Genomic DNA, 56,090 nt, shown 5'->3' with positions numbered 1-56,090 from the left:
ACCGCGCTCCTCCGAGCCCCACCTGCTGGCGCTCGGCGCCACCGGGCACGGCACCTCCACGCTGATCCGCTCGATCGCGCTCCAGGCACTGCCGTTCGCCGACCTGGTGGTGATCGACGGGGCCGGCACCGGCGAGCACGCCTGCCTGGTGAACCGGCCGGGTGTGCACACCGTCGAGACCAGCCTGCACGGCACCCTCGCCGCCCTGGAGTGGGCCGCCCAGGAGACCGCCCGCCGGCTGACCGCCCTGAACGCGGCCCGGCACGCCGGCGCCACCCCGCCGGAGGACGTCACCCGCCCGTTGTGGCTGCTGCTCGACCACCCGACCGAGCTGAGCGAGCTGGCCCACGCGGAGGGCCGTCCGGACCCGCAGGACCTGCTGGAGACGCCGCTGCGGCACGGGCGGGCCGCCCGGGTCACCGTGGTGATCGCCGACGACATCGAGGCCCGCGACCGGATCACCCCGACCCTCCGCGCCACCACCCGGGCGCGGGTGGTGCTCGGCCCGACCACTCCCGAGGAGGGGCACGCCGCCCTCGGCGCACCGCTGGACATCGTGCCCGCGGCCCACGCCCCGGCCGGGCGCGGCTACGCGCGGATCGGCACCGCGGCCCCCGTCCGGCTCCAGGTGCCGGCCACCGTCGACCCGCTGGACGACGAGGCCCCCGCCCAGCTGCGGGACGCCGTGATCGCGCTGCTCCCGCACCGGGACACCCGGACGGAGGCGGCCGCGCCCTCGCTGGCACCGGCGGGCCCGGCCGGCGCGGCGGCCACGGCGCAGGACCGGAGGCCGGAGGCCGCGGCCGCTCCGGCGACGGGTCCGGCGGCCGATCCGGCCACCGGACCGAAGGGCGGGGCGGGCGTCGAAACCGGCGTGGAGCTCGGCGTCGAACTCGGCGTCGACCTGGGCAAGGAGCACTCCCCCGTCGGCCCCCGCCCGGTGTGGTGAACGCCCTCCGGACCGCCCGGTGGGCGGGTCGGGCGGGCGAGGCAGGTCACGCACCGGTACGCTCATCGTTGAAAGTCGAATCGGTCACCAGATGTGAAATTAGTGACACCCAGGGTGATATCACCGGCCAGATGTGACAAATCGGGCGCTGATGGGTACAAACAGGGGCGGCACGCCGAACGACGCATGTCCCCGGACGGGAATCTTCGTCGACTGCCGGGCGTTGACCGAACTGACGAAGAACAGCGACCAACTAGTCCTGTGGGCCATAAGCCCGGGAGGCACGATTCATGAGCGAGCGAGCTCTTCGCGGCACGCGACTCGGGGCCACTAGCTACGAGACCGACCGCGGTATCGATCTGGCTCCCCGCCAGACCGTCGAGTATGCATGTCAGAACGGACACCGATTCGAGGTTCCCTTCTCCGTCGAAGCGGAGATCCCCTCGGCCTGGGAATGCCGGTTCTGCGGCCAGGAAGCAGTACTTCTCGACGGCGAGGAGCCGGAGGAGAAGAAGACCAAGCCCACGCGTACCCATTGGGACATGCTGATGGAGCGCCGGACGCGCGAAGAGCTGGAAGAGGTGCTGGCCGAGCGGCTGGCCGTGCTCCGCTCGGGCGGGATGAATCTCGCGGTGCACCCGCGCGACACCCGTAAGAGCGCCTGATCTCGCTCCCGCCGCCAGGCGGGAGCCAGCCGAAAAGGGACCCCGAGAATTCGGGGTCCCTTTCGCGTTGCCTGTTCCTCGGTTGCCTGTTCCTCGGTTGCGAGCCGCGGGCGGTGACCGCTCAGCCCATGACGGCTCGGCCCATGACCGCTCAGCGGCCGCTCAGCCGGTGACCGCTCAGCCGGCGATCGGCGGGCGGTAGCCGGTGTCCGGGCCCTGCGGCCCGCGCGGGTCCGCCACCGGGTCGACGACCTCGCCCTGGACGACCTTGCCGTCGGGCCGGTGGATCCGCAGCTGCTCCTGGAGCCGGACGGCGTCCGCGAACGGATCCGTCCCGACAACCGGGGAGCGCCGTAGCGCGGCGCCCGCGAGCCTGCGCCCGGCGGCCCGCCAGAGCGCCCGGGTGGGCGGCAGCAGCAGGGTCAGCGCCACCACGTCCGACAGGAAGCCGGGGACGATCAGCAGCAGCCCCGCGAGCACCGTCAGGCTGGTGCCGGTCTGCGCCTGCTGGGGCTTGGGGTCGCGGCTCTGGTCGACGGCCGCCGAGATGGCCTTCAGACCGGCCCGCTTGACCAGCCAGCCGCCGATCACCACGCCGGCCAGCAGCAGCATGGCCACCGCGAAACCGCCGATCGCGGAGCCGACCTGGATCAGCAGCCAGATCTCCAGCACCAGCCAGACGGCGATCAACAGCGGGAGCACCCGCCGGAGCTTGCCCCGGGGAGCCGGGCGGGCAGGGGTCGCTTGCTGGGTCACAGTACTGATCCACTCCATCGCGGTGCGCTGCGCACCGCCCGGCGGACTCCGGAGCGACTACGGCACCACCGGGTTCAACGCCTCGCCCTTGCCGGGTGTTCCGGGGCGGCGCCGGAGCCTGCCCGCGAACACGGCCGCGGCGCAGGCCAGCAGGCCCGCCACCGCGAGCGTCCACTCGGGGGCGGCGCCGACCCGGTCGGCGACCGTGGTGCCGTCGCGCAGCGGCACCGTCGCGGTGAGCTCGGCGGCGGTCAGCTCCTTCGTCCGGGAGACGATCGAGCCGTCCGGGGCGATCACGCCGCTGATGCCGCTGGTGGCCGCGATCAGCACCGCGCGGCCGTGCTCGACGGCGCGCAGCCTGGACATCGCGAGCTGCTGGTCCGGCTGGCCGCTGAGGGCGTAGGTGGCGTTGTTGGTCTGCACGACCAGCACCCGGGCGCCCTGGTTGACGGTGTCGCGGACGATCTCGTCGTACGCGACCTCGAAGCAGATCACGTCGCCGATCTTCGCCGGGCCGAGCTGCATCACGCCGGTCGAGGTGCCCGGGTAGAAGTCGCGGGCCACCCGCTGGAGGCGGGTGATGACCTTGGACAGTTCGGCGCGGAACGGCACGTACTCACCGAAGGGCACGGGGTGCTGCTTGGTGTACGAGGCGCCGGGGCCGGTCCTCGGGTCCCAGACGATGCCCTCGTTCTGGACGTGCTGCGCGTCCGGGCCGTCCACCAGGGTGCCGACCAGGGTCGGTACGCCGACGGCCTTCACGGCTTCGTCGATCCGGCGGTAGGCGGCCGGGTCCGTGAACGGGTCGAGGTCGGAGGAGTTCTCCGGCCAGATCACCACGTCGGGGCGCTCGGTCCGGCCGGCCGCGATGTCGGCGGCCAGCCTCTCGGTCGCCTCGGCGTGGTTGTTGAGGACCTGCATCGGGCGGCCCAGGAAGTCCATCCCGGGGTTGGGCACGTTGCCCTGGATGACCGCGACCTTGACGCTGTCGTCGCCCTTCGTCGGCACCGGCACGGCGTACCCGGCCAGCATCGCGGCGATCGCGCCGAGGGCGGCCAGCGCGGCCGCGCGCGGCGCCCGGCCGGGGCCGCGCACCCGAAGCGCCGCCCAGGCGAGCAGGGCGCCGCAGAGCGCGACGGCGAAGGTCACCAGCGGTGCGCCGCCGAGGGCGGCGAGCGGTGTGAAGGGGGTGGCGGTGTTGGCGAAGGCCAGCCGGCCCCAGGGGAAACCGCCGAGCGGCAGGCGGTCGCGGGCCCACTCCTGGGTCACCCAGAGGCAGGCCGCCCAGAGCGGCCAGCCGGGCAGCCGGGAGGTGACGGCGAGGCCGGCGCCGAGCGCGGCGACGAACAGCGCCTCGACCACCGAGAGGCCGATCATCGCGTCGGTGCCGATGACCGTCAGCCACTTGAGCAGCAGCAGGAAGAACGGCAGGCCGAAGGCGAAGCCCGTCCAGGCGCCCTGGCGGGCGGTGCGGCCACGGGTGAGCAGGGACAGGCCCGCCACCCCGACGACGGACAGCGGCCACAGGTCGTACGGCGGGAAGGCCGCGCCGAGCAGCAGGCCGGCCAGGACGGCGAGCCCGGTGCGGGGCAGCCCGGCCCGGATCCTGGTGAGCGCGCGGGCGCCCCGGCCGGGTGCGGGTGCCTCGGGCGCGGGCCCCGGCGTCGACCGCTCCTGTGTGACGGGCAGTGCCACCTGCGCACCATCTCTCTGGCTCGTACTGTTCGCACGTTCGTCGGCCGCCCGTGATCCGAACGCCGTGCGAAGACGGTACCCCGGATCGGGGAGTGTCCGGACAACGGGCAGGCCACGCTCCCGCCCGGCTGCGGGGCGGGAGCGGCCAGGTCAGACCTGGTAGGCGGTCCGGCCGCGGACCACGGTGCGCAGGCAGACCGGCAGCGGGCGCCCGGGGGTCAGGTCGGGCAGGCCCGGGGTGCCGGAGCGGGGGTCGGTGGACCAGTCGGCGACCCGGGAGTCGGGGGCCTGGACGACCAGGTCACCGCCCGCCCAGACCGCGTAGCTGGCGACCGCTCCGGGCACCAGCACGCCGTCCTGGTCGCGGCCCAGGGCGCGCCAGCCGCCCCGGGTGTGCGCGGTGAACGCGGCCCGCGCGGAGATCCGGTGCGCGGGGGTGCGGTGGAAGGCCGCCGCCCGGACGGTGCCCCAGGGGTCGAGGGCCGTCACGGGGGCGTCCGAGCCGAAGGCCAGCGGGACACCGGCGCGCAGCAGCGCCGCGAACGGGTTCAGCGCGGCGGCCCGCTCGGCGCCCAGGCGCTGGACGTACATGCCGTCCGGGCCGCCCCAGGTCGCGTCGAAGGCCGGCTGCACGGAGGCGACCAGGCCGAGCTCGACGAAGGCGGCGACGGCCTTGTCGTCCAGCGCCTCGGCGTGCTCGACGCGGTGCCGCAGCGCCTTCACCCGGGCCGGGCCGAGCCGGTCGGCGGCGGTGCGGACGCCCTCGACGACGGCGGTCAGGGCGGCGTCGCCGATCGCGTGGAAGCCCGCCTGGAGGCCGGCCTCGGTGCAGGCGGTGACGTGGTCGGCGATCTGGTCGGCGCTCAGGTAGGCGGTGCCGGTGTGCGGGGCGTCCTCGTAGCGGGTGTGCAGGCAGGCGGTGTGCGAGCCGAGGGCGCCGTCCACGAACAGGTCGCCGCCGGCGCCGACCGCGCCCAGCCGGCGGGCGGTCTCGACGCCGCCGAGCTCACCCCAGTAGCCGAACACCTCGGGGCCGTCCTGTCCGGCCGCGAGGGCCAGCAGGGCGGCGAGGTCCTGCTCGGAGGAGATGTCGGGGCCGCCGCACTCGTGCAGGGAGCCGATCCCGAGGGAGGCGGCGCGGGCCAGGGTGGCCTGCTGGGCGGCACGGCGCTGGGCGTCCGTGAGGTGGGCGAGGGCGGCGCGGCGCACCGCGTGGTGCGCGTCGCGGGTGAGCGCGCCGTCGGCGCTGTGGCCGGGCAGGGTGTCCAGGCCGGGGGTGAGTGCGCGCAGCGCGGTGGAGGCGACGGCCGAGTGCACGTCGGTGCGGGAGAGGTAGAGCGCGGCGCCGCCGGCCGCCGCGTCGAGCTCGGCGAGCGTCGGCGGGCGGCCCTCGGGCCAGCCGCTCTCGTCCCAGCCGTGGCCGATCAGCACGCCGCCGGCGGCGCCTGGCGCCGCGAAGGCCGCGATCCGGCGGAGCGCCTCGGGCAGCGAGGGGCAGCCGGTGAGGTCCAGGCCGGTCAGGGCGAGGCCGGTGGAGGTCGCGTGCACGTGGGCGTCCACGAACGCGGGGGTGACCAGCGCGCCGTCCAGCTCGACGATCTCGTCCGCGATGTCGGCGTAGGCCTCGGCGGCGCCGTCGCTGCCGACCCAGGCGACGTGCTCGCCCTCGACGAGCATGGCGGAGGCGAAGGGGTCGGCGGGGCTGTAGACGGAGCCGCCGCGCAGCAGCACGGTCCGGAGGGTGCGTTCGGTCATGCGCCTAAGTCTGCACCCGCACGAAGCTGGTCAGAGCTTCGGGGGGCGTGCCTCGTAGGGGGTGGAGAGGACGACGGTGGTGCGGGTCGAGACGCCCGCGGCGGTGCGGATGCGGGCGAGCAGGTCCTCCAGGTCGCCGGGGGCGCCGACGCGGACCTTGAGGATGTAGTTCTCGTCGCCGGCCACGCTGTGGCAGGCCTCGATCTCGGGGAGCCCGGCGAGCCGCTCCGGGGTGTCGTCGGGGGAGCTCGGGTCGAACGGCTTGACCGAGATGAACGCGGTCAGTGCCAGGTCGACGGCGTCGGGGTCGATGATCGCCGTGTAGCCGCGGATCACCCCACGCTGTTCGAGGCGGCGCACGCGCTGGTGCACCGCCGAGGTGGACAGGCCGGTGGCCTTGCCCAGGTCCGTGTAGCTCATCCGGCCGTCCTCAAGGAGCAGCTGAACGATGCGCTGGTCGAGATCCTCCACAAGGCGCAAACCTACTGCCCCGGGAGGCGTGCTGCCGACACCCCCGGCAAACGGGGCCCGCACGGGGCGCGTACCGGCGGTTGCGGGAGCGGCTGCACACCCTGGCGCATTTCCGGGGCACATGCCCGGCGAATGTGGCGAACGACACACCTGCTGCATCACTGTGCCACCGGGCGCAGGATTATGAGCCCCCGTCACCGGGAAGTGCTGGTTGTGGCCCTGGCTGTCCGGCCGGCCCGATCCGAGGGGGATCACCATGCCCGCAGTTGACCAGCGCTCGCTGAGCGCGGACGACACCCACGATACGAGCGACCGCGACACCTTCGCGGTCTCGTACGGCCCGACCCCGGGGACCGACCCGGGCGAGGCCGACACCTGGGAGATCATTCGGGTGCACTGCCCCGAGTGCGACCGCCCGATCGCCCTGCTGGGCGACGAGGAGCGGCTCCCGCAGCACGCCGTCCTGCCGACGGCCTGGAACCCCTTCTCCCCCGCGCTCTGCCCCGGTTCGGGCAGCTCCGCAGACGACCTGGCCGAGGTCGACCTCCCGGCCGACACCGTCGCGCCCGGCCTGGAGGGCCTGCTGGCCCTGCCGGCCGCGCTGGACTGGCGCACCCAGCCGTTCTCGCACGCGATCCCGCACAGCCCGGTGAAGGCCGCCGTCCCGGCGGGCCTGGTGCCGGCGCAGCGTTCGGCGGCCCCGCAGGCCGCTCCGCAGGCCGCCCGGCGGTCCGTCGCCCGCCCGGCCCGCCGCTGACCCGGCCCGCCGGCTCCGCAGGGGGGACGGTCCGGCGCCACCGCTGAGGCGGCCCGGACCGTACCGGACGTCAGCTGCCGGTGAGGTGGCGTCCGATCACCAGGCGCTGGATCTGGTTGGTGCCCTCGACGATCTGCAGCACCTTGGCCTCGCGCATGTAGCGCTCGGCCGGGAAGTCCTGGGTGTAGCCGTAGCCGCCGAGCACCTGGACGGCGTCGGTGGTGGCCTTCATCGCGGCGTCGGTGCAGAACAGCTTGGCCATCGCCGCCTCCTTGGAGAAGGCGAGCCCGGCGTCGCGGCGGCGGGCGGCGGCCAGGTAGAGCGAGCGCCCGGCCTCGATCTGGGTGGCCATGTCCGCGAGCATGAACGACAGGCCCTGGAAGTCGGCGATCCGCCGGCCGAACTGGCGCCGGCTCCCGGCGTAGTCGACGGCGAGGTCCAGGGCGGCCTGGGCCACGCCTATCGCACAGGCCGCGATTCCGAGCCGCCCGGAGTCGAGCGCGGAGAGCGCGATCTGGAATCCCTGGCCCTCGGTGCCGACCAGGCGTTCACGGGCCACCCGCACGCCGTCGAAGTGCATCTGCGCGGTGGGCGAGGAGCGCATGCCCATCTTGTGCTCGGGGGGCGCGGCGGACAGGCCGGCCGCGCCTCCCGGCACCAGCAGGCAGCTGATCCCGCGCGGGCCGTCCTCGCCGGTGCGGACCATGGCGCTGTAGAAGTCGGCGTGGCCGCCGTGGGTGATCCACGCCTTGGTGCCGTTGACGACGTACTCCTCGCCCTCCAGGGCGGCGCGGGTGCGCAGCGCGGCGGCGTCGGAGCCGGACTGCGGCTCGGAGAGGCAGTACGCGCCCAGCTGGTCGCCGGCGAGCATGCCGGGCAGCCAGGCGGCCCGCTGCTCGTCGCTGCCGAAGGTGGCGAGGGCGTGGCAGGACAGCGTGTGGACGCTGACGCCGAGGCCGACGGCCAGCCAGCCGGCCGCGAGCTCCTCCAGGACCTGCAGGTACACCTCGTAGGGCTGCCCGCCGCCGCCGTGCTCCTCGCCGTACGGGAGGGAGAGCAGGCCCGTCTCGCCGAGGGTGCGGAAGACGTCGCGGGGGAACCGGTCGGCGGCCTCGTCCCCGGCGGCCCGGGGGGCTACCTCGCGCTGGACCAGGTCACGGGTGAGGCTCAGGAGTTCCCGGGCCTCCTCGGTGGGGAGCGTGCGGTCCACGGGCTTGGCGGGTGCGGGGCTCATGGCGGTTGGTCGCCTCCTCGATCGGGCACCGGGCCCAGTGGTGGCGGGCGCGGCACGGGTGTGGCAGGTCGGCCCGACCGGCACCGGGTTGCGGTGAACGGTCGTTCACATGTCTGGCGATGTGAGTATGCCCGATCCGGGCCCGGCCGTCACGACCAGCGCCCGGCGCCCCTCCGGGGCCGGTCACCGGCGCCCGTAGAGTGGCCGCCATGGGTGATCCGCAGGATGCTGAGGCGCCGGCCGCGCTCGCGGCGGGGATCCGGGCCGCGGCGCCCTCCTGCGGGCCGGTGCGGCTGGTCGCGGTGGACGGGCACGCGGGCTCCGGCAAGACCACCTTCGCGGCCCGGCTGGCCGCCGCGCTCGGCGGGGCGCCGGTCGTCCATCTGGACGACCTGGCCACCCACGAGGAGCCGTTCGGGTGGACGGACCGGCTGCGCGGCCAGGTCCTGGAGCCGCTGGCCGCGGGCCGGAGCGCCGAGTACGAGGTCTACGACTGGACGCTGCGCAGGTTCGGCGGCCGCCGGCGGGTGCCGGCGGCGCCCGTGGTGCTGCTCGAAGGCGTCGGCTCCGGACGGCGCGACGTCCGGCCGTGGCTGGCGCGGCTGCTCTGGATGGAACTGGACGCGCCGGCCGCGCGGCACCGCGGCGAGCTGCGGGACGGCCCGGGGCTCGCCGAGTTCTGGGCCGGCTGGGCCCTTGCCGAGCAGGCGCACTTCGCCGGCGATCCGAGCCGTCCGTACGCCGACGTTCTGGTCGACGGAGTAACCGGACGGATCGCCCCCGGCACCCTCGGTGAACTCCGAAACGGCCCTTGACCTGGGGCGTCATCGGGAACTAGGTTTCGACTCGTTGCAAGATAGTTGATCGTGCAACCACAGACACGGCGCCTCCGGCTTGTTCCCCCGTGAGCCGGAGGCGCCGTTCTCCTCACCCGTACGCCAACGGACCGGGCCCCGCCCGGATTTGAACCTGGCGCGGCACCCTTCCGGATCAGCTCCGCGCCGGTACGATTCCGTTAGGCGCATATGCGCCCCGGGGGCCCTCACCGCTGGCGAGCCATCAGCCGGCCGAGCCCCGAGGCACACCGCGGGGGGCGTGAGTGACGGTGGAGAGTCCGGACAGCAGCAACAACGGCGGCGGGGGCCCCGGCAGACTGGCCGACCGGGCCTGGCTACGGGCCATGGACGCCTACACGGCGGGCGCCTACGCCCGCGCGGAGGAGGAGTTCCGCGCGGCGGTGCAGCTCGACCCGGGGATGGCCGACGCCTGGCTCGGCCTGCACGCCCTGCGCTGCGACACCTCCGGCGCACTGCTCGCCATGCACCGCCACCAGAATCGATTCGGCGAGCAGCGGGCCCTGCACCGACGCCCGCTCAGCTCCTGGTACTGGCTGGGCTGGTGGGTCCAGCCGGTGCTGGAGAACGCCCGCGACCTCGCACTCGCACACGCCTCTCACTGGCTGGACGGGCGCCACCTCACCGAACTCGACACCGCGCTCGCCCAGTGCCCGCCGGCCCGCGAGGACCCGTCCGTGCGGTTCCTGCACGCCTGCCGCTCCTACCTGCTGAAGGACTGGGAGCAGCTCATCCGGGACACCGACCGGCTGCTGGACGACCCGCTGCTCGGCATCGAGGCCGGCCTGTTCGGCGGCATGGCCCGGGTCCGGCTCGACATGTGCGCGCAGGCGCAGACCCCGCTGGCGGCCTCGCTGGCCCGCTGCCGCTCCGAGCAGCCGCAGCGCAAGGAGCTGCGCTACTGGCTGGCCCGCGCGTACGAGGGCGCCGGGCGCAGCGCCGCCGCCATGCCGCTCTACCGCGCGGTGCACCGCGCCGACCCGGCGTTCATGGACACCGCGGCCCGGCTCGCGGCGATCTCCGCCGAGGACGGGCCGGCCGACGCGCTGCTGGAGAGCGCGGCGGGGGCCGGTGCGGGGAGCGCCGCCGGCACAGCCGGCACCCGGGACCAGGACGCGGGCCAGCCGTACGACCTGGCCGACGATCTCGGCGCCGAACTGGGCTTCGCGGCGGAGGACTTCGTGACAGAGGACTTCGCAGCAGAGGACGTCGGGAGCGACGGGGACGACGGCGGCGACGTGTTCGCCGAGCCCGGCCGGGCGGGCGAGGAGGAGGGCGCCGCCGACCCGGGCGGCGCGTCGGCGGCCCTGGCGGAGCCGGCGCCGTTCGAGGAGTCCTCGGCCGTCGAGGGGTCCGCGCCGCAGGGCGCCGGGGCCCGCTCCGGCTCACCCGGCGAGACGGGCCCGGTGCCCACCCTGTTCCTGCCGGGCCGCGCCCCCGGGACGCAGGCCGCGGCCGCCCACCGCCTCTCCCCCGGCCGCCCCGGCAACCGGCAGGAGCTGGACGCCGCCCTGGACGCGCTGGAGCGGATGGTCGGGCTGGACCCGGTGAAGCGCCAGGTCCGCGCGCTCTCCGCGCAGCTGCGGATGTCCCGGCTGCGGGTCGGCGAAGGCCTGCCGGTGCAGCCGCCGAAGCGGCACTTCGTCTTCTCCGGCCCGTCCGGCACCGGCAAGACCACCGTCGCCCGGATCCTCGGCCGGGTCTTCCACTCCCTGGGGCTGCTCTCCGGCGACCACCTGGTGGAGGCCCAGCGGGCGGACCTGGTCGGCGAGTTCCTCGGCCAGACCGCCGTCAAGGCCAACGAGCTGATCGACTCCGCACTCGACGGCGTGCTCTTCATCGACGAGGCGTACAGCCTCTCCAACTCCGGTTACAGCAAGGGCGACGCGTACGGGGACGAGGCCCTCCAGGTGCTGCTGAAGCGGGCCGAGGACAACCGGGACCGGCTGGTGGTGATCCTGGCCGGATACCCGGAGGGGATGAACCGGCTGCTGGCCACCAACCCCGGCCTCAACTCCCGCTTCACCACCAGGGTGGACTTCCCCAGCTACCGGCCCGCCGAGCTGACCTCGATCGGCGCGGCCCTGGCCGGGCGGGACGGCGACGGCTGGGACGAGGACGCGACCGAGGAGCTGGCCAGCATCTGCGCCCACGTGGTCCGCGAGGGCTGGATCGACGACCTCGGCAACGGCCGCTTCATCCGCACCCTGTACGAGAAGTCCTGCGCCTACCGCGACCTGCGGCTCTCCCAGCTGCCCGGGCTGCCCTGCCGCGAGGACCTGGCCACCCTGCGGCTGCCCGATCTCGTCCAGGCGTACGGCGAGCTGATCGACGGCCGGGGCCGCCCCGGCCAGGCCTGAGCCCGGCCGGGGTGGCGCCAGGGCGCTTCCTAGGCCGCCGCCGGGCGGTGGTCCGGGTCGTGGACCTCGCCGACCAGCTCCTCCACCACGTCCTCCAGGGCGATCAGGCCCAGGGTGCGGCCGTCGGTGTCGACCACGGCCGCCAGGTGCGAGGCGGCCCTGCGCATCGCGCCGAGGGCGTCGTCCAGCGGGAGGCCGCCGCGGACGACGGTGATCGGGCGCCACAGGCGGGCCGGGAGCGGCGCCGTCGGGTCCTCCACGTCCAGGATGTCCTTGAGGTGGAGGTACCCGAGGAAGCCGACGGCGGCCACGTCGCCCTCGACCACCGGGAAGCGCGAGAAGCCGGTGCGGACGGCGAGCGCCTCGATCTCGGCGGCCGTCACCCGCGGGCCGACGGTGATCAGCTGCTCGGGCGGGAGCACCACGTCGGTGACCGGGCGGTGGCCCAGTTCCAGGGCGTCCTCCAGGCGCTCCTGGCGGTCCTCGTCGAGGAGGCCGGCGTCACGCGAGTCGAGCAGCAGGTACATCAGCTGCTCGGTGGTGAAGACCGACTCCACCTCGTCCTTGGCCTCCACCTTGAACAACCGCAGGATGCCGTTGGCGAAGGCGTTCAGGAAGCTGATCACCGGCGCGAGCACCCGGGCCAGGCGGTCCAGCGGCGGGCCGAGCAGCAGCGCGGCCTTCTCCGGGCCGGCCAGCGCCAGGTTCTTCGGCACCATCTCGCCCATCACCATGTGCAGGAACACCACCACGCCGAGCGCCAGCCCGTACGAGAGCGGGTGCATGAGGCTCTCGGGGACGCCCAGCGCGTGGAACGGACCCTCGACCAGGTGCGCGATGGTCGGCTCGGCGAGCGCTCCGAGGCCGAGCGAGCAGACGGTGATGCCGAGCTGGGCCGCGGCCAGCATCGCGGAGACGTTGGACAGGGCGTGCAGCACGGTGCGGGCCCGCTTGTTGCCGGCCTCGGCCAGCGGCTCGATCTGGCTGCGGCGGACGGAGATGACGGCGAACTCGGCGCCGACGAAGAAGGCGTTGCCCAGCAGCAGCAGGAGTGCGGCGGCCAGTTGGAGCGCGGTCATCGGGTCTCGTCCTCGTCCTGGTGGTGCTCGCTGATGCGCTCGATCCGGACCTTGGTGGTGCGGTGGCGGTCCACGGCCTCCACGGTGAACCGCCAGCCGGGTACGCATGCCTGCTCGCCCGGCGTGGGGAGCTTGCCGAGCAGGTCGGTGACCAGGCCCGCCAGCGTCTCGTACGGGCCCTCGGGGGCGTGCAGGCCGATGGACTCCAGCTGGTCGGTCCGGGCGCGCCCGTCGGCGGCCCAGACGGGCAGCCCGTCGACGGGCGGCAGCGGCACGAGTTCGGGGGTGTCCTCGGGATCGTGCTCGTCCTGGACCTCGCCGACGATCTCCTCGACGATGTCCTCGATGGTGACGACGCCGGCGGTGCCGCCGTACTCGTCGACCACGATGGCCATCGGCTGCTGGCGGCGCAGCTGGTCGAGCAGCCGCTCGGCGGGCAGGCTCTCGGGCACCAGCAGCGGCGGGACGCTGAGGTCGGCGACCCGGACGCTGCCGCGGCGCTCCGGCGGCACGGCCAGCGCGTCCTTGAGGGTGACGGTGCCGGTGACCTCGTCCAGGCTGTCCACGTAGACCGGGAAGCGGGACAGGCCGGTGGCCCGGGTGAGGTTGACCACGTCGGCGGCGCTGGCGTCCCGCTGGAGGGCGGAGACGTCTATCCGCGGGGTCATCACGCTCTGCGCGGTGAGATCGCCGAGGCCGAGGGTCCGCACGAACAGTGTCGCCGACTCCTCGTCCATCACGCCGGCCCTGGCCGAGTGCCGGGCGAGCGAGACGAGTTCGGCGGGGGTGCGGGCGTGGCCCAGCTCCTCCTGCGGCTCGACACCGAGGGCCCGGACCGTCCGGTCGGCGGCGCCGTTCAGCAGGCTGATCAGCGGCCGGCAGGCGATCGAGAAGGCCATGTGCGGGGCGGCCACCGCGCGGGCGACCTGGAGCGGCCGGGAGATCGCCCAGTTCTTCGGCACCAGCTCGCCGATCACCATCTGGATGACGGTGGCGAGCAGCATGCCGACGATCACGGCGACCCCGCGGGCCGCCGCCGCGGACAGGCCCATGCCGGTCAGCACCGGGCTGAGCAGGGTGGACAGGGCGGGCGCGGCGAGCATGCCGACCACCAGTGAGGTGATGGTGATGCCGAGCTGGGCGCCGGAGAGTTCGAAGGAGAGCCTGCGCAGCGCGCGGGCGACCCGGCGGGCCTTGGCGTCGCCGGCTTCGGCGGCGCGTTCGACCACGCCGCGCTCCACGGTGACGAAGGCGAATTCGGCGGCCACGAAAAGGCCGTTGGCGAGGATGAGCAGCACGGCCGCGAGCAACAGCAGCCAGGCGGTGATCACGGTGCCGCCTGCCTTCCGGGAGCCGGAAGTGGGGCGGCGTAGGTACTACCGGACGGATCGTCCATCGAGGGGAGGTGTCACTCCTCTGGTCGCGGGTCGACAGGAGCAGGGCTTTGCCCTGCTTTTACCAGCCTAGACGATACCCGTACGAGTGTAAGGATCTTGTTCGACCCGGCGGCGTGCCTCCCGCGGTACCCACGGACGGGCTCAACCACGGGCGTCCGCCCGGCCGTGCTCCTCGACGAGGTCGCGCAGCGCCCGGGCAGCGCGGACGGCCTGCTCGTGGCCGACGCCCGCCTGGATGCCGACCGCCGCCAGCGAGGTGCCGTCGGCGAGGTCGAGGCTGGCCCACGGGTCGCCCTGGCGGAAGTTCACCCGGACGATCTCGGGCCAGGCCAGCCGGCGGCTGCGCAGGAAGTTGACGACCGTGACGCCCTCGGCGTCGGCCCGCACCTCGGGCCGGGCCAGCAGCAGGCCGGCCCCGGCGAAGACCAGGCCGCTGACGACCATCGCGATCCGGTCGTTGAGCTGCCAGTTGGCCGGCAGTGCGAACGCGATCACCCCGAACAGGACCACCAGCAGGGCGCTGACCGGCAGCAGCACGGCGCGGGTGCGGCGCGGGAACCAGGTCACGGGGAGGGTGGTGGCGGCGGTCGCTGGCGTGGTCACTCGGGTCTCCGGAAGAGAACGGGGCGAGGGCGCTGGCGCCCCCGCCCACGTGCGGTTGTTCGCGGCTTGCGGGTCGGTTCAGAGCCGGCAGGCGTGGATGTTGGTGACCAGGATGGCGCGGGCGCCGATGCTCCAGAGGTCGTCCATGATCCGCTGCGCCTCCTTGCGGAGCACCATCGAACGGACCGCGACCCACCCCTCGGTGTGCAGCGGGGAGACGGTCGGCGACTCCAGGCCCGGGGTGAGCGCGACGGCGGCGCCGACGTTCTCGGCGCGGATGTCGTAGTCCATCAGCACGTAGCGGCGGGCCACCAGGACGCCCTGGAGGCGGCGCAGGAACTGCTCGACCCCCGCGTCCTCACCGGCGCCCTTGGGGCGGATCACCACGGCGTCCGAGACCAGGATCGGGTCGCCGAAGACCTCCAGGCCGGCGTTGCGCAGGCTGGTGCCGGTCTCCACGACGTCCGCGATGACGTCCGCGACGCCGAGCTGGACGGCGGTCTCCACCGCACCGTCGAGCTTGGTGACGGTCGCCTTCACCCCGTGCTCGGCGAGGTGCTGCTGCACCAGGCCGGTGTAGGAGGTGGCGATCCGCAGGCCCTCCAGGCCGCTCACGTCCTTGACGTCCACGCCCACGGGGCGGGCGAACCGGAAGGTCGAGCCGCCGAAGCCGAGCGCGAGCACCTCCTCGGCGTTGGAGGCGGAGTCCAGGAGCAGGTCACGGCCGGTGATGCCGACGTCCAGGCGGCCGGAGCCGACGTAGACGGCGATGTCGCGCGGGCGCAGGAAGAAGAACTCGACCTGGTTGTCCGGGTCGACGAGGACGAGTTCCTTCGGGTCCTTGCGCTGGCGGTAGCCGGCCTCATGGAGCATCTCCGCCGCGGGACCCGAGAGCGAACCCTTGTTGGGGACGGCGATGCGCAGCATGAGTGGTGAATCCTTCGCTGAGGTAGCGGGTGGGGGTGAAGCGGTGGTGCGGCAGTGCTCCACAGCGGTACGGGCCGCACGGCGGCGGCCCGTACCCGTGGTCGGAACTCTTCAGAGATGGGCGTACACGTCGTCGAGCGTCAGGCCCTTGGCGACCATCATCACCTGAAGGTGGTAGAGGAGCTGCGAGATCTCCTCCGCGGTCTCCTCGTCGGACTGGTACTCGGCGGCCATCCAGACCTCTGCGGCCTCCTCGACGACCTTCTTGCCGATCGCATGGACGCCCTGCTGGACGAGCTGCGCGGTACGGGAGGACGAGGGGTCGCCGGTGGCGGCCTTCTGCTGGAGCTCGGTGAACAGCTCCTCGAATGTCTTCGAAGCCATGATGGACTCACCTTAAGGCTTGCGGGCATACGGACGGTAAACGGTCCCGGACCGTGGACACCGCCTTGGACGTCGGCTTCGCCGCGCGGCTCCCCGGGCCGTCCGGCCCGGGGGCTGCGCCTACCGCCAGGGCTCGGAGACCGAGCGCAGCACGGCGGCGGTGGCCACGGCGGCGGTGACGGCCTCGTGGCCCTTGTCCTCGGCGGAGCCGGGCAGGCCCGCGCGGTCCAGAGCCTGCTCCTCGTTGTCGCAGGTCAGGACGCCGAAGCCGACCGGTACGCCGGTGTCGACGCTCACCTGGGTGAGGCCGAGGGTGGCCGCCTCGCAGACGTACTCGAAGTGCGGGGTGCCGCCGCGGATGACCACGCCGAGGGCGACCACGGCGTCGTAGCCGCGGCCGGCCAGCTGCTTCGCGGCGACCGGCAGCTCGAAGGTGCCGGGGACGCGCACCACGGTGGGCTCCTCGATGCCGAGCTCCTTGAGCGCGCGGTGGGCGCCGTCCAGCAGCCCGTTCATCACCTGCTCGTGCCACTGGGCGGCGATCACGGCGACCCGCAGGTCGGCGCAGTTCTTGATGGTCAGCTCGGGGGCTCCGTGGCCGCTCACGTGCGTACTTCCTATCGGTGCTGAGGTGCGGGTGGTGGGGTGGTGGTGACGGAAGGGGGGCGGGACCGGCGGGGCTCAGGAGTCCTGGCCGAGCCAGGGCAGTTCGTGGCCCATCCGGTCGCGCTTGGTCCGCAGGTAGCGCAGGTTGTGCTCGCCGGTAGCGGTCTGCACCGGCTCGCGGCCGTTGACCTTGAGGCCGTGCTCGGTCAACGCGGCGATCTTGTCCGGGTTGTTGGTGAGCAGCGTCAGTGAACGCACGCCGAGGTCGGTGAGCATCTGGGCGCCGATGCTGTAGTCCCGGGCGTCGGCGGGCAGGCCGAGGTCGAGGTTGGCCTCGACGGTGTCGCGGCCCTGCTCCTGGAGTTCGTAGGCGCGCAGCTTGTGGGCCAGGCCGATGCCCCGGCCCTCGTGGCCGCGCAGGTAGAGCACGACGCCGCGGCCGGCGGCGGCGACCTTCTCCAGCGAGGCCTCCAGCTGGGGGCCGCAGTCGCAGCGCAGCGAGCCGAACACGTCGCCGGTCAGGCACTCGGAGTGGACCCGGACCAGCAGGTCCTCGCCGTCCAGCACCTTGCCGTCGGCGCCGAGGCCGCCCGCGATCAGCGCGATGTGCTCGGTGCCGTCCAGGGTGCCGCGGTAGCCGACGGCGGTGAAGTCGCCGTACGAGGTGGGCAGCGAGGTGACGGCGGCGCGGTCCACGTGCAGCTCGGTGCGGCGGCGGTAGGCGATCAGGTCCTCGATCGAGATGATCGCCAGGCCGTGCTCGCGGGCGAAGGCCACCAGCTCGGGCAGCCGCGACATGCTGCCGTCGTCGTTGACGACCTCGGCGATGCCGCCGGCCGGCGCCAGGCCGGCGAGCCGGGCGAGGTCGACGGCGGCCTCGGTGTGCCCGGGGCGGACCAGTACTCCGCCCTCGACGGCCCGCAGCGGGAAGACGTGCCCGGGGCGGGTAAGGTCGCCCGGCTCGGTGCCCGCCGAGGCGAGCAGCTTGACGGTCCGGGCCCGGTCGGCGGCGGAGATGCCGGTGGAGACGCCGTCGCGGGCGTCCACCGACACGGCGTAGGCGGTGCCCTTGCGGTCCTCGTTGACCTGGGTCATCGGGGGCAGCTTGAGGCGGTCCAGCTCGTCGCCGGTCATCGGGACGCAGATCACGCCGGAGCTGTAGCGGATGGTGAAGGCCAGCAGCTCGGGGGTGGCGGCCGAGGCGGCGAAGACGATGTCGCCCTCGTTCTCGCGGTCCTCGTCGTCCACCACGATCACGGCGCGGCCGAGGGCGATGTCGGCGATGGCGCGCTCGACCGGGTCGAGGACGAGGTCGTCGAGCTCTGATTCGTGGGCGGGCTGCGTGCTCATGCGGAGGCTCCCAGCGGGACGTTGGCGGTCGCGGGACGGGTCTCGCGGGTGCGCAGCCACCAGGCGCGCAGGCCGAGCAGGACCAGGACGAAGTAGATGCTGTAGGTCAGGCCGGAGAAGGCGTAGCCGCTGTTGAAGGCGAGCGGGACGCCCACGATGTCGACGGCGATCCAGGCGAACCAGAACTCCAGCCAGCCCCTGGCCTGCGCGTACATCGCGGCCAGCGTGCCGACGAAGATGTAGGCGTCGGCCCACGGGCTCCAGGAGAGGCTGGGGTTGGCGAGGAAGAGCCAGGCCAGGGCGACGGTGCCGAGCGCGGTCGCGCCGACGAGCACCGCGCGCTCCGTCCAGTTGGCGAAGCGGACCTCGATCCCGCCGCTCTCCTGCCGGCCGCGGCGCCACTGGGTCCAGCCCCAGCCGGCCGCGACGATGACGATGAGCTGCTTGCCGATCAGGCCGGGTACGTGGCCGGAGAAGTAGGCCGCGATCAGTACCGCGCCGGAGAGGAGCTGGACGGGCCAGCTCCACACCGAGCGGCGCCAGCCGAGGGCCAGGGCGCTCAGTCCGAGCAGGTTGCCGAACATGTCGGCCCACTTCACCGGTTCGCCGAAGGCGGTGAAGGCCACACCGCTGAGCCAGTTCACGAGACGTCCTCTGCGATCGCGGTGGGCGGGGTCAAGGAGCCGCCCGGGGTGAGGTGGCCGGGCAGGGTGCGGGACTCCAGCAGGCGCTCGACGTACTTCGCGAGGACGTCGACCTCCAGGTTCACCGGGTCGCCGACCGCCTTGGTACCGAGCGTGGTGAGCGCGAGGGTGGCCGGGATCAGGCTGACGGTGAAGCTGTCGCGGGCCGCCTCGACCACGGTGAGGCTGACGCCGTCCACCGTGATGGAGCCCTTCTCGACCAGGTACCGGGTGATGCTCTGCGGCAGCGAGAAGCGCAGGACCTCCCAGCGCGGCAGGCCCGCGGCGTCGAGGTCGCCGGGCTCGCGGCCCAACAGGGCGCCGGTGGCGTCCACGTGGCCCTGGACGAGGTGGCCGCCGAGCCGGGCGCCGAGCGCCATCGCGCGCTCCAGGTTGACCCGGGAGCCGGCCCCCAGTGCGCCGAGGCTGGAGCGGTGCAGCGTCTCGGCCATCACGTCGGCACTGAACTCGCCGCTTTCGGCCGCGAGTTCCTCGGGGGTGTCGACAACGGTCAGGCACACGCCGTTGACCGCGATGGAGTCGCCGTGGCGGGCACCCTGACAGACCACCGGGCCACGCAGGCGGATCCGCGACGAGTCGCCGATCTCCTCGATGGAGACGACCTCGCCGAGCTCTTCGATGATGCCGGTGAACACCCGGGTTCTCCTCGCGCTTGGGGCGCGGACTCCGGGGCGGCATGGGGAGATGACACGGACAGTGGCAGGCACGGGCGCACTCCTGGAGGAGCTGCTCCGGCGGCGTCGTCGCCGAGGAGAGCTCTCCTGTGCACACCTCACGTGGCCCACGGGGAACCACGGCACTGCTCGATCCGTCGCGCACGCCTCCCATCCGGACTTTAACCGTCGGTCCAGGAATCTCACCTGGTCAACCGCCCGCTGGCTGCGGACGGGTCGCGGACTGTAACCGCCGGTTCGGATTTTCACCGACCCCGGAGTGCGCTGAACGTCACTACTACTGTCGTCATTGTGCCATGATCCGCCCCGGGTCAGGGAGGGGGATTTCCTGTGGCCTGTTTCACTCGGCGGCCGGGAATGCACCGACGGGCAGCACGGCCGGGGTGGGCGGCGGCCCCGGCACGGGCACCCGGACGGCGTGCAGGCGGCCCGCGTCCGGGGCGAACCGGCCGTGCTCGTCGGGGTGGTGCGCGGTGGTGATGTAGAGGGTGCGCAGGTCGTCGCCGCCGAAGGCGCAGCTGGTCGGGCTCGCGACCGCGATCGGCAGCACGGTGTCGAGGCGCCCGTCGGGGGTGTAGCGGTGCAGGGCCCCGCCGCCCCACAGGGCGACCCAGAGGGCGCCCTCGTCGTCGACGGCGAGGCCGTCCGGCCACCCGCCGCTCACGCTCGCGAACGGGCGCCGGCCCCGGACGCTGCCGTCGGCGAGGTCGTAGTCGAGGACGTCGATCCGCCCGGTCGGGGTGTCGATCCAGTACATCAGGCGCGCGTCCGGGCTCCAGCCCAGGCCGTTGGCGATGCCCGCACCGGCGATCACCTCGGTGGCGGGGTCGCCGTCCAGCCGCAGCAGGGCGCCCCGGCCCGGGGTCTCGTCGCCGGCCATGGTGCCGATCCAGACCCGGCCGGCCGGGTCGGCCTTGGCGTCGTTGCAGCGCTCGGCCCGGCCGAGCGGCACCGCGGCCTCGCCGGGCCCGTCGAGGCGCACCACGCGGTCGCGCAGCACGGCGGCCCAGCCGTCGGTGGTGGGCAGGATCGCCGAGGCGGGCGGCGGCAGTTGGCGCGAGCTGCCGTCGGAGTGGTGCACCAGGCCGGACCGGATGTCCACCCAGCGCAGGGAGTTGGTGCGGACGTCCCAGACCGGGCCCTCGCCGAGGCCGCTGACGCGGTCGTCGACGGGGGCGGGCGTGGCGGTGGGGCTGTTCATCGGGTGCTGACCTCCGGGAGTACGGCGGGCGGGCCGCCGTGACGGGCAGGCGGGTGCCGGGCCGCTCGGCGTCATCCTGCCAGCGACCGGCGGTCGCGGTCGACGGGCAGGTGGACGGGCAAGTCGGCGGACCTGTCTGCGGGCAGGCGGGCGGGCACGGGCCCGGCCCGCCCGCTGGCGCGGCGCCGCCGGGCGGGCGCACCCTGGAAGCAAGGCCGGTCCGGACGCGCCGGACCGCCGCGCTCCAGGAGGTGTGAGCGCCATGGCCAAGTTCATGGACGTCCATCACGGCATGTCGGGGATCACCGGCGACGAGCTGCGCGCCGCGCACCGGGCCGACCTCGCCGTCGAGGCGAACGAGGGTGTGCACTTCGAACAGGCCTGGGCCGACCCGGAGTCGGGCACGGTCTACTGCCTCTCGGAGGCACCCTCCAAGGAGGCCGTCCAGCGCGTGCACGAGCGGACGGGCCACCCCGCCGACGAGATCCACCCGGTGCCGCTGATCGTCTGACGGCCGCCCGGCGAGCGGCCGGTCGGGTGCCGGCGCCGGGACGGGCGTTCGGTAGGTTGCGGGCATGACCACTGCACCGGAGTCCGTCCCCGCCGCCGAGACCCCGCCGGGCGGCGGCAGCCTCTTCGAGTCGATCCGCGCCACCGCGTTGCGTGAGCCCGCCGATCTCCGGGCGGTCTACGAGCAGCCCGGCGAGCACGCCCTGCGCAAGCAGGTCGACCGGATCCACGACGTCGCCCGCCGGCTGATCGCCTGCTCCTCACTCGTGCTGATCGCCAGCGCCGACGCCGAGGGCCACTGCGACGTGTCGCCCCGGGGCGGACCGCCCGGGCTGGTCTCCGTGCTCGACGAGCACACCCTGGCGATTCCGGACGCGACGGGCAACAAGCGGCTCGACACCCTGCACAACATCGTCTCGACCGGCCGGGTCGGGCTGATCTTCATCGTCCCCGGCCGCGACACCACGCTGCGGATCAACGGCCGCGCCTGCGTCTCGACCGACCCGCGACTGCTGGAGCAGCTGACCGCCGTCGGCAAGCCGCCGCGCAGCGCGATCGTCGTGCGGGCCGAGGAGGTCTACGCGCACTGCCCGAAGGCCTTCCTGCGCAGCTCCGCCTGGAAGCCCGGCAACTGGCTCGCCGCCGACGCCGCCCCCAGCTCCGCCGAGGTCACCCTCGCCCACCTGCGCGACCCGTCGCTGACGGTCGAGATGATCGAGCAGGTCGAGCGCGAGTCGCTGCTCCACCGCTACGAGTAGCGGGCGCGGGCAGGCGGCCGCGAGTGGCGGGCTGCCGGGCGCCGGGTTTCACTGGGCCGGTGGACTGCGTCTTCTGCGCGATCGTGACCGGTGCGGCGCCCGCACACCGGGTGCTGGACGACGAGGTGGCGGTGGCGTTCCTGGACCGCCGCCCGCTGTTCCCCGGCCACGTCCTCGTCGTCCCCCGCCGCCATCTGGAGACCGTCACCGACCTGCCGGCGGCCGACGTCGGGCCGTTCTTCGCCCGCGTGCAGCGCGTCACCGCGGCCGTCGAGAACGGGATGGCCGCGGCGGGCAGCTTCGTCGCGGCCAACAACCGGATCAGCCAGTCCGTACCGCACCTGCACGTCCACGTGGTGCCCCGGAACCCGAAGGACGGGCTGCGCGGGTTCTTCTGGCCGCGTTCGCACTACCCGGACGAGGCCGCGGCCGCCGAGGCCGCGGGCCGCATCCGGGCCGGACTGGCCTGACCCGGACTGGCCTGACCCGGGCCGGCCTCGCCCGGGCGGGCCGGCCCGGGCGAGGTCACGCCGCCGTCGTCACGCGGACGTTGTCGACGACCCAGTACCAGTTGTTGCTGCCGGTGTAGCGGAACCGCACGCGGAGGTCGGCGGCGCCCGCCGGCACGGTCAGGGCGATCGTCTGCGGGCCGTTCACCAGGGCGCTGTAGCTCTGCACGACCGTGGCGGCGCCGCCGTCCCAGGAGACGAGCACCTGGGCGGTCTGGCTGCCCTCCTGCTGGTAGTAGGTGGTGAAGGCGAGGGTGGCCCGGCTCCGGCCGGCCACCGGGTAGGCGGGGCTGACCAGGGTGGTGTCGTAGTTGCCCTTGAAGGTCTTGTCGGCCCACTCGTCCGAGTCGGCGACGGCGAAGACGTTGCGGGCGCGGACGTTGAGCTCGCGGCCCTGGTCGCGCTGCGCCTTCGTCCAGAACTCGTCGGTGGTGAACGACCAGCCGCGCCACTCGGTGACGCCGCCGGTGCCCATCGCCGAGTTGTCCACCGACCAGCCGGCCGGCGGGGTGTGGGTGAAGCCGATGGTGCCGGCCGCGATGCCGCTCTCGTCCACCGGGCCGGTGAGCTGCGGGCGCAGGGCGTCGAAGGCGTCCGGGACGAGGGCGCCGATCGGGGTGCCGTCGAGGCCCCAGGCGGGGTCGAGGGTGATGCCGAGGTGGGCCAGCGCGGTCGGTGCGATGTCGGTCATCCGGACGTCGTAGCGGACCGAACCGGCGGCGAGGCCACCGCCGTTGGCGATCACGAAGGTCTGCCGCTCGCTCCAGGTGGAGCCGCCGTGGCCGCCCGCGTCGGTGTGGCCGTGGTCGGCGGTGACCATGATCAGCCAGTCCTCCAGGGCGTAGCCCGCCCGGCCCCGGACGGCCGCGACGATCTGGCCGACCTGGCCGTCCACGCCCTTGATGGCGTCCAGGTAGGCCTGGCTGGCGGCGCCGCTGGAGTGGCCGGCGTGGTCGACGTTGTCCAACTGGACGAAGACCGCGTCCGGGTCGGTGTCGCGCAGCCGGGCGACGGCGCGCGAGGTGGTGCCGGCGTCGTACTCGGCGCCGGGGGTGGCGACCCGGGTGTCGACCCGGGACGAGTAGATGGTGTCGGCGATCGGCGCCCAGGAGGAGACGACGTAGGTCGAGAGCCCCGGCCGGGCGGTCTCGGCGCGGGTCAGGAAGTCGGGGTAGGCGGCGAAGGCGGGCGCGGTGAAGTTGTTGTCCGTCACCTTGTGCTTGTCGGGCCAGACGCCGGTGGCGATGGTGGACCAGCCGGGGCCGGAGGCGGTCTGCGCCATCGGGTTGGCGTAGAGGCTGCTCGCGGCGGTGAGGCCGCCCGCCATCAGGGCGTCCAGGTTGGGCGCGTCGGCGTCCTTGATGCGGTTCAGCATGGCGCCGTCCAGGCCGATGACCAGGACCTTGGGGGTGCGGGCGGCGGTGGCGGCGACGGCCGCGCGGGCCAGCGGGCCGGTGGTGACGGCGGCCGCGGCGACGGCGGCCGCGCCGAGGAACAGCGAGCGGCGGGGGATACCGGTGGTCATGCCTGTCTCCTGATGATGCGTCAATCATGCGGCGAGGACCCGGAGGGGGACGGGACAAGAGTCGGAGCGCGCGGTGGCCGGAGCGGGCCGAGGCGGGGGCCGAAGCGTGAACAGCGCCCGAATTTGGGTCCAGACCCGTTATCTTTCCGTGACCACAATGGCCCGCTCCGGAGGGAGAGGGCCGGTCAGGCCGGCGCGTCCAGCCGGGTCGTGAAGCTGAAGCGGTCGCCCCGGTACAGCGAGCGCACCCGCTCCACCGGCAGGCCCTCGCCGTCGCGGGTCAGCCGGTGGAGGAGCAGCATCGGCAGCGCCGGCGGGGTACCGATCAGCAGGGCCTCGCGCGGAGTCGCCAGCACCGTCTCGATCCGTTCGTCCGCCGCGCCGAAGCCGATCCCGAGCTGCTCCCGGAGGTAGGCGTAGAGCGAGCCGGCCGGTTCGAAGTCCCGGTCCAGCGCGGGCACCCGGGCCACCGAGAGGTAGGTGCTCTCCAGGCCGACCCGCTCACCGTCGGCGAGCAGGACCCGCTCCAGGTGCCAGACCGGATCGCCCACCGCGACCCCCAGCTGGCCGGCCAGCACGGCCTCCGCCGGGAACCGCTCCAGGCCGATCAGGTGCCGACCCGGCACCCGGCCCTGGCGCCGGACACCCTCGGTGTAGCTGGCCAGCGACAGCGGTTGCTCCAGCTTCGGGCCGGCGACGACCGTCGTCCTCCCCCGCCGGCGCACCCGGCCCTGGATCAGCAGCTCGCGCAGGGCCTGGCGCAGGGTGTCCCGGGAGACCTCGAACCGGGCCGCCAGGTCCCGCTCGGTCGGCAGCACCCCGCCCTCGCCCAGTTCGTCCAGCAGGCCGTCCAACTCGCCCTTGACGGTGTAGTACTTGGGCACCCGGCCGTGCTCCGGGATGCCCGACCTGATCGGCGCACCGGGGCCGGGGGTGTCGTTCACCCGGACATCCTCGCAGATCCGGGGCGCGGCGCCCGGGCCCGGCCGCCGAGGCAGCGGGCCCGTCCGGCTCCTGAGTGACCCTCACGGGCGGTACCGTCGGCCCAGACACGGCGCGCGGACGGGACCGCGCACCGGCCGCACGGGTGGGGGCACACGGAGCATGGACGAACTCTGGCCGGACGACCCACGGCAGATCGGCCGGTACCGGCTGCTGCGCCGCCTCGGCGCGGGCGGCATGGGCGAGGTCTTCCTCGGCCGCACCGCCGGCGGGCGGACGGTGGCGGTCAAGCTCGTGCGCGGCGAGTACGCCGGGGACGAGGAGTTCCGGGCCCGGTTCCGGCAGGAGGTGACCGCCGCGCGCCGGGTCGGCGGCAGCTGGACGGCGCCGGTGCTGGACGCCGACACCGAGGGCCCGCAGCCGTGGGTCGCCACCGGGTACGTCGCCGGGCCGGCGCTCGGCACCGCCGTCCGGCAGTTCGGGCCGCTGCCGGCGGCGGCGGTGCGCACGCTCGGCGCCGGGCTGGCCCAAGCCCTGGAGGCCGTCCACGGGCTCGGGCTGGTGCACCGGGACGTCAAGCCGTCCAACGTGCTGCTGGCGTTGGACGGGCCGCGCCTGATCGACTTCGGCATCACCCGGGCACTGGACGCGTCGACCGCCCTGACCCGGTCCGGCTTCGTGGTCGGCTCCCCCGGCTACCTCTCCCCCGAGCAGGCGCAGGGCCTCCCGGCGGGGCCGCCGAGCGACGTGTTCTCGCTCGGCGCCGTCCTCGCGTTCGCGGCCACCGGCGTGCCGCCGTTCGGCGACGGCGTCAGCGCCGCCGTCCTGCTCTACCGCGTCCTGTACGAGGCGCCCGGACTGAACGGCACCGACGACGGCCTGCACGCGCTGCTGCTCGCCTGCCTGGCCAAGGATCCGGCGCAGCGCCCCACTCCCGCCGCCCTGCGGGACGGCCTGCTGGCGGGCGGGCCCGCCGTGCCACCGGGCCACGAGGGCTGGCTGCCCCCGGCGGTGGCGGGGTCGCTGGCCCGACTCGCGGTGGAACTGCTGGACCTGGACTCCCAGGCGGAGGAGGCGACACCCGCGCCGGCGCCGGCCGCACCGGCGCGGCGGCGGCGCGGCCCGCTGGCGGCTGCCGCGGGCGGCGTGCTGGCCGCGGCCGCGGTCACCGCGGGTCTGTGGATCGCCGACTCCGCCCAGGGCGACCGCACGGCCGGGACGGGCACCCCGACGCCGACGGCGGCCGCACCGAGCACGCCGGAGGGCGCCGTCCCCGCGGCCTTCCTCGGGACCTGGCGGGGCGAGATGGCCTCCGCCCTGTCCAGTCTCAAGGTCGACTTCCGGATCACCGTGGCGCAGGGGAGAGCGGGCGAACCCGTCGCCGACATCCACAACAACAGCGGTGCGGGGACGTCCTACTGCGATGCCAGTGCCCTGCTGGTCTCGTCCGCACCGGGCCGTCTGGTGCTGCGCACGGCCCCGCTGAGCGGCCTGAGCGGCTGCACGGCCGTCACCGCGCAGCAGGTCTACACCGTCAACGGCGACGGCTCCCTGCACCTGCAGGTGGACGGGTTCTCGGGGGAACTCGACCGGCAGCCGTAGCGCGGCACGGCCGTCGGCCGGAACTCCCCAAGCGTGGAGGTTTCCTGGAGATTTGGTCCATACCATTGACAGGTATAGACCATTCCGGTTGAGTGCCCCTCAGTCCCGCCCCGGCCCGCACCCCGGTCGGGGCACGGCCACCTCCACGGCCGGCCCCCGCGGGACCGTCCTGTTCCCGAGCTCGTGCGGCCCCCACCGCACCGAGGGGTGAAGAGCATGTCCATCAAACGCGTGTCGATCCACCGGATCCTGGCGGCCCTGGCCGCCTTCGCGACGGCGATAGCCCTGGCCGTCCTGCTGCCCGCCTCGGCATCCGCCGCAGGCTGCGCGGCCGCCTGGAACTCCGCCACCGTGTACACGGCCGCCAGCGGCCAGGTCTCGTACAACTCCCACAACTGGTCCGCGAAGTGGTGGACCCAGAACGAGACCCCGGGCGGCTCCTCCGGCGTCTGGGCCGACCAGGGCGCCTGTGGCGGCACCACCAACCCGTCGCCCACCGCCACCTCCGGCACCGGCTGCACCTACCCGGCCTGGGTCGCCGGGCAGACGTACGTGACCGGCGCCATCGTCAAGTACACCAACGGCGGCCTCTACCAGGCCACCCACGACAACCCGGGCTACGACCCGGTGATCAGCACCTGGTACTGGTCGCCGTACACCTGCACCGGGGGCGGCGGCAGCTCGCCGAGCCCGTCGCAGACCGCCAACCCCGGCGGATTCCCGGTCAGCGAGGCCCAGTTCAACCAGATGTTCCCGAGCCGCAACTCCTTCTACTCGTACAGCGGCCTGACCGCCGCCCTGAGCGCCTACCCGGCGTTCGCGGCGACCGGCACCGACACCGTGCGCAAGCAGGAGGCCGCGGCCTTCCTGGCCAACGTCAGCCACGAGACCGGCGGCCTGGTCTACGTGGTCGAGCAGAACACCGCGAACTACCCGCACTACTGCGACACTTCGCAGTCGTACGGCTGCCCGGCCGGTCAGGCCGCGTACTACGGGCGCGGTCCGATCCAGCTGAGCTGGAACTTCAACTACAAGGCGGCGGGCGACGCGCTCGGCATCGACCTGCTGCACAACCCGAACCTCGTCCAGACCGACTCCGCCGTCGCCTGGAAGACCGCTCTCTGGTACTGGAACACCCAGAGCGGCCCCGGCACCATGACGCCGCACAACGCCATCGTGAACGGCTACGGCTTCGGTGAGACGATCCGCAGCATCAACGGCAGCCTGGAGTGCAACGGCGGCAACCCCGCCCAGGTCCAGAGCCGGATCAACTCGTACCAGAGCTTCGTCTCGATCCTCGGCACCACCGCCGGCAGCAACCTGAGCTGCTGATCCCGGGCGGGTGAATCGGAGGGTGCGGCCGGATCGGCCGCACCCTCTCGCCGTTCCCGGCCCGCACGTGGTTCCGGTGCCCGGCCCTGGGTGCGGGCGGGGCGGTGGCGACCGCGGCCGGACGCACCGGAAACCGGGCACCGCCGGGGTCTGGACATCCGACCACCGGACGTGTTGGCTGGCCGCCAGAGGTTACCCACTGGTAGGGAGGAGTGCTTGTGCGAGCGATCCGGATCACCGAGTTCGGCGGCCCCGAGGTGCTGCGCGTGGTGGACGCGCCGGAGCCCGTGGCGCAGCCCGGACAGCTTCTGCTGGACGTCTCGGCGGCCGGGGTGAACTACGCCGACACCCACGCCGTCGAGGACTCCTACCTCTCCCGGACGGAACTGCCGCTGGTGCCCGGCGGCGAGGTGGTCGGGCGCACGGCCGACGGCCGCCGGGTGGTCGCGCTCACCGACAACGGCGGGTACGCCGAGCGGGCCGCGGTGTGGGAGGCGATGGCCCACGACGTACCGGACGAGGTGAGCGACGGCCAGGCGCTCGCGCTGATCGTCCAGGGCCTCACCGCCTGGCACCTGCTGCGCACCTCGGCCCGGCTCGCCGAGGGCGAGTCGGTCGTGGTGCACGCGGCGGCCGGCGGCACCGGTTCGCTGGCCGTGCAGCTGGCGAAGCTGTTCGGCGCCGGCCGGGTGATCGCGACCGCCTCGACCGAGGAGAAGCGGGAGCTCGCCCTGAAGCTCGGCGCGGACGTCGCGGTGGAGGCCGACGCCGAGGGCCTCAAGGAGCGGCTGATCGAGGCGAACGGCGGCCGCAAGGTCGACATCGTGCTGGAGATGACCGGCGGGCCGGTGTTCGACGCCTCGCTCGCGGCGCTCGCGCCCTTCGGCCGCCTGGTCACGTACGGGATGGCCTCCCGCGAGGCACCGGCCCCGGTGACGGCCGCACAGCTGATGGGGCGCTCGCGGGCGGTGGTCGGCTTCTGGCTGATGCACTGCGTCGGGCGGCCCGGCATGTACCGCGAGCCGATGGCGGAACTGCTCGCGATGACGGTCGACGGCCGTCTGCGGCCCCACGTGGGCGGCGTGTACCCGCTCTCGGAGGCCGCCCGCGCGCACACCGACCTGCGGGCCCGCCGCACCTCGGGCAAGCTCCTGCTGGACCCGAAGCTCTGACCGGCGGCGGGCGGGGTGCTCCGGGCGGGTGACACCCGGAGCACCTCCGGAGAGCGTCGCGGCCCGGCGGCCCGGCGGGTGCGAAAGACTCCGCAGGCACCCCCGGCGGGCCCCGAGCCGCCCGTGACCCGACGGCCGGCCCCGGGCACCGGGCAGCCGGCCCCGGGCGGAGCGGGAGAACGGCCCGAGGGGCGCACCCGCATCCCGTCGAGATCCGGAGTACCCGCTGATGACGACCGTTGTGTACCGCATCGACGCTCCCCCGACCGGCATCGAGGTGACCGGCGACGGCACCGACCCGACCGAGCCGCAGATGGCCGAGGAGACGCAGGCCCGGGAGAAGTTCCTGGCCGCCGTCTCCCCCTACCTGGCGGCCCTGCCGGACCGGCCGGTCCACCACTCCGGCAACGTCAGCAAGGTGGAGCTGCTCGGCGTGGACGTCTGGGCCGCCATGAACCACTACCTGCTGCTGCTGACGGTCGACATCGGCGACCCGCGCGTCGACTTCGACTCGTTCGTGCCGGCGGGCACCGAGGTCACCCTGATCAACGCCTTCGACCCGCTGGCGCAGTGGCCGGCGGCCCCGCAGCGCTGACACACCCCCGGCGCCGCACCGCACCTCGCACCACACCCCGCACCCCGCACCCCGCACCCCGCACCACACCCCGCTCGGCACCGCGATCGGGGAAATTACTTCACGAGTAAATTACCTGCTAATCTTTTGGTATGGCAGGACAGCTCGCACTCCCCTCCCCCCGTCCCCGGCGCCTGCCGCCGCTGCGCCAGGTCCTGCGGATCGGCGCCGCCGGGGACGGCTGGCACCGGCCCGCCGCCAGCGCCGTCACCGCCCTCGCCGCCATCGACCTCACGCTGCTCGCCCTCGGCCGGCTGGACCTCGCGCTGTACACCTCGGCCGGCGCCCTGGTCGCGCTGTACGGCCACGGCCTGCCCTACCCGGCCCGCGCCCGGACCCTCGCGGGGGTCGCGGCGGGCACCGTCGCCAGCACCGGCGTCGCACTGGCCGCCGCGGCACTGACCGGCTCGGTCGCCGTCCTGGTCGCCGTCAGCGCCGTACTGGCCGCCCTGCACAAGATCGGCTGCGACGCCGCCCGGGTCGGGCCGCCCGGCAACATCATCATCACCTTCACCAGCGCCAGCTGCGCCTTCGTCCCCGGGCGGCCCGGCGACCTGCCGTTCCACCTCGCCCTCACCGCGGCCGGCGCCGCGCTCGCCTGGCTGGTCTGCATGGCCCCGGCCCTGATCCGGCCGTACGGGCCCGAACGGATCGCCGTCGCCCGCGCGCTGGAGGCCGCCGCCCGCCTGCTGCGCAGCGGGCCCGACCGGAGCCCGCAGGCCCGTACCGCGCTGGCCGGCGCCGTCAACGCGGCCCGGCGCGCACTGGCGCGGCCCGCCCCCGGACGGCACGAGGCGCTCGGGGACGGCCTGGAGCGGCTGCTGATCCGCGGCGAGTCCGCGCTCGCGCCCGGCGCGGACCGGGGCCGGGCCGGGGCGTACGAGAGCTGGGCCCGCGACCTGCGCCGGGGCCGCCCGCTGCCCCGGCCGCACCTCGGCCCCGCCGAGGAGCGCGAACTGCGCGCGGCCGGCCCGCTGCCACCGGCACCCGGCGGCGCCCTGCGGAACGGCCTGCGCCCCGGCTCGCCGCTGCTGCCGGTCGGGCTGCGGGTGGCCGTCGGCTGCGCCGCCGCCGGGTGGCTGTCGATGGGCCTGGGGGTCGGCCGGCCGTACTGGGCGGTGGTCACCGCCGCCTCGGTGTTCCAGGCCAACAGCGTGATGTCCTGGCAGCGCGCACTGCAACGCGTGCTCGGCAACCTGCTCGGTCTGGTGCTGTTCACCGCCCTGCTGCCCGTCTCGCGCTCCGGGCAGCTCGCGCTGATCCTGCTCGGCCTGCTCTGCCAGTTCGGGGCGGAGGCGACGATCGCCCGCAACTACTGGCTGGCGAGTGTGTTCGTGACGCCGATGGCCCTGCTGATGACCGAGTTCGCCGGTCACCACCCCGCCCGCGAGATGATCGCCGACCGCTGGCTGGACACCTGCATCGGCGCCCTGGCCGGCCTCGCCGCCTGCCTGCTGGTCACCAACCGCCGGACCGCCGGGCGCCTCGACCACGCGCTGGCCTGCGTACGGGACGCCGCCCACGCGGCCCACGCGGCCCACGCGGCCGCGGGCTCCGCCGCGGACCTCGTACCGGCACGCGGAAGGCTCTCGCACGCGCTGGTCGACCTGCGCGAGGCCGCGGACACCGCCGCCGGCGAGTGGTGGCAGCGGCCCCTGCCGCACGAGCACGTGGCCGAGGCCGAGCGGACCGGCCACCGGCTGCTCGCCACCCTGGTCGGGCAGCGCGGTGGCGGCCCCGGCACGGCCGCCACCGGGCCGTAGGATCGAGGCGGCCGGGCCCCTCACCGGGGCGGGCCGCAACAGACGGGAGTACGGCCGTGGAGGACGTCGTCGCGGGCGTACTGCGACAGTGGGAGAGCGCCTACCCCGGGCTGGAGACCGGCCCGATCGCCGTGATCGGCCGGTTGAACCGCTGCTCGGCACTGCTCCAGCAGGGCGGCGGCGGCCCGCTCACCCGCGAGGGCGTCACCCGGCCGGAGTTCGAGATCCTCGGCGCACTGCGGCGGGTCGGCCACGAACTGACGCCGACCCAGTTGGCCCGCGAGAGCTTCGCCTCCGGCGCCGCCGTCACCAAGCGCGTGCGGTCGCTGGAGGAGCGCGGCCTGATCGCCCGGCGGACCGACGAACGGGACCGCCGGGTCGCCCACCTCTCCCTGACCCGCAGCGGCCACGACCTGGTCGACCGCCTCTACCCCGAGCTGCTCACCTACGACAAGGCCCTGCTCTCCGGCCTGACCCCCGGACAGCAGGGCGAGCTCGCCGAGGCCCTGAGCCGCCTCCTGCTGGCACTGGAGGGCAGCACCGGGCGGCTCCCCAGCTGAGCCGGCCCCCGGCCGCGCGGCCGGTCGGCACCGGACCGGACGTCAGTCCCTCCGCCCGGCGGCGACCCGGCGGCAGCTGAAGTTCGCTCACCTACCACCGGGGTGAGGAGTGTGAGATCTCCGTCACATTCGGTGACCCTCGGTTTCAGGTGCGCAACTGTCCGCATCGCGCTGACCTGCGACGACTGGTCATTGCATAACATTGTGTCAGAAAAGTGTCCGGAGCCGAGTCCGAGTTGATCTTGTTTGTCCACCTCTTTCTACGGTTGACTCTCGCGGGTGTCTGCGGCGGGATCGGGGGTTACCGTCCTCCTTTGAGATCCACGAAGGCCTTGCGGTGCTACGGCACTTGAGGTCTGACGAGATTGTGAGCACCGTTGCGTACAAGGATGACGGAGCGTCGGCGCCCGGGCAGTGCCCGCAGCGGCCCGGCCGACGAGGGCCCGGCCGGGTCGGGCCTCGCCCGGACCGGCGTCCGCGCCGCCGGACGCTTTCCACGGCCCCTCGCCTGTTGCCTGGCCGTCCTCTCGCTCTCCGGCTGCGGTGCCACCACGGACGGCTCCGCCGGCGCCGGGCTGCTCGGCGCCGGTGCGGCGGCGGCGGTCGTGCTGGCCGGCGGCAGTGCGCTGGTCGCCCGCCGGGTTACCAAGCGCCCGCTGGAACGTGCCCGGGACCAGGACGCCAGCAACCTCGGCGCGGTGCTGGAGGAGCGGGCCGGCCTCGCGGCCGAGCGCGAAGCCCAGGACCGCCGGCTGCACGCCTACGCCGCCGAGCGCCAGGCACTGCTCCAGGAGCGCGAGCACCTGCTCCGGCACCAGGAGGAGCTGACCCGGCAGTGGACCGAGGCGGCCGAGCAGCAGGCGGCGGCCGCCACCCAGCTCGCCGAACTCAGCTGCGAGCACGACGCGCTCGCCAAGGAGCGGGACGAGCTGGCGAAGGAGCGCGACGAGCTGGAGGGCAGCGTCGACTCGACCTTCGTCAACCTGGCCATGCGCACGCTGACCCTGGTCGAACGCCAGCTCGTCCTGATCGAGACGCTGGAGGGCCGCGAGGCCGACCCGGCGCAGTTGGAGAGCCTCTTCCGGCTCGACCACCTGGCCACCCGGATGCGCCGCAACAGCGAGAACATGCTGCTGCTGGCCGGCCTGGAGAACAGCCACCGCAGCCGCAAGACCGTCGCGCTGCTGGACGTCGTCCGGGCCGCCGTGTCGGAGATCGAGCGCTACGAGCGGGTCCGGCTGGGGTTCCTGGCCTCGATCCGGCTCAGCGGCGCGGTCGCCGACGACACCAGCCACCTGGTGGCCGAGCTGCTGGAGAACGCCACCGCCTTCTCCCCGCCGCAGGACCAGGTCGAGGTCGGCGGCTGGCTGCTGGACAACGGCGAGCTGATGATCTCCGTGACGGACCGTGGCATCGGGCTGCCCGGCGAACGGCTGCGCGCCCTCAACGACCAGCTCTCCGAGCCGTCCGAGCCGGGCGCCGACCGCCGCGACGCCCTGCTGGCCGGCGCCCTGACCGGCCGCAGCATGGGCCTGTTCGTGGTCGCCCGGCTCGCCCGGCGGCACGGCATCCGGGTACAGCTGCGGGAGAACGCGCAGGGCGGCGGTGTCACCGCGATGGTGATGCTGCCCCGCGAGGCGCTGCTCCAGGACGCCGTGACCACGACGGACCTGGACGACCAGCGCCGGGCCGAACGGACGGCCGCCTCCACGGCGGCGAACGCCCGCGCACAGGCCGAGGCCGCCGAGGCGGCGCTGCCGCCCGTCCCCGCCGCACCCCGGCCGGTCGCGGCTCCCGCCGGTGGCGAGCCGCCCGCGCTGCCGCGCCGCAAACCGGCGGCGCAGGCCGCCGGAGCGGACCCCGGGCCGGCCCCGGCGGCCGCCGCCGAACAGCAGCCGGAGCCGACCCGCGGCGAGCGCCAGGCACCGTACGAGACGCCGGAGGCAGGTGCCGGGCCGGTCACCCCGCTCGGCCTGCCGCGCCGCGTCCCGCGCGGCAACGGGCTCCCCGGCACCGGCGAGACGCCCACCTCGGGCCTTCGCCGGCTCGCCGCCGAGCCGGAGCCGGCAGCCGCACCGGCAGAACCCGCCGCAGCCGCACCGGCACCCGCCGCGGCAGCGGACCCCGCCGCACCCGCCCGGACGGGCGTCTCGCCCGAGGAACTGCGGCGCAGGCTCGGCACCTTCCAGGGCGGACTGCGCCGGGCGGCCCGGGAGTCCGCGCGGGGCGGCACCGACCGGCCGGTCGTACCGGAGCAGCAGCAGCCGCCGCACAGTGCGGCCGTCGAGGGGGACAAGCGATGAGCGGCTACGGACAACCCGCGATGAGCCAGGCCGCCAGCAGCGTGCGCTGGCTGCTCAGTGACTTCCTCGGCTCGGTCACCGGCGTGGTGGACGCCGTGGTGGTCTCCTCGGACGGCCTGCTGCTCGCGGACTCGCGCGACGGCGGCCGCTCGGAGCAGCTGTCGGCCATCGTCTCGGCGCTGACCAGCCTGGCCGCGGGCGCGGCCGGTTCGCTGGACCGGGGCGCGGTGCGGCAGACCATGGTGACGATGGATCAGGGACACCTCGTGGTGATGGCGATCAGCGACGGCTCGTGCCTCGGTGTCTACGCCACCCTCGACTGCGACCTGGGCGTGGTCGCCTACCAGATGGCGCTGCTCGTGGAGCGCGCCGGACATGCGCTGACACCTCAGGTGCGCAGCGAACTCCACCGGGCGATGGCCGTCCGATGAGGCCAGGGAAGGTGGGAAGCATGGCCGGCAGTGACAGCGGCAGTACCCACGGCGCCGCGCAGGTGCCCGGGCAGGGGACGGGCCGGGAGGCCGGACCGGGCCACGCGCTCCGGGTGCAGCGCACGGACGCGGTGCGACCGGGGCGCGGGCGCTCGTCCCGGGTGCGGCCCTACACGATCACCCGGGGCAGGACGCGGTTCACCCGCGTGCTGCTCGTCGAGACGCTGGTGTCGGCGCTGAACCGGCCGGCCGATCCGGCGGACCGGGCGCTGCCCGAGCTGGCGGCGATCAACGAGGTGTGCCGGGGCCAGATGCGGTCGATCGCGGAGATCTCGGCCCTGCTGCGGATCCCGCTGGGTGTGGTAAAAGTGCTGGTCAGTGACCTCGCGGACCAGGGCCGGATCAGGGTGCACGGCGCGGATCCCGCGACCGGCTCCCCCGGCGGGGACGAGGGGTACGGAACGTCGAAGCGGGATCTGCTGGAGAAGGTGCTGGGTGGACTTCGCAAGCTCTGAGGCTGCACGGGAACGGGCCTCAGCAATGCCGGGCGCGCAGGTCGCGCCCGGAACCTCTGACATACCGCCGGGTGTCCCGCTGATCGCCGGGACGGCGACCTCCACCAAGATCGTGGTGGCGGGCGGCTTCGGCGTGGGCAAGACCACGTTCGTCGGGTCGGTGTCCGAGATCCCGCCGCTGACCACCGAGGCGGTGATGACGGAGGCCAGTGCCGGCATCGACGACCTGGGCGGCGTCCCCGGCAAGTCCACCACCACGGTGGCGATGGACTTCGGGCGGATCAGCCTGGCCCCCGACCTGGTGCTGTATCTCTTCGGCACCCCCGGGCAGGGCCGCTTCTGGTTCATGTGGGACGACCTGGTGCGCGGCGCGGTCGGCGCGGTGATCCTCGCCGACACCCGCCGGCCGGCCGACTGCTTCCCCGCGCTCGACTACTTCGAGGGCACCGGGCTTCCCTTCGTGGTGGCGGTGAACCAGTTCGACGGCGCCCCGGTGTACTCCACCGAGGCCGTCCGCGACTCGCTGGCCCTGCCCGACCACATCCCCCTGCTGCTCTGCGACGCGCGGCAGCGCTCCTCGTCCGTCGAGGTGCTGACCGCCCTGGTGGTGCACGCGCTGGCGCAGGAGTCCGCGTCCGCCGGACACCGCTGAGGCTCCGAGACTCCCGGGCGGCCGGGGCGAACTTGACCACCACCATCTTGAGAAGGCAGGCAGCGATGCGCCGAATACTGATCGTCGGAGCCGGGCAGGCCGGGCTCCAGCTCGCGTTGGGCCTCCAGTCCAACGGCTACGACGTCACCGTGATGACCAACCGCACGGCGGACGAGATCCGCGACGGACGGGTGATGTCCACCCAGTGCATGTTCGCCTCCGCGCTGCAGACCGAGCGTGAGCTGGGCATCAACTTCTGGGAGCAGGAGGCCCCGAGGATCGAGGGGCTCGGCGTCTCGGTCACCGGCCCCGAGTCGGCCCGGGTGATCGACTGGGTGGGCCGGCTCAACGGCTACGCGCAGTCCGTCGACCAGCGGGTCAAGATGTCGGGCTGGCTGGAGACCTTCGCCGAGCGCGGCGGCCAGGTCGTGGTGCACGGCGTCGCCGTCTCCGACCTCGACTACTTCGCCCGCACGTACGACCTGGTGCTGGTGGCGGCGGGCAAGGGCGAGCTGGTCTCGATGTTCGGCCGGGACGCTTCGCGTTCGCCGTACGACGCGCCGCAGCGCGCCCTGGCCGTCAGCTACGTGCACGGCCTCGGGCCGCGCCCGGAGCACGACTTCCGGGCGGTGCGCTGCAACCTGGTGCCCGGCGCCGGCGAGCTGTTCATCATGCCGACGCTGACCACCTCGGGCCCCGCCGACATCCTGTTCTGGGAGGGCGTCCCCGGCGGCCCGCTGGACGTCTTCACCGACGTCAAGGACCCGGCCGAACACCTGCGGCTGACCCTGGACCTGATGAGGACCTTCACGCCGTGGGAGTACGACCGCACCCTCGGCGGCGTCGAGCTGACGGACGCCGGCGCGACGCTGGCCGGCCGCTACGCGCCGGTGGTCCGCAACCCGGTCGGCGAACTGCCCGGCGGCGGACTGGTGCTGGGGGTGGCCGACGTGGTCGTCGCGAACGACCCGATCACCGGACAGGGCTCCAACAACGCCGCCAAGTGCGCCTCGGTGTACCTGGAGGCGATCCTGGAGCACGGTGACAAGGCGTTCGACCGGGACTTCATGCAGTCCGCCTTCGACCGGTACTGGGAGGGCGCCCAGCACGTCACCAAGTGGACCAACGCGATGCTCGCCCCGCCGCCGGAGCACGTGCTGAACCTGATCGGCGCGGCCGGCCAGCTCCAGCCGGTGGCGGACCGCTTCGCCAACGGCTTCGACAACGCCGCCGACTTCGAGAACTGGTTCTTCGACCCCGAGAAGGCCTCGGCCTACCTCGGCTCGGTCGCCCCGCAGGGCTGACCCGCGCGCCCCACGACGGCCCCGGGCCGCCGGACCGCCCGTCCGGCGTGCACCCGGGGCCGTCGTGCGCCCGCACCCCGGCCCGGGCGGGGCCCGCCGGGGCGGTTATCCGCCCAGGCGGGTTCCCGCCTCCCGGAGCCGGTGCCCTGAGCACCTGTCAGCCCGAAAATCATCTGCATGACCCCCATACGACGACGGGTCCCCCTGCTGGCCGGCGCCACCGCGCTGCTGCTGGGCACCGGGATCCTGCTGCCCCCGACCTCCGCGAACGCCGCGCCGGGTGCCACCGCACCCGCCACGGCGGCGCCGTCCGCCACCTACGACCTCACCCTGGTCACCGGCGACGTCGTGCACTTCACCGACGGCCCAGGCAGCCTGGACACCGTTACCGTCGACCGCCCGCACGGCGCCCCCGGCGGGGTGCACGTCCAGCAGTCGGGCGGCGACGTCCACGTGGTGCCGGACGAGGCGCAGCCGCTGATCGCGGCCGGCAAGCTGGACAAGCGGCTGTTCGACGTCAGCGCCCTGGTGAGGATGGGCTACGACGACGCCCGCTCCGGCGGCATCCCGCTGATCGCCGCCTACACCGGCCCGGCGCTCGCCGCCCGGTCGCTGCCGGCGGCGCCCGCGGGCAGCACCGTGGTGCGGCAGTTGCCGAGCATCGGCGGGGCGGCGCTCAGGACCACCGGCAAGGACGCCCGTGCGTTCTGGGACGACCTGGCCCCGAAGCCGGCCGCCCGCTCCCTCGACGACGCCCGGGGCATCGACAAGCTGTGGCTGGACGGCCGGGTCGAGGCGAGCCTCAAGGAGTCGGTGCCGCAGGTCAACGCCCCGCAGGCCTGGGCCGAGGGCTTCGACGGCACCGGCCGCAAGGTCGCGGTGCTGGACACCGGCGTGGACGAGAGCCACCCGGACGTCAAGGACCGGATCGACGCCGAGCAGAGCTTCGTGCCCGGAGAGGCCGTCACCGACGGGAACGGGCACGGCACGCACGTCGCCTCCACCGTCGCGGGCAGCGGCGCCGCCTCCGCGGGCGCGTACAGGGGCGTCGCGCCGGGCGCGCGGCTGCTCGTCGGCAAGGTGCTGTCCGACGAGGGTTCCGGGCAGGACTCCTGGATCATCGCCGGGATGGAGTGGGCGAAGGCGCAGGGCGCCGACGTGGTGAGCATGAGCCTCGGCTCGCCCGTCCCCGACGACGGGACGGACCCGATGTCGCAGGCGGTGAACGCGCTGTCCGCGAACGGCGGGCCGCTGTACGTCATCGCCGCCGGCAACGCCTACGCGGCCGGCTCGATCGGCTCCCCCGGCTCGGCCGCCGCCGCGCTGACGGTGGCCGCCGTGGACAAGCAGGACCAGCGGGCGGACTTCTCCAGCATGGGCCCGCTGACCGGCTCGTACGCGCTGAAGCCGGATCTGTCCGCGCCCGGTGTCGACATCACCGCCGCGCGCTCGCAGGCACTGGCCTCCGGCAGCGGGATGTACCAGACGATGTCCGGTACCTCGATGGCGACGCCGCACGTGGCCGGCGCGGCCGCGGTGCTGAAGCAGCGCCACCCCGAGTGGAGCGGGCAGCAGCTCAAGGACGCGCTGATGAGCTCGTCGAAGGTGCTCGGCCGGACCCCGTACGAGCAGGGCACCGGCCGGCTCGACGTGCTCGCCGCCGTGGACTCGGCGGTGCAGGCGACCGGTTCGGTGGAGGCCGCGGCCTACGACTGGCCCACCGCCGGCGCCGCGCCGGCCACCCGCACCGTCACGTACCGCAACACCGGTACGGCGCCCGTCACGCTGAACCTGGCGACGGACACCGCCGACCCCGCGTACACGCTGTCCGCGAAGGCGGTCACCGTCCCGGCGGGCGGCAGCAGCGACGTCACGCTCACCCTCGACCCGGCGGGCGTGCCGGACGACACCGCGTTCTCCGGGCAGGTGCTGGCCACCGACGCGGCCGGCCGGGTCGTCGCGCACACCGGCTTCGCCCTCCACAAGGAGCGCGAACTGTACGACTACACGGTCCGGCTGACCGGCCGGGACGGCAAGCCGGCGGCCGGCATCGTGGTGCTGGCCGAGAAGAGCGACCCGACCATGTCGCCGGTCGCGGTGGACGGCGAGCGCACCCTGCGGCTGCCGCCGGGCACCTACACCACCTGGGCGGCGCTCGACGTCGCCGGGGACGCCCCGGACTCGCTCGGCATGGCCGTGCTGATCGACCCCGAGACCGTGCTGACCGGGCCCGCCACCGTGAGCCTCGACGCGTCGAAGTCCCGCCGGGTCAGCGCCGCCGTACCGCAGCAGACCGAACAGCGCCAACTGCACTGGGACTTCGCCCGGACCTTCGCCAACGGCGTGGTGCTGCGCGACGCGTACGTCATGCCGGCCGGCTACGACGCGCTCTACGTGAGCCCGACCCGCGAGGTCACCGACGGCAGCTTCGGCTACCTGACCCGCTGGCGGCTCGGCGAGCCGATGGTCGGCGTCTCCACCGTCGGCCACGGCAGGCAGGAGCAGCAGCAGGAGCAGGAGGAGCAGGGCGGTCGGCACGACCAGGGCCCCGAGGTGACCGCACAGCCGGGCGCCACCGTCACCGACGGCTCCGCCCGGCTGCGCACGGTGTACGCGGGCAGGGGGGCGGCGGCCGACTACGCGGGCCTGGACGCCAGGGGCGGGGCCGTGATCGTCGATCGCAGCGACGCCGTCCGCCCGGCGGAACGCGCCGCGAACGCGATCGCCGCCGGAGCGAAGCTGCTGATCGTCGTCAACGACGGGCCCGGCAGGCTGCTCGACTACTACGCGGACGACCAGGGCGTGGACACCCCGATCACCGTCGTCTCGGTGATGCGCGACGCCGGCGCGGCTCTCGTCACGGGCGCCCGGCACGGCGGCCAGAAGCTGGACGTCACCCAGCGCCGGGACACCCGCTACCTGTACGACCTGCTCGACCAGCACGACGGCAGCGTCCCGGACCGCCCGCTCGCCTACACCCCCGACCCCGGGCGCGACCTGGCGAAGGTGGAGGCCACCTACAACGGCTTCCGGCAGGTGCCCGGCGGCGGCTTCCGCTACGACATCCCGGCCTGGGGCTACGGTATCGGCTACGCCGAGAAGGAGACCTACCCGAGCACCCGCACCGAGTGGGTCTCCAAGCAGCAGGGCACGGGCTTCTGGTACGAGGACCACAGCGTCTACAGCGCCGACTACGGTACGCAGTTGGCGGAGATGCGCGGCGGCGAGGACCGCTACCGGCCCGGGAGGTCGTACCGGACGAACTGGTTCGGCGGCATCCAGCGCCCGCGTCTGGGCACCGCCTACTGGGGGCCCAACCGCAGTGTCCACGACGACATCCAGTTCAACATCACCATGTGGACGGACAACGGCGCCGGCCACTCCGGGTCGATGCCCGACGACGAGTACGAGACCACGACGTACGCCTTCTACCGGGGTGACACCCTGCTGAAGTCCGGTGCCGGGCGAGCCGGTTACGGCTGGGACCTGCCGGCCGAGACCCAGCCCTACCGGCTGGTGCTGGACTCGCAGCGGGACGCGAAGACCTGGAAGACCTCGACCCGCACCCACACCGAGTGGGGGTTCGGCTCCGGCCGGCTCCCGCAGGACGGGCCGTACCAGCAGGACATCAAGCTGCTCCAGCTCGACTACGACGTCCCCGTCGACACCGCCGGTGACGTCAGGGCCGGCGGCACCACCCGGATCGGGATCTCGGCGGCCACCCAGGAGTGGCTGGCCGACGTGACCCGGGCCTCCTCGGCCACCCTCGCGGTCTCCTACGACGACGGTGCCCGCTGGACACCGGCGACGCTGAAGCGGACGGGCGACGGCAGTTGGGCGGCCGACATCAAGCTGCCCAAGGCCCGCGGCGGGTTCGTCTCGCTGCGGACCACCGCCTCCGACGGCAGGGGCGGGACGGTGAGCCAGGACATCATCCGGGCGTTCGGCCTGAGCTGATCCGGCGCCGGACGGGATACGACCGGGCCGGACCGCGTGAAGCGGTCCGGCCCGGTGGTGGCGGGCGCACCGATGCCCTGGGTGCGCCCGCCGTCGGCGTCCCGGCCCCGTCCCTGAGCCGTGTTGGTCCGCCGAGTACCGGGGTGGGTCAGCCGGCCACCGTCATGGCGGCCTTCTCGGCCGTGGCGGGCCGCACCGGCTCCTGACCGGTGCGCAGCGGCGTCTCCTTGATGAAGACCATCGCGATCAGGGCGATCAGCGCGACCGGCGCGGCGATCAGGAAGACGCCTCCGGTCGCGTGGCCGTACGCCCCCTCGATCACGTGGGCGATCGGCGCCGGCAGGGTGCGGACGTCGGGCAGCGAGCCGTCGCCGCCCGCCGAGGCGACACCGAGGCCGGCCAGGCCCTCGGCGGTGTACGTCTTGACGTGGGCGGCGAGGACGGCGCCGAGCGCCGACACCCCGATCGTGCCGCCCAGTGTCCGGAAGAACGCCACCACCGAACTGGCGGAGCCGAGTTCGCGCATCGGCACGGTGTTCTGGACGGCCAGGACGAGGTTCTGCATGGTCATCCCGAGGCCGCAGCCGACCAGGAGCATGTAGCTGCCGAGCAGCACCAGCGAGGTGTCCACCCGCACGGTCGACATCAGCGAGAAGCCGACGGTCAGCAGCACCCCGCCGATCACCAGGTAGCGCTTCCAGCGGCCGGAGGCGGTGATCAGCCGCCCGACGACGGTGGACGACAGGACCAGCCCGATGATCATCGGCAGCGACATCACGCCCGACATCGTCGGCGACTTGCCCCGGCTGATCTGGAAGTACTGGCTGAGGAACACCGTGGCACCGAACATCGCGGTGCCGACCGCGAGGCTCGCCACCACCGACAGGGCGACGGTGCGGTTGCGGAACAGGTGCATGGGGATGATCGGCTCGTCGGTGCGCAGCTCGACCAGGACGAAGAGACCGGCCAGGGCCAGCGCGCCGAGCACCATCACGGCGGTCTGCCAGGAGCCCCAGGCGAAGGAGTCTCCGGCCAGCGAGACCCAGACCAGCAGCAGGCTGACCGCGGCGCTGACCAGGACGGCGCCCGGGTAGTCGACCTTCACCTGGCGCCGGACCACCGGCAGCTTGAGGGTGCGCTGCAGGACGACCAGCGCGAGCACCGCGAAGGGCACGCCGACGTAGAAGCACCAGCGCCAGCCGAGCCAGGAGGTGTCCACGATGACGCCGCCGAGCAGCGGGCCGCCGATGGTGCCCACGGCCATCACCGCGCCGAGGTAGCCGTTGTACTTGCCGCGCTCACGCGGCGGGATCATGGTCGCCAGGATCACCTGGGCCAGCGCGGTGAGACCGCCGGCACCCAGGCCCTGCACGACCCGGCAGGCGATCAGCATGCCGCTGTTCTGCGACAGGCCGGCGAGTGCGGAGCCGAGGATGTAGACCACCAGGGACAGCTGGATGAGCCGCTTCTTGCTGGTCAGGTCGGCGAGCTTGCCCCAGATCGGGGTGGAGACGGTGGTGGCGAGCAGCGTCGCGGTGACCACCCAGGTGTAGGTGGACTGGCTGCCGTGCAGGTCGGAGACGATCCGCGGGAGGGCGTTGGACACCACGGTGCTGGACAGGATCGCCACGAACAGGCCGAGCAGCAGACCGGAGAGCGCCTCCATGATCTGCCGGTGCGTCATGGGCGCCGCCGCCTGCGCCGCTCCCCCGGCGGGTGCGGGAGCCTCGGCGGTTGGCTGGTGTGACACGTGCTTCTCCTTGGTCCCGTCGTGCTCGGCGGGTGTTGCGGTGGCGCTCCGGACGACGTGCTTCGAGGGGGCGTTCAGCTCGGGGCTGCCGCCGGCGGAGCGGCGCGCGGCAGGCGCTCCAGGTCGTGGTGCAGGCGGCCGACGAGTTCGGCGAACGTCGCCAGCTCGGCCCGGTCCCAGCCCGCGGTGGCCCTGGTCAGCTGTTCGGCGCTCTGCCGGCGGGCCTCCGCGACCAGGCGGCGGCCCTCGGCGGTCACGCTCACCAGGCAGGAGCGGCCGTCGGCCGGGTTGGGGCGACGGGCGACCTGGCCGTCCTGCTGGGCGTGGGAGAGCTGTCTGCTGACGGCCGACATGTCGACGAGGAGGTGTTCGGCGAGTTCGACCACCCGCATCTCGCCGTGCCGTTCCAGTGCGGCGAGCACGGCGACCCGGGCGGTGGCCTGCGGGACGAGGTGGCGGCGCAGGTCGCCGACGGCGCCCAGATGGCTGAGGACCGAGGCGATTGCCTGTTGGTCGTCCACGCGTCACCCCTCGAATTTGATTGCCTGGGGCAACTATATGCCTTGGTTGCCTCGGGCAACCATTTCGGATGGCAACTCCTCCGTGCGCTTGGTCACACCCCCCGGGAACTCGACGCCGATTCGAAGCAGGATTGCGCGATCATGCGTGAAACTGCTATCTAATGAGCAGTATCAAGCAGACAGTTTTCCGTCCCGGTCACCCCAGGAGCGCCCATGCCGAGCCCGACGCCCGCCCCCACCTCCCGCACGGCCGTCGAGATCGACTCCCAGCCGGCCTGCTGGCAGCGGGCCGCCGAACTCGCACCGGCACACGCCGCCGTCCTGCCCCGGCGGGGCGAGCGGGTCGCCGTGATCGGCTGCGGCACCTCGTGGTTCATCGCCCAGGCGTACGCGGCGCTGCGCGAGCAGGGCGGCCACGGCGAGACGGACGCCTTCGCCGCCTCCGAGTTCCCGCGGCGACGGGCCTACGACCGGGTGATCGCGCTCACCCGCTCCGGCACCACCTCCGAGGTGCTGGACCTCCTCGCCCGGCTGGGCGCCTCGACGGCCGCCACCGCGATCACCGCCGACCCGGCCACCCCCGTGATGAAGCTCGCCGGCAACGCCGTGGTGCTCGACTTCGCGGACGAGGAGTCGGTGGTGCAGACCCGCTTCGCCACCACCGCGCTCGCACTGCTCCGCGCCCACCTGGAGACCGAGGGGGCCCTGCCGCCCGGCGTGCGCACCGTCGCGCAGGCCGCCCTGGACGCCGGGCGGGCCCTGGCCGAGCCGCTGCCCGAGGGAGCGCTGACCGCCGGCCAGATCTCCTTCCTCGGCACCGGCTGGACGTACGGCCTGGCCCAGGAGGCGGCACTGAAGATGCGCGAGGCGGCCGGCGCCTGGACCGAGGCCTACCCCGCGATGGAGTACCGGCACGGCCCGATCGCGATCACCGGCCCCGGCCGGGCGGTCTGGACGTTCGGCGCCCTGCCCGCCGGCCTCGGCGCGGACGTCACCCGGGTCGGCGGCCTGCTGATCGCCGGCTCCGGCGCGGACGCGGACCGGCCGGCCCTCGACCCGATGGCCGACCTGGTCCGCGTGCACCGGCTCGCCGTCGCCGCCGCCGAGGCCGACGGCCGTGACCCGGACCGCCCGCGCAACCTGACCCGCTCGGTGATCCTCGGCGCGGACCTGGGCTGACCCGGGCCGGACGCCGACAACGCGAAGGGCCGCCGGGGCCGCCACAAGGCGGTTCCCGGCGGCCCTTCGGGCGCTCCCCGGATCAGGCCGGGACGTTCAGCTTCTCGACGGCCGAGACCAGCGGTGACAGCTCGGGAACGGTCGCGGCCTCGTCCAGGGCCTCCCGCAGGGCCCGGTCGTTGGTGGGGCGGGCCTGCTCCAGAAGGGCCTGACCGGTCTCGCTGACGTTGGTGTAGATGCCGCGCCGGTCGGTGGGACAGAGGTAACGGGCGAGCAGCCCGCGGTCCTCCAGCCGGGTGACGAGCCGGGTGGTGGCACTCTGGCTGAGCACGACCGCGTCCGCGACCTGCTTCATCTGCAGGTGCCCGCCGGGGCCGTCGTGCTGGCGGCTGAGCACGTCGAGCAGGGAGTACTCGCGCACGCTCAGGTCGTGGGCGCCCTGCAGCGCTTTCTCCACGTGGCTCTCGATCCGCCCGTGCAGCAGCGACAGTGCGCACCAGCCCTGGGCCAGGGTGGTGAGTGCGGGATCCGTGGCGGTCATGTCCGGCTTCCTCCTCCGTGCGATGCGGTTCCCAGGATAGAGCACTTTCGCAATATCCCGCGCTTGCAATTAACCAGCGCCTGCAATTATTGTTGGCGCTCGTAAGGCACGGAAGCAAACATCTGGAAGGCATCCCCCATGCCCCTCGCACTCCTGGCCCTCGCCATCGGGGCCTTCGGAATCGGCACCACCGAGTTCGTGATCATGGGCCTGCTGCCCGAGGTCGCCGGCGACTTCGGTGTCACCATCCCCACCGCCGGCTGGCTGGTGACCGGCTACGCCCTGGGCGTGGTCATCGGCGCCCCCCTGATGACCGTGCTCGGCACCAAGATCTCCCGCAAGCGGATGCTGATGCTGCTGATGGGCCTGTTCATCGCCGGCAACGTACTGTCCGCCCTCGCCCCCGTCTTCCCGGTGATGGTCGCCGGGCGGCTGGTCGCCTCCCTCGCGCACGGCGCGTTCTTCGGCATCGGCGCGGTCGTCGCCGCCGACCTGGTCGCGCCCGCCAAGAAGGCCGGCGCCATCGCCATGATGTTCACCGGCCTGACCGTCGCCAACGTCGTCGGCGTCCCGCTCGGCACCTACGTCGGCCAGGCCGCGGGGTGGCGGACCACGTTCTTCCTGGTGGCCGCGCTCGGCGTGCTCGGGCTGGTCGGCATCGTCAAGCTGGTGCCGGAGATCCCCAAGGCCGAAGGCGTCAGCCTGCGCAACGAGCTGGCCGCCTTCCGCAACGTCCAGGTCCTGCTGGCGATGGCGATGACGGTGCTCGGCTTCGGCGGGGTCTTCGCCGCCATCACCTACATCTCGCCGATGATGACCGAGGTGGCCGGCTTCGCGGACTCCTCCGTCACCTGGCTGCTCGTCCTGTTCGGCCTCGGCATGGTCGGCGGCAACCTCGTCGGCGGCCGGTTCGCCGACCGGGCCCTGATGCCGATGCTGTACGTCACGCTCGGCTCGCTGGCCCTGGTGCTGGCCCTGTTCACCGTCACCGCGCACAACAAGGTCGCCGCGGCCGTCACCATCACGCTGATCGGCGCGCTCGGCTTCGCCACCGTCCCGCCGCTGCAGAAGCGCGTGCTGGACCAGGCCGCCGGCGCCCCCACCCTCGCCTCCGCCGTCAACATCGGCGCCTTCAACCTCGGCAACGCCCTGGCGGCGCTGATCGGCGGCATGGTCATCTCGGCCGGCTTCGGCTACACCGCCCCGAACTGGGTGGGCGCCGCCCTCGCCGCCGCCGCCCTGCTGCTGGCCCTCGTCTCCGGCGCGCTCGACCGCCGCGACCCCGCCCGGGGCGCCCGGGTCGTCACCGGGAGCGCCGGTGCCGCCGAACCCGCGCTGCAGCACTGAGCCTTCGAACCACCGAAACGCAGGGCGCCGGCTTCTCAGCCGGCGCCCTGCGGGCGCTCCAGCCGGACGAGGGCGTCGACGGCCCGGGCGGACGCTCCGTCGGCGGTGGCCACCGAGCGGTGCACGTGCTCGGCGCGGACCGTCCGCAGGCCGTGCCCGGCGAGGTCGGCCACGATGTCCCCGGGGCTGTACAGCACCCGGGCGTCCTGCGGGCCGCCGGAGCCCTCGGTGAGGTTGGCGGTGGCGTGGCCGACCACCAGCAGGGTGGCGCCGGGGGCGAGCGCGGTGGCGGCCAGGTCGAGCACCCGGCGCCGTTCGGCGGCCGGCAGGTGCAGGTAGACGATCAGCACGAGGTCGTGGCCGCCCGGCTCGGGCCGGTACCCGAGGGCGTCCGCCCGGACCCAGTCCAGCCGCCCGGCGACCTCGGGCGGCCCGGCCGCGGCGAGCCGCCGCCCCCGGTCGACGGCGACCTGCGAGAAGTCCACCGCGGTGACGCGCCAGCCCCGCGCCGCCAGCCAGATGCTGTTGCGGCCCTCGCCGGCCGCCAGATCGAGGGCCCGTCCGGCGGGCAGGTCCGCACACTCCCGGACCACCCACCGGTTGGGCTCGACGCCCCAGACCAGATCGGTGGCACCGTAGCGCGCGTCCCAGTCGTGACTGTCCATCGGGATCACTCCTCCTCGTCGGTCGGGCCCGGCGGCCGTCGCCCCTGCCGACCGTACGCCGCCGCCACCGTGGCGGGACGCAGCCGCGGCGTCCGACTTCACCCGGACGCGCCGACGTCGGCGGGGCCCGCGCCGGCGGCCACCGGGCAGAATCCCCTCAGAGCCTGACGGAAGGCACCGGCCGCATGCACCCGTACTCCCGCCCGCGCCGGACGGCCGCGACCCTCGCAGCCCTGGTGGCGGCCGCCGCCCTGCTGGCGGCGCCGGGTGCGGCCCCGGCCGCCGCACCTTTCGAGGCGGCGCCGGCCGTGGAGGCCGTCGGCCGCCTCCTGCCCTCCCACGCCGGTCAGTTCACCCTCACCCCGGTGCCGGGGGACGGCGGCGGGGACTACTTCACGGTCAGCGGGACGGCGGGAGCCGTCACCGTCCGCGGCACCTCGCCGGCCACCCTGCTCACCGGGGTCGGCTGGTACCTGGGGCACGTCGCCGGGGTGGACATCGGCCTGCCGGGCGACTCGCTGCCGGCCCTACCGGCCGTCCTGCCCGCCGTGACCGGTCCGGTCACCCGGCGCGCCGTCGTCCCGCACCGGTACGCGCTGAACGACACGGATGCCGGGTACTCGGGCGCCTACCGTGACTTCGCCGCCCACCAGCGCGAGATCGACGTGCTGGCCCTGCACGGCGTCAACGAGGTCTTCGTCCAGACCGGCGCCGAACTCCCCTACCTCCAGGCCCTGCAGAGCTTCGGCTACCGCGCCGGGGAGCTGCGCGAGTGGATTCCCGCACCGGCCCACCAGAGCTGGTGGCTGCTCCAGAACATGAGCGGCTTCGGCGGGCCCGTCCCGGAGCGGCTGGTCAACGCCCGCGCCGCGCTGGGCCGCCGGATCGCCGACCGGTTGCGCTCGCTCGGCATGACGCCCGTGTTCCCGGGCTTCTTCGGCACCGTCCCGCCCGGGTTCGCCGCCCGCAACCCCGGTGCGCGCACCGTCCCGCAGGGCGACTGGGTCGGTTTCGACCGGCCCGACTGGCTCGACCCGACCAGCGAGGTCTTCGCCCCGCTCGCGGCCGCCTACTACCGGGCGCAGCAGGAGGCGTTCGGTGACAGCGGCATGTACAAGATGGACCTGCTGCACGAGGGCGGCACCGCCGGCCCGGTGGACGTGGCGCGGGCCGCGGGAGCCGTGCAGCGGGCGCTGCTCACGGCGCACCCCGGCGCGCTCTGGGCCGTCCTCGGCTGGCAGGACAACCCGTCCGCCGCCCTGCTGTCCGGCGTCGACCGCTCACGGGTGCTCGTCCTGGACGGCCTGGCGGACCGCGCCGACGAGCTGGACCGCGACACCCGGTGGCAGGGCGCCCCGTACGCGTTCGGCAGCATTCCCAACTTCGGCGGCCACACCACGCTCGGCGCCAACACCGGCGCCTGGGTGCGGCGGTTCGAGCAGGGGCGGGCCCGGCCGGGCAGCGCCCAGAGCGGGATCGCCTACCTCCCGGAGGGCACCGGAACCGACCCGGCGGCCTTCGACCTGTTCACCCAACTCGCTTGGCAGCAGAATCCGGTGGACCTGACCGCCTGGTTCGGCGAGTACGCCGCCCGCCGCTACGGCGGCGCCGACCCGCATGCCGCCGCCGCCTGGGACGCGCTGCGGCAGGGCCCGTACGGCATGGAGGCGGGTACCTGGAGCGAGGCGCAGGACAGCCTGTTCGCCGCCAGGCCGGGCCTGGACGTCGCCACGGCCGCGAGCTGGAGCCCGCCCTCGATGCGCTACGACCCGGCGTACGTACGCCGTGCTCTGACGGAACTCCTCAAGGTCGCACCGGAGTTGCAGACCTCGGACGCCTACCGCTTCGACCTGGTCAACACCGCCCGGCAGGCTCTCTCCGACCGCGCCCGCACGCTGCTCCCGCTGATCGCCGACGCCTACCGCAGCGGGTCCCTGCTGCGGTTCCGCACCCTGGTGGCCGAGTGGAACGGCGATCTCGCCCTGCTCGACCGGCTCACCGGCAGCGACCCGCGCCTCCTGCTCGGCCCCTGGCTCGCCGCCGCCCGGTCGCAGGGCGCGGACACCGCCGAGGCGGACCGGCTGGAGTACGACGCCCGCTCACTCCTCACCACCTGGGGCGGGCGCGGCCCGAGCGAGGACGGCGGCCTGCACGACTACGCCAACCGCGAGTGGTCGGGCCTGGTCGGGAGTGTCTACGCCCCGCGCTGGGCGGTCTGGTTCGCCGCCCTGGACCACGCGCTGTCCACCGGAACCGCTCCCGCCCCGGTCGACTGGTTCGCGATGGACGACGCCTGGGCGCACCGGACCGACCCGTACCCGCTCACGCCGTCGGGCGACCCGGTCACCCTCGCCCGCAGCGTCGCCGACGCCCTGCCGCCGGCCGACGGCAAGCCCTGAGGCCCGGCCCGGCGCGGCGCGGTCAGGCGCGCTGCGGTCAGGCGCCGACCGTGCCGTCGATGCCCTCGCGGAGGAAGTCGGCGTGGCCGTTGTGCCGGGCGTAGTCGTGGATCAGGTGCAGCATCACCAGGCGCAGCGAGACGTCCTCGCCCCAGCGGGCCTGATGGCCGGTCACATCCAGGGACTCGGCGGCCTGTTCGATCCTTCGGGAGTGCTCGACCTCCGCCTGCCAGGCGGCGAACGCCTCCGACCGGGTGGCCGAACTCGCGTCGTAGGCGGCCTGGTAGTCCTCCTCGTCGGACCAGACGAACGGGACGTCCTCGGCGTTGATGACCCGGCGGAACCAGGTGCGCTCCACCTCGGCCATGTGGCGGACCAGGCCGAGCAGGGTGAGCGTCGACGGCGGCATCGAGCGGCGGCGCAGGTCCTCGTCCGAGAGGCCGTCGCACTTCATCGCGAGCGTCGCGCGGTGGTAGTCGAGGAAGGCGCGCAGCGTTTCGCGCTCGCCGCCGGTGAGGGGCGGGCCGGTCCGTTCGGTGGTCACTGGTGCGGTGTTCCTTCCGGCCGTGCCGATCCGGGCCGGCCCCGCGGTGCCGGGCGGGGCCGGTTTGTCGTGCTCAGGCTACTCGGTGCCGGTCAGGAGGCCGCGCGCAGATGCCGCGCGGGCACGGCCGCCTGCTCCAGGGCGGCCTGGAGCTCGTCCCGGGTCATGGTGGAGCGGTGCGGGATGTCGAGCTCGCTCGCCCGCCGGTACAGCTCGGCCTTGGTGAGCTCCGACAGGTCCTCGGCCGGCGCCTTCTTCCGGCCTGCGGAGGCCCGCTTGCGGGGCTTTCCGGCGCCTTCGTCCTCGGCACCGGCTTCGCTTCCGCCTCCGGCGTCGGCATCCGCACCGGCCGGACGGCCGGCGGATTCCAGACTGCGGCTGAGGACGTCCATCAGGTCGATCACGTTGCTGGGCCGGGGAGCCGCCGAGGGGGCCTCGAACTCCTGCCCGGCCTGCTTGGCCGCGATCAGCTCGTGCACCTTCTCCTCGAAGGTGTCCTTGTAGTCGTCGGGGTTCCAGTCCACCGCGAGCATGTCGATGAGCTGTTCGGCCATGGTGAGCTCGCGGTCGCTGACCGTGGTGCCGCTCTCCGGGAGGTTGCCGATCTCCCGGTGCGGGTCGCGGACCTCGTCGGCGAAGTGCATGGTGTGCGCGGTCAGGATCCCCCGGTCGGCCCGGACGGCGGTCAGGTACTCCTTGCCGCGCATCGAGAACAGCGCGATGCCGGCCCGGTTGGACTGCTCCAGGGCCTTCTGCAGCAGGGTGTACACCTTGGCGTACTCCTTGCCCTTGGGCCCCAGGTAGTACGTCTTGTCGAAGAAGATCGGCTCGACCTGGTCGAGGTCGACGAATCCGCTGATCTCGATGGTCTTGGAGCGGCCGGGCGAGATCTGGTCGAGCTCCTCCGGCTCGACCACCACGTACTCGCCCTCGGCGGTCTCGAAGCCCTTGACGATGTCACCGAACGCGACCTCCTTGCCGGTGCGCTCGTTCACCCGCAGGTTGCGCACCCGGTCCGAGGTGCCGCGCTGGATCTGCCGGAAGTGCACGGTGTGGTCCTCGGTCGCCGCGTAGAGCGACACGGGTACGGAAACCAGGCCGAAGCTCAGGATCCCGCTCCAGATCGGTCGGGCCATCACCGGCCTCCTCTCGGATCCCCCGCACTCCATGGGACCACGGACCCCCCGGATCACGCACGCCCCCGTCGTCCGGCCCGTCTCAGTCGCCGCGGAGCCGGACGAAGCGGGCGCCGGACGCCCGGCCCGTGCCGATCCTGACCTCGGCCCGCAGCGGGCTCCGCAGGGGGTGGACCGTCCCGTGCTCGGGGTCCGTCCTCGGCTCATCGAGCAGGCCGGCCGCCGCCTCGGCGACCTGCCGCGCCTGCACCGGGGTGAGCTGCGGCGAGCCGAGCACGGTGGTGCCGTCGGCGAGGCGCAGCAGCAGGGCGCGCGGGCGGCCGGGGGTGCCGGTGAAGCCGGTGACGGTGGCGTCGGTGGTGTCGCCCGGCCGGTACTTCACCCAGGCCCGGCCGGCTCCCCTGGCGCGGTAGGCCGAGGCCAGGCTCTTGCAGACGATGCCCTCCACGCCGGAGTCGGCGAGCCGCTCGGACCAGCTCAGCGCCTCGGCCCGGCTGCCGGTGGCCAGCACGGCCTGGACGGGCGGCGGCACGTCGGCCAGCACCTCGGAGAGCAGCCGGCGCCGGTCCGCCAGGGGCAGCCGGCGCACGTCCCGGCCGCCGGGCAGGGCCAGGACGTCGAAGGCGATCAGCCCGAGCACCACGCCGTCCGCGTCCCGGGCGGCGGGGGTGCGCAGCAGTTCCCCGAAGGCGAAGCGTCCGCCCTGCCAGGCGACCAGTTCGGCGTCGAGGACGAGCCCTTCGGGCAGCCGGGCGACAGCGTCGGCGATCGCGGGGAACTCGGCGCAGAGGTCCCGGCCGGAGCGGGACTGCAGGTAGGGGGGCCGGCGCCCGCGGGCGAACGCGAGGCAGCGGAAGCCGTCCAGCTTCAGCTCGTAGACCACTCCGGCGCCGCCGAGCCCGTCCTCGGGCGGCAGCGCGGGGACGGCGGCCGGGCGCATCACGTCGAGTGGCGGCTCCAGGCCGGCGGCAGCGGGAGCGGGAGTGGGAGCAGGGCCCGCCGGGGCGGAACCGGGGACGTCCGGCAGGCGGTGGGCGCGGGAGGGGATCAGCAGCGGGGCCAGCAGGTCGCCGTGCTCGCGCAGCCGGCCGGGGATGTCGGCGATGGTGAACTCCAGTTCGCCGGCCGTGGCGGCCCGGTCGAGTTCGTCCCAGGTGAGGGGCGTGGAGACGGTGGGCCGGGGCCGGGCCCGGACGGTGTAGGGGGCGGCGGTGGTCTTCTTCGCCGCGTTCTGCGACCAGTCGACCAGCACCCGGCCGACCCGGCGGGCCTTCGCCATGGTGTGCACCACCAGGTCGGGGTGGGCCTGTTCGAGTTCGGACGCGACGGCCTTCGCGTACGCCGAGACGCGCTCGCTGGGCGTCGGACGGAGCGGCACCAGCAGGTGCAGGCCCTTCGAGCCCGAGGTCTTGACCCAGGCGGTGAGGCCGTCGGCGGCGAGGCGCTCGCGCAGCAGGCCGGCGACGGCCCGGCAGGTCAGGACGTCGGCGCCGTCGCCCGGGTCGAGGTCGAGGACGAGCCGGTCGGCGAGGGCCGGTTCGGCGGCGTGCCACTGCGGCACGTGCAGTTCGACGCAGCCGAGGTTGGCCGCCCAGACCAGGGTGGCGGCGTCGTCGACGACGACCTGCCGCAGGCCCCCGGCGGTGCTGGGCACCGCCACGGTGCGCACCCACCCCGGCGTGCCGGACGGCGGGCTCTTCGCGAAGAACCGTTCGCCGTCGACGCCCTCGGGGCAGCGCAGGAACGACAGCGGCCGGTCCCGCAGGTGCGGGAGCAGGGTGGACTGGACGGCCGCGTAGTACCGGACGATCTCGCCCTTGAGCGTCCCGGTCTGCGGGAAGTAGACCTTGTCCAGGTGGGACAGGGACAGCCGGCGTCCCTCCACCACGGTCACCGGCACCCCGTCACCCGCTCCCGCCGCCTCGCCGCGGTCAGTGCGTGCGGTCCTGGAGGTCCGCCATGGCGACGGCCCAGCGGATGTACTTGTTGCGCCCGAGGTCGCCGACCGTCCTGATCTTCAGCGCGGCGAGCGCCTCACCGTGGGCGTCGGTCACGCCGGCCAGCGCGGCGACCGGAGCGTCCAGCACCTCCGGGAGGCTCAGGTTCTCGTACTTCTTGTCCAGCACCTTGTCGAGATCGGCGGTCACGGTCATGGCGGGGCTCCTTGTCGCGGACTGTCGCGGACTGTCGCAGACGGACGATGTGCACCCAGGCTCGGGCCCGCACCGCGGCGACGCCATCCTGATCGGCCGACCGGGGGACGGCTCAGCCGGCCAGGAGGACCGCGCTCCGGCAGACCCCGAGCGGCGCCGGATGCCCCGGCAGCGGGCCGCCGGCCCGGCGCACGCGGTCCTGTTCCGCGCCCTCGCGCACCGCCCGGTGCACGGCGCGGGCCAGCCGCGATCCCCAGGTGGACCTGGGGCCGCCGAACGGCTCGGCGTCCGTGCCGGGGCCGGCCGCCCGGACGGCCACGCAGACCGCGTCCGAGGCCGTGCCGGAGCAGTCGTACCCGGCGTCGAGCAGCGCCTGCACCTTCGCCTCGGTCACCGTGGTGAGGAGGTTGGCCAGACCGGCGTCGGACACGGCGGCCGGCACCACCGCGAGGATGTTGATCGTGCCCGGGACGTACCCGGTGGCGGCGGCCGGTACCGGCTCGGGCGCGGCCGCCCAGGTCGGCACGCCGATGCCGGTGGTCACGACGGCGGTGGCGCCGTCCTCGGCCGCCCAGGTGTACCCGTCGACGTCGGCGGCGGTCATCAGCCCCACTCCGGGGCCGGCGAGGCCCTGGGCGGCGGCCAGCTCCGCCAGGTGCCGGTCCGGGTCCATCCGGCTGTAGCCGGGTCTGACCTGGGCGTTGAGGACCCAGCCGCGCTCCCCGAGCCCGCCGCCCAGGACGCCGCTGCTGAGCATCCGCCACCCGGGCCCGGCGCGCCAGACCAGCAGGTGGCGGCACCGGCCGTCCTCCGGGCGGGCGCCGCGCTCGACCAGCAGGGGGCCGCCGGCCGGCGCCGGGGCCGTACCGTACGGCTGCTGCGGCTGCGGCTGCTGCTGCTGCTGCTGCGACGGCGTCACGAAGCACCTCTCGGGTCGGCCGGTGGGGGAGGTGCACAGTCTCGCAGAGGCTGCGCCTCAGTCCGTCGCCCGTCCTGCCGGACTCCCCCAGCGGACGTTCCACCGGCCGGCGCGCCCGGTCAGTTCGGTGACGGTCAGGGGGCGCACGTCGAGCCGCCAGAACGCGGCCCCCGGCACGCCGAGGGCGTGCAGCGCGGCGGCCCGCACGACGTCCGGCTCGACCACCGCGAGGACCGGGCCGCGACCGTCCGGCGCAGCGTCCGGCGTGGTGTCGGGGGTGGTGTCGGGGGTGCTGTCGGGCGTGCTGTCGGGGGTGCTGTCGGGCAGGGCGTCCAGCCAGGCGCCGACCCGCGTGCAGAACGCCGACAGGCGCTCGCCGCCGTGCGGGGCGGCGTCCGGGTCGGCCAGCCAGCGGGCGACCGCGTCCGCCTCGGCGGCCGCGACCTCGTCCAGCGTCCGGCCCGTCCAGCGGCCCATCGAGCAGCCGGCGAGCGCAGGCACCGGCTCGGCGGCCAGGCCCAGGGCGGCAGCCGTACCGGCGCAGCGGACCGACGGGGAGGCGTAGGCCCTTGCGTGGCGCGGGACTTCCGCCGCGGCCGACCGGGCCTGGCGCAGGCCGGCGGGCTCCAGCGGCCCGTCCCGGTCGAAGCGGGCCTCCCGCAGGGCGGTGCTCATCGCCGCTGAGACCAAGGTCACCCGGACCGTCACCACTGTCTCCTCGTCCTCTCCAACTGCACTGCCGCCAAGGCGATTCGCTCCGTGCACCCGGCGCCGGGCAGGCGCACCGGCCGGGCGCGGCGCAAGAGCGCCCCGCGCGCGCCCTTGGCGGGCCCGACCACAGACGGTACCTTCAAGCCCGATACGACGACGGTATGACGGAAGTCCGGTGAGAATCCGGCACGGTCGCGCCACTGTAAGCCCGCAGCACCAGCCCAACCGGCCGGTGCGGGCGGGGAGTCAGACCCGATGCCGTCGTCTCTGCACCATCTAGCGGGACGCGAGTTCCCGAGGAGGTCCTGTCATGGCACATTCCGCTGCCCCCGCAGCCATCCCCGCTGCCCCTCTCACCCTGCCTCTCAAGGCGATCGCGCCCTGGGCGGTCTTCTTCGGCATCCTGATGGTGGGTCTGATCTACTTCGTCGGCGCCGAGCAGGGCGCCACCGCCCTCATCTCCGGTGAGACGGTGCACGAATGGGTGCACGACGGCCGTCACCTGCTCGGCTTCCCCTGCCACTGATCCCGGGGGAACCCTGCTCATGAACTCCACCACCGTCAGATCCCTGCTGGTCCGCGGCATGCTCGCGGGCCTCGCGGCGGGACTGCTCGCCCTGGTCGTCGCCTACCTGATGGGCGAACCGCACATCGACGCGGCGATCTCGTTCGAGGAGGCCCACAGCCACGAGCACGGCGAGGTCGAACTCGTCAGCCGCTCGCTGCAGTCGACTGCCGGCCTCGCGACCGGAATCCTGCTGTACGGCGTGTCGCTGGGCGGGCTCGCCGCGCTCGGCTTCTGTTTCGCCCTCGGCCGGGTCGGCCGCTTCACCCCGCGCGCCACGGCCGCCCTGCTGTCCGCGGCGGCCCTGTTCGCGGTGTACCTCGTGCCGTTCCTCAAGTACCCGGCCAACCCGCCGTCCATCGGTGATCCCGAGACGATCGGCAGGCGCACCACGCTGTACTTCCTGATGATGGCGCTCAGCGTGCTGCTGGCCGTCGGCGCGGTGATCGTCGGCAGGCGGCTGGCCCCGCGTCTGGGCAACTGGTACGCGACGGTGGCGGCCGTGGCCGGCTTCGCCGTGGCCGTCGGCCTCGCGTACGCGTTCCTGCCCGCGATCAACGAGGTGCCCGAGGAGTTCTCCGCCACGCTGCTGTGGCAGTTCCGCCTCTCGGCCCTCGCCATCCAGCTCACCCTCTGGGCCGGTTTCGGCCTGCTGTTCGGCCACCTCGCCGAGCGGGTGCTCGCCCCGAAGGCCGCCGCCGCGGCCGGGCGGGCGGCCGTACCGGAGGCGGCGGCGTCCGCCGTCTGACCCCTGGTGCACGGCGGAGGCC

Annotated in this window: 52 protein-coding genes, 1 pseudogene and 2 riboswitches (1 of these 55 running past the window's edge); of the genes and pseudogenes, 25 read left to right on the top strand and 28 right to left on the bottom strand. The window is 74.1% G+C overall.

The window, feature by feature from the left end; all coding sequences use genetic code 11:
• Window positions 1-949: the 3' portion of a hypothetical protein gene (locus tag ACFUK0_RS08435; protein ID WP_380247530.1), read on the top strand. 764 nt of this gene lie to the left of the window's left edge; 949 of the gene's 1,713 nt are visible here — the last part of the coding sequence; the start codon falls outside the window, past its left edge; it ends in the stop codon at window positions 947-949.
• A 290-nt stretch (window positions 950-1,239) separates the two neighbouring features.
• Window positions 1,240-1,614, top strand: coding sequence for an RNA polymerase-binding protein RbpA (locus tag ACFUK0_RS08430; protein ID WP_371483165.1), 375 nt, complete (start codon window positions 1,240-1,242; stop codon window positions 1,612-1,614).
• Between the two features lie 177 nt (window positions 1,615-1,791).
• Here the strand turns inward: ACFUK0_RS08430 and fxsA are convergent, their stop codons facing one another.
• From fxsA to ACFUK0_RS08410, 4 genes are all read right to left on the bottom strand, one after another.
• A complete protein-coding gene (gene fxsA, locus ACFUK0_RS08425; protein WP_380247528.1) occupies window positions 1,792-2,370 on the bottom strand; it encodes an FxsA family membrane protein in 579 nt (192 codons plus the stop codon).
• 57 nt (window positions 2,371-2,427) lie between these two features.
• Window positions 2,428-4,065: an apolipoprotein N-acyltransferase gene (gene lnt / locus ACFUK0_RS08420; RefSeq protein ID WP_380247526.1), complete on the bottom strand. Its 1,638-nt coding sequence runs from the start codon at window positions 4,063-4,065 to the stop codon at window positions 2,428-2,430.
• Window positions 4,066-4,215: 150 nt separating this feature from the next.
• Window positions 4,216-5,820, bottom strand: coding sequence for an amidohydrolase (locus tag ACFUK0_RS08415; protein WP_380247524.1), 1,605 nt, complete (start codon window positions 5,818-5,820; stop codon window positions 4,216-4,218).
• A gap of 30 nt (window positions 5,821-5,850) precedes the next feature.
• Entirely contained in the window at window positions 5,851-6,291 is a 441-nt protein-coding gene (locus ACFUK0_RS08410) for an Lrp/AsnC family transcriptional regulator (RefSeq protein ID WP_380247523.1), read from the bottom strand.
• A 256-nt stretch (window positions 6,292-6,547) separates the two neighbouring features.
• Here ACFUK0_RS08410 and ACFUK0_RS08405 point away from each other — a divergent pair, with 256 nt between their 5' ends.
• Complete coding sequence (locus tag ACFUK0_RS08405; protein ID WP_380247521.1) at window positions 6,548-7,048, top strand: hypothetical protein; 501 nt, start codon at window positions 6,548-6,550, stop codon at window positions 7,046-7,048.
• A gap of 70 nt (window positions 7,049-7,118) precedes the next feature.
• Here the strand turns inward: ACFUK0_RS08405 and ACFUK0_RS08400 are convergent, their stop codons facing one another.
• A complete protein-coding gene (locus ACFUK0_RS08400; RefSeq protein WP_380247519.1) occupies window positions 7,119-8,282 on the bottom strand; it encodes an acyl-CoA dehydrogenase family protein in 1,164 nt (387 codons plus the stop codon).
• A 209-nt stretch (window positions 8,283-8,491) separates the two neighbouring features.
• Here ACFUK0_RS08400 and ACFUK0_RS08395 point away from each other — a divergent pair, with 209 nt between their 5' ends.
• Entirely contained in the window at window positions 8,492-9,097 is a 606-nt protein-coding gene (locus ACFUK0_RS08395; RefSeq protein WP_380247517.1) for a uridine kinase, read from the top strand.
• Window positions 9,098-9,462: 365 nt separating this feature from the next.
• On the top strand, window positions 9,463-11,496 hold the full coding sequence (locus tag ACFUK0_RS08390; RefSeq protein ID WP_380247609.1) for an AAA family ATPase: 2,034 nt from the start codon (window positions 9,463-9,465) through the stop codon (window positions 11,494-11,496).
• A gap of 29 nt (window positions 11,497-11,525) precedes the next feature.
• Here the strand turns inward: ACFUK0_RS08390 and ACFUK0_RS08385 are convergent, their stop codons facing one another.
• From ACFUK0_RS08385 to ACFUK0_RS08340, 10 genes are all read right to left on the bottom strand, one after another.
• Window positions 11,526-12,575 (bottom strand): hemolysin family protein, encoded by a 1,050-nt coding sequence (locus tag ACFUK0_RS08385; RefSeq protein ID WP_380247515.1) that lies wholly within the window; start codon window positions 12,573-12,575, stop codon window positions 11,526-11,528.
• Window positions 12,572-13,906 (bottom strand): hemolysin family protein, encoded by a 1,335-nt coding sequence (locus ACFUK0_RS08380; protein WP_380247513.1) that lies wholly within the window; start codon window positions 13,904-13,906, stop codon window positions 12,572-12,574. The genes ACFUK0_RS08385 and ACFUK0_RS08380 overlap by 4 nt, the downstream gene beginning before the upstream one ends.
• Window positions 13,907-14,113: 207 nt before the next feature.
• Window positions 14,114-14,575, bottom strand: a complete 462-nt coding sequence (locus ACFUK0_RS08375) for a PH domain-containing protein (RefSeq protein WP_380247511.1) — start codon at window positions 14,573-14,575, stop codon at window positions 14,114-14,116.
• A gap of 78 nt (window positions 14,576-14,653) precedes the next feature.
• Window positions 14,654-15,502: an ATP phosphoribosyltransferase gene (gene hisG, locus ACFUK0_RS08370; protein ID WP_380247509.1), complete on the bottom strand. Its 849-nt coding sequence runs from the start codon at window positions 15,500-15,502 to the stop codon at window positions 14,654-14,656.
• 111 nt (window positions 15,503-15,613) lie between these two features.
• Window positions 15,614-15,886, bottom strand: coding sequence for a phosphoribosyl-ATP diphosphatase (locus ACFUK0_RS08365; RefSeq protein WP_380247508.1), 273 nt, complete (start codon window positions 15,884-15,886; stop codon window positions 15,614-15,616).
• A gap of 120 nt (window positions 15,887-16,006) precedes the next feature.
• Window positions 16,007-16,492 (bottom strand): 6,7-dimethyl-8-ribityllumazine synthase, encoded by a 486-nt coding sequence (gene ribH / locus ACFUK0_RS08360; RefSeq protein WP_380247506.1) that lies wholly within the window; start codon window positions 16,490-16,492, stop codon window positions 16,007-16,009.
• Window positions 16,493-16,567: 75 nt separating this feature from the next.
• On the bottom strand, window positions 16,568-17,842 hold the full coding sequence (locus tag ACFUK0_RS08355; RefSeq protein ID WP_380247504.1) for a bifunctional 3,4-dihydroxy-2-butanone-4-phosphate synthase/GTP cyclohydrolase II: 1,275 nt from the start codon (window positions 17,840-17,842) through the stop codon (window positions 16,568-16,570).
• Complete coding sequence (locus ACFUK0_RS08350; RefSeq protein WP_380247607.1) at window positions 17,839-18,426, bottom strand: nicotinamide riboside transporter PnuC; 588 nt, start codon at window positions 18,424-18,426, stop codon at window positions 17,839-17,841. Before ACFUK0_RS08350 ends, ACFUK0_RS08355 begins: the two co-directional genes overlap by 4 nt.
• Window positions 18,427-18,482: 56 nt before the next feature.
• Window positions 18,483-19,181, bottom strand: coding sequence for a riboflavin synthase (locus ACFUK0_RS08345; protein WP_380247502.1), 699 nt, complete (start codon window positions 19,179-19,181; stop codon window positions 18,483-18,485).
• 177 nt (window positions 19,182-19,358) lie between these two features.
• A riboswitch (FMN riboswitch) is annotated at window positions 19,359-19,486 on the bottom strand.
• Between the two features lie 74 nt (window positions 19,487-19,560).
• Window positions 19,561-20,421 carry an SMP-30/gluconolactonase/LRE family protein gene (locus ACFUK0_RS08340; protein ID WP_380247500.1) on the bottom strand — a complete coding sequence of 287 codons (861 nt, stop codon included), beginning with the start codon at window positions 20,419-20,421 and terminating at the stop codon, window positions 19,561-19,563.
• Between the two features lie 262 nt (window positions 20,422-20,683).
• Between ACFUK0_RS08340 and ACFUK0_RS08335 the strand changes: the two genes are divergently transcribed.
• From ACFUK0_RS08335 to ACFUK0_RS08325, 3 genes are all read left to right on the top strand, one after another.
• Window positions 20,684-20,932, top strand: a complete 249-nt coding sequence (locus ACFUK0_RS08335; protein WP_380247498.1) for an SCO4226 family nickel-binding protein — start codon at window positions 20,684-20,686, stop codon at window positions 20,930-20,932.
• A 64-nt stretch (window positions 20,933-20,996) separates the two neighbouring features.
• Complete coding sequence (locus tag ACFUK0_RS08330; RefSeq protein ID WP_380247496.1) at window positions 20,997-21,689, top strand: MSMEG_1061 family FMN-dependent PPOX-type flavoprotein; 693 nt, start codon at window positions 20,997-20,999, stop codon at window positions 21,687-21,689.
• Window positions 21,690-21,748: 59 nt separating this feature from the next.
• On the top strand, window positions 21,749-22,159 hold the full coding sequence (locus ACFUK0_RS08325; RefSeq protein ID WP_380247494.1) for an HIT family protein: 411 nt from the start codon (window positions 21,749-21,751) through the stop codon (window positions 22,157-22,159).
• 55 nt (window positions 22,160-22,214) lie between these two features.
• Here the strand turns inward: ACFUK0_RS08325 and ACFUK0_RS08320 are convergent, their stop codons facing one another.
• Together ACFUK0_RS08320 and ACFUK0_RS08315 are read right to left on the bottom strand one after the other, a co-directional pair.
• Window positions 22,215-23,723, bottom strand: a complete 1,509-nt coding sequence (locus ACFUK0_RS08320; protein ID WP_380247492.1) for an alkaline phosphatase family protein — start codon at window positions 23,721-23,723, stop codon at window positions 22,215-22,217.
• Between the two features lie 185 nt (window positions 23,724-23,908).
• Entirely contained in the window at window positions 23,909-24,667 is a 759-nt protein-coding gene (locus ACFUK0_RS08315) for a GntR family transcriptional regulator (protein WP_380247490.1), read from the bottom strand.
• 160 nt (window positions 24,668-24,827) lie between these two features.
• On the opposite strand from ACFUK0_RS08315, the gene ACFUK0_RS08310 reads away from it, so the two are divergent.
• From ACFUK0_RS08310 to ACFUK0_RS08255, 12 genes are all read left to right on the top strand, one after another.
• On the top strand, window positions 24,828-26,267 hold the full coding sequence (locus ACFUK0_RS08310; RefSeq protein WP_380247488.1) for a serine/threonine-protein kinase: 1,440 nt from the start codon (window positions 24,828-24,830) through the stop codon (window positions 26,265-26,267).
• A gap of 216 nt (window positions 26,268-26,483) precedes the next feature.
• Entirely contained in the window at window positions 26,484-27,599 is a 1,116-nt protein-coding gene (locus ACFUK0_RS08305; RefSeq protein ID WP_380247486.1) for a glycoside hydrolase family 19 protein, read from the top strand.
• Window positions 27,600-27,817: 218 nt separating this feature from the next.
• A complete protein-coding gene (locus ACFUK0_RS08300; RefSeq protein WP_380247484.1) occupies window positions 27,818-28,771 on the top strand; it encodes a zinc-binding alcohol dehydrogenase family protein in 954 nt (317 codons plus the stop codon).
• Between the two features lie 229 nt (window positions 28,772-29,000).
• Window positions 29,001-29,366 (top strand): hypothetical protein, encoded by a 366-nt coding sequence (locus tag ACFUK0_RS08295; protein WP_380247482.1) that lies wholly within the window; start codon window positions 29,001-29,003, stop codon window positions 29,364-29,366.
• A 131-nt stretch (window positions 29,367-29,497) separates the two neighbouring features.
• Window positions 29,498-31,168 carry an FUSC family protein gene (locus ACFUK0_RS08290; RefSeq protein WP_380247480.1) on the top strand — a complete coding sequence of 557 codons (1,671 nt, stop codon included), beginning with the start codon at window positions 29,498-29,500 and terminating at the stop codon, window positions 31,166-31,168.
• A 56-nt stretch (window positions 31,169-31,224) separates the two neighbouring features.
• Complete coding sequence (locus tag ACFUK0_RS08285; protein ID WP_380247478.1) at window positions 31,225-31,728, top strand: MarR family winged helix-turn-helix transcriptional regulator; 504 nt, start codon at window positions 31,225-31,227, stop codon at window positions 31,726-31,728.
• Between the two features lie 389 nt (window positions 31,729-32,117).
• A complete protein-coding gene (locus ACFUK0_RS08280; RefSeq protein WP_380247477.1) occupies window positions 32,118-34,031 on the top strand; it encodes a sensor histidine kinase in 1,914 nt (637 codons plus the stop codon).
• A complete protein-coding gene (locus ACFUK0_RS08275; protein ID WP_380247475.1) occupies window positions 34,028-34,462 on the top strand; it encodes a roadblock/LC7 domain-containing protein in 435 nt (144 codons plus the stop codon). The genes ACFUK0_RS08280 and ACFUK0_RS08275 overlap by 4 nt, the downstream gene beginning before the upstream one ends.
• A gap of 20 nt (window positions 34,463-34,482) precedes the next feature.
• Window positions 34,483-34,977: a DUF742 domain-containing protein gene (locus ACFUK0_RS08270; RefSeq protein WP_380247473.1), complete on the top strand. Its 495-nt coding sequence runs from the start codon at window positions 34,483-34,485 to the stop codon at window positions 34,975-34,977.
• A gap of 25 nt (window positions 34,978-35,002) precedes the next feature.
• Window positions 35,003-35,629 carry an ATP/GTP-binding protein gene (locus ACFUK0_RS08265; protein ID WP_380247471.1) on the top strand — a complete coding sequence of 209 codons (627 nt, stop codon included), beginning with the start codon at window positions 35,003-35,005 and terminating at the stop codon, window positions 35,627-35,629.
• A 65-nt stretch (window positions 35,630-35,694) separates the two neighbouring features.
• Complete coding sequence (locus ACFUK0_RS08260) at window positions 35,695-36,933, top strand: styrene monooxygenase/indole monooxygenase family protein (RefSeq protein WP_380247469.1); 1,239 nt, start codon at window positions 35,695-35,697, stop codon at window positions 36,931-36,933.
• Window positions 36,934-37,110: 177 nt separating this feature from the next.
• Window positions 37,111-40,890 (top strand): S8 family serine peptidase, encoded by a 3,780-nt coding sequence (locus ACFUK0_RS08255; RefSeq protein ID WP_380247467.1) that lies wholly within the window; start codon window positions 37,111-37,113, stop codon window positions 40,888-40,890.
• 148 nt (window positions 40,891-41,038) lie between these two features.
• On the opposite strand, the gene ACFUK0_RS08250 is transcribed toward ACFUK0_RS08255, so the two are convergent.
• Together ACFUK0_RS08250 and ACFUK0_RS08245 are read right to left on the bottom strand one after the other, a co-directional pair.
• The gene (locus ACFUK0_RS08250; RefSeq protein WP_380247465.1) at window positions 41,039-42,640 is read right to left on the bottom strand and encodes an MFS transporter; all 1,602 of its coding nucleotides are present in this window, start codon (window positions 42,638-42,640) and stop codon (window positions 41,039-41,041) included.
• A gap of 74 nt (window positions 42,641-42,714) precedes the next feature.
• Window positions 42,715-43,161, bottom strand: coding sequence for a MarR family winged helix-turn-helix transcriptional regulator (locus ACFUK0_RS08245; protein WP_380247463.1), 447 nt, complete (start codon window positions 43,159-43,161; stop codon window positions 42,715-42,717).
• Window positions 43,162-43,374: 213 nt separating this feature from the next.
• Between ACFUK0_RS08245 and ACFUK0_RS08240 the strand changes: the two genes are divergently transcribed.
• Window positions 43,375-44,340, top strand: a complete 966-nt coding sequence (locus ACFUK0_RS08240) for an SIS domain-containing protein (RefSeq protein ID WP_380247461.1) — start codon at window positions 43,375-43,377, stop codon at window positions 44,338-44,340.
• A gap of 82 nt (window positions 44,341-44,422) precedes the next feature.
• Here ACFUK0_RS08240 and ACFUK0_RS08235 read toward each other — a convergent pair whose 3' ends face one another.
• Entirely contained in the window at window positions 44,423-44,881 is a 459-nt protein-coding gene (locus ACFUK0_RS08235; protein ID WP_380247459.1) for a MarR family winged helix-turn-helix transcriptional regulator, read from the bottom strand.
• 138 nt (window positions 44,882-45,019) lie between these two features.
• Between ACFUK0_RS08235 and ACFUK0_RS08230 the strand changes: the two genes are divergently transcribed.
• Complete coding sequence (locus tag ACFUK0_RS08230) at window positions 45,020-46,228, top strand: MFS transporter (RefSeq protein ID WP_380247457.1); 1,209 nt, start codon at window positions 45,020-45,022, stop codon at window positions 46,226-46,228.
• 35 nt (window positions 46,229-46,263) lie between these two features.
• Here ACFUK0_RS08230 and ACFUK0_RS08225 read toward each other — a convergent pair whose 3' ends face one another.
• A complete protein-coding gene (locus ACFUK0_RS08225) occupies window positions 46,264-46,893 on the bottom strand; it encodes a class I SAM-dependent methyltransferase (RefSeq protein WP_380247455.1) in 630 nt (209 codons plus the stop codon).
• Between the two features lie 185 nt (window positions 46,894-47,078).
• Here ACFUK0_RS08225 and ACFUK0_RS08220 point away from each other — a divergent pair, with 185 nt between their 5' ends.
• Entirely contained in the window at window positions 47,079-49,292 is a 2,214-nt protein-coding gene (locus tag ACFUK0_RS08220) for an alpha-N-acetylglucosaminidase (RefSeq protein WP_380247454.1), read from the top strand.
• Window positions 49,293-49,329: 37 nt separating this feature from the next.
• Here ACFUK0_RS08220 and ACFUK0_RS08215 read toward each other — a convergent pair whose 3' ends face one another.
• From ACFUK0_RS08215 to ACFUK0_RS08185, 7 genes and pseudogenes are all read right to left on the bottom strand, one after another.
• Complete coding sequence (locus ACFUK0_RS08215) at window positions 49,330-49,836, bottom strand: DinB family protein (protein WP_380247452.1); 507 nt, start codon at window positions 49,834-49,836, stop codon at window positions 49,330-49,332.
• Between the two features lie 92 nt (window positions 49,837-49,928).
• Window positions 49,929-50,972: a Ku protein gene (locus ACFUK0_RS08210; protein WP_380247450.1), complete on the bottom strand. Its 1,044-nt coding sequence runs from the start codon at window positions 50,970-50,972 to the stop codon at window positions 49,929-49,931.
• A gap of 82 nt (window positions 50,973-51,054) precedes the next feature.
• Complete coding sequence (locus tag ACFUK0_RS08205) at window positions 51,055-51,912, bottom strand: DNA ligase (protein ID WP_380247605.1); 858 nt, start codon at window positions 51,910-51,912, stop codon at window positions 51,055-51,057.
• Window positions 51,913-51,993: 81 nt separating this feature from the next.
• Window positions 51,994-52,872, bottom strand: a pseudogene (ligD, locus tag ACFUK0_RS08200) (non-homologous end-joining DNA ligase); the annotation flags it as partial.
• 31 nt (window positions 52,873-52,903) lie between these two features.
• Window positions 52,904-53,125 (bottom strand): hypothetical protein, encoded by a 222-nt coding sequence (locus tag ACFUK0_RS08195; RefSeq protein WP_380247448.1) that lies wholly within the window; start codon window positions 53,123-53,125, stop codon window positions 52,904-52,906.
• A gap of 112 nt (window positions 53,126-53,237) precedes the next feature.
• Window positions 53,238-54,044 carry an adenosylcobinamide amidohydrolase gene (locus ACFUK0_RS08190; RefSeq protein WP_380247446.1) on the bottom strand — a complete coding sequence of 269 codons (807 nt, stop codon included), beginning with the start codon at window positions 54,042-54,044 and terminating at the stop codon, window positions 53,238-53,240.
• Between the two features lie 57 nt (window positions 54,045-54,101).
• Window positions 54,102-54,752, bottom strand: coding sequence for a histidine phosphatase family protein (locus ACFUK0_RS08185; RefSeq protein WP_380247444.1), 651 nt, complete (start codon window positions 54,750-54,752; stop codon window positions 54,102-54,104).
• A gap of 117 nt (window positions 54,753-54,869) precedes the next feature.
• Window positions 54,870-55,033: riboswitch (cobalamin riboswitch) on the top strand.
• 32 nt (window positions 55,034-55,065) lie between these two features.
• On the opposite strand from ACFUK0_RS08185, the gene ACFUK0_RS08180 reads away from it, so the two are divergent.
• Window positions 55,066-55,281, top strand: a complete 216-nt coding sequence (locus ACFUK0_RS08180) for a CbtB-domain containing protein (RefSeq protein ID WP_380247442.1) — start codon at window positions 55,066-55,068, stop codon at window positions 55,279-55,281.
• A 19-nt stretch (window positions 55,282-55,300) separates the two neighbouring features.
• Complete coding sequence (locus tag ACFUK0_RS08175) at window positions 55,301-56,068, top strand: CbtA family protein (RefSeq protein WP_380247440.1); 768 nt, start codon at window positions 55,301-55,303, stop codon at window positions 56,066-56,068.
• Window positions 56,069-56,090: the final 22 nt, after the last annotated feature.

Source organism: Kitasatospora sp. NPDC057223 (assembly GCF_042669755.1).
Classification (GTDB): domain Bacteria; phylum Actinomycetota; class Actinomycetes; order Streptomycetales; family Streptomycetaceae; genus Kitasatospora.
Note: the sequence above shows the minus strand (reverse complement) of the source record. Positions and strands in the feature narration are given on the sequence as shown.

Coding starts and splice junctions, on each gene's coding strand:
- ACFUK0_RS08235 (WP_380247459.1), bottom strand. CDS start 44,881: ATGACCGCCACGGATCCCGCACTCACCACCCTGGCCCAGGGCTGGTGC.
- ACFUK0_RS08330 (WP_380247496.1), top strand. CDS start 20,997: ATGACCACTGCACCGGAGTCCGTCCCCGCCGCCGAGACCCCGCCGGGC.
- ACFUK0_RS08415 (WP_380247524.1), bottom strand. CDS start 5,820: ATGACCGAACGCACCCTCCGGACCGTGCTGCTGCGCGGCGGCTCCGTC.
- ACFUK0_RS08365 (WP_380247508.1), bottom strand. CDS start 15,886: ATGGCTTCGAAGACATTCGAGGAGCTGTTCACCGAGCTCCAGCAGAAG.
- ACFUK0_RS08390 (WP_380247609.1), top strand. CDS start 9,463: ATGGACGCCTACACGGCGGGCGCCTACGCCCGCGCGGAGGAGGAGTTC.
- ACFUK0_RS08310 (WP_380247488.1), top strand. CDS start 24,828: ATGGACGAACTCTGGCCGGACGACCCACGGCAGATCGGCCGGTACCGG.
- ACFUK0_RS08230 (WP_380247457.1), top strand. CDS start 45,020: ATGCCCCTCGCACTCCTGGCCCTCGCCATCGGGGCCTTCGGAATCGGC.
- ACFUK0_RS08280 (WP_380247477.1), top strand. CDS start 32,118: ATGACGGAGCGTCGGCGCCCGGGCAGTGCCCGCAGCGGCCCGGCCGAC.
- ACFUK0_RS08260 (WP_380247469.1), top strand. CDS start 35,695: ATGCGCCGAATACTGATCGTCGGAGCCGGGCAGGCCGGGCTCCAGCTC.
- ACFUK0_RS08195 (WP_380247448.1), bottom strand. CDS start 53,125: ATGACCGTGACCGCCGATCTCGACAAGGTGCTGGACAAGAAGTACGAG.
- ACFUK0_RS08290 (WP_380247480.1), top strand. CDS start 29,498: ATGGCAGGACAGCTCGCACTCCCCTCCCCCCGTCCCCGGCGCCTGCCG.
- ACFUK0_RS08225 (WP_380247455.1), bottom strand. CDS start 46,893: ATGGACAGTCACGACTGGGACGCGCGCTACGGTGCCACCGATCTGGTC.
- ACFUK0_RS08335 (WP_380247498.1), top strand. CDS start 20,684: ATGGCCAAGTTCATGGACGTCCATCACGGCATGTCGGGGATCACCGGC.
- ACFUK0_RS08340 (WP_380247500.1), bottom strand. CDS start 20,421: ATGAACAGCCCCACCGCCACGCCCGCCCCCGTCGACGACCGCGTCAGC.
- ACFUK0_RS08395 (WP_380247517.1), top strand. CDS start 8,492: ATGGGTGATCCGCAGGATGCTGAGGCGCCGGCCGCGCTCGCGGCGGGG.
- ACFUK0_RS08205 (WP_380247605.1), bottom strand. CDS start 51,912: ATGCGCCCGGCCGCCGTCCCCGCGCTGCCGCCCGAGGACGGGCTCGGC.
- ACFUK0_RS08180 (WP_380247442.1), top strand. CDS start 55,066: ATGGCACATTCCGCTGCCCCCGCAGCCATCCCCGCTGCCCCTCTCACC.
- ACFUK0_RS08385 (WP_380247515.1), bottom strand. CDS start 12,575: ATGACCGCGCTCCAACTGGCCGCCGCACTCCTGCTGCTGCTGGGCAAC.
- ACFUK0_RS08220 (WP_380247454.1), top strand. CDS start 47,079: ATGCACCCGTACTCCCGCCCGCGCCGGACGGCCGCGACCCTCGCAGCC.
- ACFUK0_RS08210 (WP_380247450.1), bottom strand. CDS start 50,972: ATGGCCCGACCGATCTGGAGCGGGATCCTGAGCTTCGGCCTGGTTTCC.
- ACFUK0_RS08270 (WP_380247473.1), top strand. CDS start 34,483: ATGGCCGGCAGTGACAGCGGCAGTACCCACGGCGCCGCGCAGGTGCCC.
- ACFUK0_RS08305 (WP_380247486.1), top strand. CDS start 26,484: ATGTCCATCAAACGCGTGTCGATCCACCGGATCCTGGCGGCCCTGGCC.
- ACFUK0_RS08405 (WP_380247521.1), top strand. CDS start 6,548: ATGCCCGCAGTTGACCAGCGCTCGCTGAGCGCGGACGACACCCACGAT.
- ACFUK0_RS08175 (WP_380247440.1), top strand. CDS start 55,301: ATGAACTCCACCACCGTCAGATCCCTGCTGGTCCGCGGCATGCTCGCG.
- ACFUK0_RS08320 (WP_380247492.1), bottom strand. CDS start 23,723: ATGACCACCGGTATCCCCCGCCGCTCGCTGTTCCTCGGCGCGGCCGCC.
- ACFUK0_RS08430 (WP_371483165.1), top strand. CDS start 1,240: ATGAGCGAGCGAGCTCTTCGCGGCACGCGACTCGGGGCCACTAGCTAC.
- ACFUK0_RS08240 (WP_380247461.1), top strand. CDS start 43,375: ATGCCGAGCCCGACGCCCGCCCCCACCTCCCGCACGGCCGTCGAGATC.
- ACFUK0_RS08295 (WP_380247482.1), top strand. CDS start 29,001: ATGACGACCGTTGTGTACCGCATCGACGCTCCCCCGACCGGCATCGAG.
- ACFUK0_RS08400 (WP_380247519.1), bottom strand. CDS start 8,282: ATGAGCCCCGCACCCGCCAAGCCCGTGGACCGCACGCTCCCCACCGAG.
- ACFUK0_RS08275 (WP_380247475.1), top strand. CDS start 34,028: ATGAGCGGCTACGGACAACCCGCGATGAGCCAGGCCGCCAGCAGCGTG.
- ACFUK0_RS08255 (WP_380247467.1), top strand. CDS start 37,111: ATGACCCCCATACGACGACGGGTCCCCCTGCTGGCCGGCGCCACCGCG.
- ACFUK0_RS08355 (WP_380247504.1), bottom strand. CDS start 17,842: ATGAGCACGCAGCCCGCCCACGAATCAGAGCTCGACGACCTCGTCCTC.
- hisG (WP_380247509.1), bottom strand. CDS start 15,502: ATGCTGCGCATCGCCGTCCCCAACAAGGGTTCGCTCTCGGGTCCCGCG.
- ACFUK0_RS08265 (WP_380247471.1), top strand. CDS start 35,003: ATGCCGGGCGCGCAGGTCGCGCCCGGAACCTCTGACATACCGCCGGGT.
- ACFUK0_RS08350 (WP_380247607.1), bottom strand. CDS start 18,426: ATGTTCGGCAACCTGCTCGGACTGAGCGCCCTGGCCCTCGGCTGGCGC.